Annotated in this window: 53 protein-coding genes and 1 pseudogene (2 of these 54 only partly in view); 34 read left to right on the top strand and 20 right to left on the bottom strand. The window is 71.0% G+C overall.

Annotated elements, in window-relative coordinates:
* Nucleotides 1-1,107, bottom strand: partial view of a PP2C family protein-serine/threonine phosphatase gene (locus FNV62_RS09430; RefSeq protein ID WP_144315057.1) — the 5' portion only. Its footprint begins 177 nt before the window's first position; 1,107 of the gene's 1,284 nt are visible here — the first part of the coding sequence; its start codon is at nt 1,105-1,107; its stop codon lies off the left edge, out of view.
* A 172-nt stretch (nt 1,108-1,279) separates the two neighbouring features.
* On the opposite strand from FNV62_RS09430, the gene FNV62_RS09425 reads away from it, so the two are divergent.
* Together FNV62_RS09425 and FNV62_RS09420 are read left to right on the top strand one after the other, a co-directional pair.
* Nucleotides 1,280-1,477 carry a DUF2180 family protein gene (locus FNV62_RS09425; protein ID WP_054228718.1) on the top strand — a complete coding sequence of 66 codons (198 nt, stop codon included), beginning with the start codon at nt 1,280-1,282 and terminating at the stop codon, nt 1,475-1,477.
* A gap of 154 nt (nt 1,478-1,631) precedes the next feature.
* Entirely contained in the window at nt 1,632-3,629 is a 1,998-nt protein-coding gene (locus tag FNV62_RS09420) for an ArnT family glycosyltransferase (RefSeq protein WP_144315055.1), read from the top strand.
* A 13-nt stretch (nt 3,630-3,642) separates the two neighbouring features.
* Here the strand turns inward: FNV62_RS09420 and FNV62_RS09415 are convergent, their stop codons facing one another.
* Nucleotides 3,643-4,905, bottom strand: coding sequence for an alpha-L-fucosidase (locus tag FNV62_RS09415; RefSeq protein WP_143600633.1), 1,263 nt, complete (start codon nt 4,903-4,905; stop codon nt 3,643-3,645).
* 264 nt (nt 4,906-5,169) lie between these two features.
* On the opposite strand from FNV62_RS09415, the gene FNV62_RS09410 reads away from it, so the two are divergent.
* The 4 genes from FNV62_RS09410 to pqqB all read left to right on the top strand — a co-directional run bounded on the left by FNV62_RS09410 (nt 5,170) and on the right by pqqB (nt 9,168).
* Nucleotides 5,170-6,411, top strand: a complete 1,242-nt coding sequence (locus FNV62_RS09410; RefSeq protein ID WP_097283445.1) for an acyl-CoA dehydrogenase family protein — start codon at nt 5,170-5,172, stop codon at nt 6,409-6,411.
* A 182-nt stretch (nt 6,412-6,593) separates the two neighbouring features.
* Nucleotides 6,594-7,016, top strand: coding sequence for an SseB family protein (locus FNV62_RS09405; RefSeq protein WP_054228714.1), 423 nt, complete (start codon nt 6,594-6,596; stop codon nt 7,014-7,016).
* 88 nt (nt 7,017-7,104) lie between these two features.
* A complete protein-coding gene (locus FNV62_RS09400; protein ID WP_097283444.1) occupies nt 7,105-8,217 on the top strand; it encodes a hypothetical protein in 1,113 nt (370 codons plus the stop codon).
* A 63-nt stretch (nt 8,218-8,280) separates the two neighbouring features.
* Entirely contained in the window at nt 8,281-9,168 is an 888-nt protein-coding gene (gene pqqB / locus FNV62_RS09395) for a pyrroloquinoline quinone biosynthesis protein PqqB (RefSeq protein WP_097288796.1), read from the top strand.
* A 40-nt stretch (nt 9,169-9,208) separates the two neighbouring features.
* Here the strand turns inward: pqqB and FNV62_RS09390 are convergent, their stop codons facing one another.
* From FNV62_RS09390 to FNV62_RS09365, 6 genes are all read right to left on the bottom strand, one after another.
* Nucleotides 9,209-9,604 carry a MarR family winged helix-turn-helix transcriptional regulator gene (locus tag FNV62_RS09390; protein ID WP_060894847.1) on the bottom strand — a complete coding sequence of 132 codons (396 nt, stop codon included), beginning with the start codon at nt 9,602-9,604 and terminating at the stop codon, nt 9,209-9,211.
* A gap of 71 nt (nt 9,605-9,675) precedes the next feature.
* A complete protein-coding gene (locus tag FNV62_RS09385; protein ID WP_054233267.1) occupies nt 9,676-10,029 on the bottom strand; it encodes a VOC family protein in 354 nt (117 codons plus the stop codon).
* Between the two features lie 107 nt (nt 10,030-10,136).
* Complete coding sequence (locus FNV62_RS09380; RefSeq protein WP_054233268.1) at nt 10,137-11,168, bottom strand: LacI family DNA-binding transcriptional regulator; 1,032 nt, start codon at nt 11,166-11,168, stop codon at nt 10,137-10,139.
* Nucleotides 11,165-12,070, bottom strand: a complete 906-nt coding sequence (locus tag FNV62_RS09375) for a carbohydrate ABC transporter permease (protein ID WP_054233269.1) — start codon at nt 12,068-12,070, stop codon at nt 11,165-11,167. The genes FNV62_RS09380 and FNV62_RS09375 overlap by 4 nt, the downstream gene beginning before the upstream one ends.
* Complete coding sequence (locus FNV62_RS09370) at nt 12,067-12,990, bottom strand: carbohydrate ABC transporter permease (RefSeq protein ID WP_097283443.1); 924 nt, start codon at nt 12,988-12,990, stop codon at nt 12,067-12,069. Before FNV62_RS09370 ends, FNV62_RS09375 begins: the two co-directional genes overlap by 4 nt.
* On the bottom strand, nt 12,987-14,306 hold the full coding sequence (locus FNV62_RS09365) for an ABC transporter substrate-binding protein (RefSeq protein WP_054233271.1): 1,320 nt from the start codon (nt 14,304-14,306) through the stop codon (nt 12,987-12,989). Before FNV62_RS09365 ends, FNV62_RS09370 begins: the two co-directional genes overlap by 4 nt.
* A 186-nt stretch (nt 14,307-14,492) precedes the next feature.
* On the opposite strand from FNV62_RS09365, the gene FNV62_RS09360 reads away from it, so the two are divergent.
* The 14 genes from FNV62_RS09360 to FNV62_RS57540 all read left to right on the top strand — a co-directional run bounded on the left by FNV62_RS09360 (nt 14,493) and on the right by FNV62_RS57540 (nt 30,077).
* A complete protein-coding gene (locus FNV62_RS09360; protein ID WP_144315053.1) occupies nt 14,493-16,514 on the top strand; it encodes a beta-galactosidase in 2,022 nt (673 codons plus the stop codon).
* A gap of 224 nt (nt 16,515-16,738) precedes the next feature.
* Nucleotides 16,739-18,301, top strand: a complete 1,563-nt coding sequence (locus FNV62_RS09355; RefSeq protein ID WP_143600623.1) for a glycosyl hydrolase 53 family protein — start codon at nt 16,739-16,741, stop codon at nt 18,299-18,301.
* A 192-nt stretch (nt 18,302-18,493) separates the two neighbouring features.
* Nucleotides 18,494-18,787, top strand: a complete 294-nt coding sequence (locus tag FNV62_RS09350) for a hypothetical protein (RefSeq protein ID WP_060894852.1) — start codon at nt 18,494-18,496, stop codon at nt 18,785-18,787.
* A 225-nt stretch (nt 18,788-19,012) separates the two neighbouring features.
* Nucleotides 19,013-19,489 (top strand): fluoride efflux transporter CrcB, encoded by a 477-nt coding sequence (gene crcB, locus FNV62_RS09345; protein WP_143600620.1) that lies wholly within the window; start codon nt 19,013-19,015, stop codon nt 19,487-19,489.
* The gene (locus FNV62_RS09340; RefSeq protein ID WP_097283438.1) at nt 19,486-19,860 is read left to right on the top strand and encodes a DUF190 domain-containing protein; all 375 of its coding nucleotides are present in this window, start codon (nt 19,486-19,488) and stop codon (nt 19,858-19,860) included. Before crcB (FNV62_RS09345) ends, FNV62_RS09340 begins: the two co-directional genes overlap by 4 nt.
* Before the next feature lie 2 nt (nt 19,861-19,862).
* On the top strand, nt 19,863-20,237 hold the full coding sequence (crcB, locus tag FNV62_RS09335; RefSeq protein ID WP_097283437.1) for a fluoride efflux transporter CrcB: 375 nt from the start codon (nt 19,863-19,865) through the stop codon (nt 20,235-20,237).
* A 93-nt stretch (nt 20,238-20,330) separates the two neighbouring features.
* Nucleotides 20,331-21,167: an undecaprenyl-diphosphate phosphatase gene (locus FNV62_RS09330; RefSeq protein ID WP_143600617.1), complete on the top strand. Its 837-nt coding sequence runs from the start codon at nt 20,331-20,333 to the stop codon at nt 21,165-21,167.
* Nucleotides 21,168-21,283: 116 nt separating this feature from the next.
* Nucleotides 21,284-22,015 carry a FadR/GntR family transcriptional regulator gene (locus tag FNV62_RS09325; RefSeq protein ID WP_079089229.1) on the top strand — a complete coding sequence of 244 codons (732 nt, stop codon included), beginning with the start codon at nt 21,284-21,286 and terminating at the stop codon, nt 22,013-22,015.
* Nucleotides 22,012-23,460: an amino acid permease gene (locus FNV62_RS09320; RefSeq protein ID WP_099939789.1), complete on the top strand. Its 1,449-nt coding sequence runs from the start codon at nt 22,012-22,014 to the stop codon at nt 23,458-23,460. The genes FNV62_RS09325 and FNV62_RS09320 overlap by 4 nt, the downstream gene beginning before the upstream one ends.
* Before the next feature lie 8 nt (nt 23,461-23,468).
* Nucleotides 23,469-24,476, top strand: a complete 1,008-nt coding sequence (locus FNV62_RS09315; protein ID WP_143651978.1) for an asparaginase — start codon at nt 23,469-23,471, stop codon at nt 24,474-24,476.
* A gap of 184 nt (nt 24,477-24,660) precedes the next feature.
* Entirely contained in the window at nt 24,661-26,079 is a 1,419-nt protein-coding gene (gene aspA, locus FNV62_RS09310; RefSeq protein WP_060902532.1) for an aspartate ammonia-lyase, read from the top strand.
* A 33-nt stretch (nt 26,080-26,112) separates the two neighbouring features.
* Complete coding sequence (locus FNV62_RS09305) at nt 26,113-27,072, top strand: glutaminase (RefSeq protein ID WP_054233282.1); 960 nt, start codon at nt 26,113-26,115, stop codon at nt 27,070-27,072.
* A 210-nt stretch (nt 27,073-27,282) separates the two neighbouring features.
* On the top strand, nt 27,283-28,695 hold the full coding sequence (mptB, locus tag FNV62_RS09300) for a polyprenol phosphomannose-dependent alpha 1,6 mannosyltransferase MptB (RefSeq protein ID WP_144315052.1): 1,413 nt from the start codon (nt 27,283-27,285) through the stop codon (nt 28,693-28,695).
* Entirely contained in the window at nt 28,692-30,077 is a 1,386-nt protein-coding gene (locus tag FNV62_RS57540) for a glycosyltransferase 87 family protein (protein ID WP_144315051.1), read from the top strand. Before mptB ends, FNV62_RS57540 begins: the two co-directional genes overlap by 4 nt.
* A 59-nt stretch (nt 30,078-30,136) precedes the next feature.
* Here FNV62_RS57540 and FNV62_RS57535 read toward each other — a convergent pair.
* From FNV62_RS57535 to FNV62_RS09280, 3 genes and pseudogenes are all read right to left on the bottom strand, one after another.
* A pseudogene (locus FNV62_RS57535) lies at nt 30,137-30,739 on the bottom strand (D-alanyl-D-alanine carboxypeptidase family protein); the annotation flags it as partial.
* A 354-nt stretch (nt 30,740-31,093) separates the two neighbouring features.
* Entirely contained in the window at nt 31,094-32,236 is a 1,143-nt protein-coding gene (gene rho / locus FNV62_RS09285; RefSeq protein WP_143654528.1) for a transcription termination factor Rho, read from the bottom strand.
* Nucleotides 32,237-32,521: 285 nt separating this feature from the next.
* On the bottom strand, nt 32,522-33,352 hold the full coding sequence (locus tag FNV62_RS09280) for a class I SAM-dependent methyltransferase (protein ID WP_144315048.1): 831 nt from the start codon (nt 33,350-33,352) through the stop codon (nt 32,522-32,524).
* Nucleotides 33,353-33,541: 189 nt separating this feature from the next.
* On the opposite strand from FNV62_RS09280, the gene FNV62_RS09275 reads away from it, so the two are divergent.
* The 7 genes from FNV62_RS09275 to FNV62_RS09245 all read left to right on the top strand — a co-directional run bounded on the left by FNV62_RS09275 (nt 33,542) and on the right by FNV62_RS09245 (nt 40,124).
* Entirely contained in the window at nt 33,542-34,771 is a 1,230-nt protein-coding gene (locus tag FNV62_RS09275) for a cytochrome P450 family protein (protein WP_144316445.1), read from the top strand.
* 143 nt (nt 34,772-34,914) lie between these two features.
* Nucleotides 34,915-35,694 (top strand): SDR family NAD(P)-dependent oxidoreductase, encoded by a 780-nt coding sequence (locus FNV62_RS09270; protein ID WP_225900213.1) that lies wholly within the window; start codon nt 34,915-34,917, stop codon nt 35,692-35,694.
* 6 nt (nt 35,695-35,700) lie between these two features.
* Complete coding sequence (locus tag FNV62_RS09265; protein WP_097283427.1) at nt 35,701-36,114, top strand: VOC family protein; 414 nt, start codon at nt 35,701-35,703, stop codon at nt 36,112-36,114.
* An 11-nt stretch (nt 36,115-36,125) separates the two neighbouring features.
* Entirely contained in the window at nt 36,126-37,670 is a 1,545-nt protein-coding gene (locus tag FNV62_RS09260; RefSeq protein WP_144315046.1) for an MFS transporter, read from the top strand.
* 122 nt (nt 37,671-37,792) lie between these two features.
* Nucleotides 37,793-38,530, top strand: a complete 738-nt coding sequence (locus FNV62_RS09255; protein ID WP_097283425.1) for a nuclear transport factor 2 family protein — start codon at nt 37,793-37,795, stop codon at nt 38,528-38,530.
* A complete protein-coding gene (locus FNV62_RS09250; protein WP_060896254.1) occupies nt 38,527-38,868 on the top strand; it encodes a YciI family protein in 342 nt (113 codons plus the stop codon). The genes FNV62_RS09255 and FNV62_RS09250 overlap by 4 nt, the downstream gene beginning before the upstream one ends.
* A complete protein-coding gene (locus FNV62_RS09245) occupies nt 38,865-40,124 on the top strand; it encodes an RNA polymerase sigma factor (protein WP_205522235.1) in 1,260 nt (419 codons plus the stop codon). Before FNV62_RS09250 ends, FNV62_RS09245 begins: the two co-directional genes overlap by 4 nt.
* A gap of 36 nt (nt 40,125-40,160) precedes the next feature.
* Here the strand turns inward: FNV62_RS09245 and FNV62_RS09240 are convergent, their stop codons facing one another.
* From FNV62_RS09240 to FNV62_RS09205, 8 genes are all read right to left on the bottom strand, one after another.
* Nucleotides 40,161-40,931, bottom strand: coding sequence for an SDR family NAD(P)-dependent oxidoreductase (locus FNV62_RS09240; protein WP_097283424.1), 771 nt, complete (start codon nt 40,929-40,931; stop codon nt 40,161-40,163).
* A gap of 36 nt (nt 40,932-40,967) precedes the next feature.
* A complete protein-coding gene (locus FNV62_RS09235; protein WP_054233294.1) occupies nt 40,968-41,948 on the bottom strand; it encodes a LysR family transcriptional regulator in 981 nt (326 codons plus the stop codon).
* Between the two features lie 154 nt (nt 41,949-42,102).
* Nucleotides 42,103-43,059 carry a fumarylacetoacetate hydrolase family protein gene (locus FNV62_RS09230; RefSeq protein ID WP_144315044.1) on the bottom strand — a complete coding sequence of 319 codons (957 nt, stop codon included), beginning with the start codon at nt 43,057-43,059 and terminating at the stop codon, nt 42,103-42,105.
* 3 nt (nt 43,060-43,062) lie between these two features.
* On the bottom strand, nt 43,063-44,433 hold the full coding sequence (locus FNV62_RS09225; RefSeq protein ID WP_144316444.1) for an FAD-binding oxidoreductase: 1,371 nt from the start codon (nt 44,431-44,433) through the stop codon (nt 43,063-43,065).
* An 8-nt stretch (nt 44,434-44,441) separates the two neighbouring features.
* Nucleotides 44,442-45,410 carry a cyclase family protein gene (locus FNV62_RS09220; RefSeq protein ID WP_144315042.1) on the bottom strand — a complete coding sequence of 323 codons (969 nt, stop codon included), beginning with the start codon at nt 45,408-45,410 and terminating at the stop codon, nt 44,442-44,444.
* Nucleotides 45,407-46,411: an amidohydrolase family protein gene (locus FNV62_RS09215; protein WP_097283420.1), complete on the bottom strand. Its 1,005-nt coding sequence runs from the start codon at nt 46,409-46,411 to the stop codon at nt 45,407-45,409. The genes FNV62_RS09220 and FNV62_RS09215 overlap by 4 nt, the downstream gene beginning before the upstream one ends.
* Nucleotides 46,408-47,532 (bottom strand): FAD-dependent monooxygenase, encoded by a 1,125-nt coding sequence (locus FNV62_RS09210; RefSeq protein WP_143612651.1) that lies wholly within the window; start codon nt 47,530-47,532, stop codon nt 46,408-46,410. Before FNV62_RS09210 ends, FNV62_RS09215 begins: the two co-directional genes overlap by 4 nt.
* A gap of 51 nt (nt 47,533-47,583) precedes the next feature.
* Entirely contained in the window at nt 47,584-47,889 is a 306-nt protein-coding gene (locus FNV62_RS09205) for an antibiotic biosynthesis monooxygenase family protein (protein ID WP_097283418.1), read from the bottom strand.
* A gap of 228 nt (nt 47,890-48,117) precedes the next feature.
* Here FNV62_RS09205 and FNV62_RS09200 point away from each other — a divergent pair, with 228 nt between their 5' ends.
* From FNV62_RS09200 to FNV62_RS09175, 6 genes are all read left to right on the top strand, one after another.
* Nucleotides 48,118-49,092, top strand: coding sequence for a fumarylacetoacetate hydrolase family protein (locus FNV62_RS09200; protein ID WP_144315040.1), 975 nt, complete (start codon nt 48,118-48,120; stop codon nt 49,090-49,092).
* Nucleotides 49,089-50,030, top strand: a complete 942-nt coding sequence (locus tag FNV62_RS09195; RefSeq protein ID WP_144315038.1) for a VOC family protein — start codon at nt 49,089-49,091, stop codon at nt 50,028-50,030. Before FNV62_RS09200 ends, FNV62_RS09195 begins: the two co-directional genes overlap by 4 nt.
* A gap of 47 nt (nt 50,031-50,077) precedes the next feature.
* Nucleotides 50,078-51,379: a histidinol dehydrogenase gene (gene hisD / locus FNV62_RS09190; protein WP_144315037.1), complete on the top strand. Its 1,302-nt coding sequence runs from the start codon at nt 50,078-50,080 to the stop codon at nt 51,377-51,379.
* Complete coding sequence (locus FNV62_RS09185) at nt 51,376-52,146, top strand: SDR family NAD(P)-dependent oxidoreductase (RefSeq protein ID WP_144315035.1); 771 nt, start codon at nt 51,376-51,378, stop codon at nt 52,144-52,146. Before hisD ends, FNV62_RS09185 begins: the two co-directional genes overlap by 4 nt.
* A 306-nt stretch (nt 52,147-52,452) precedes the next feature.
* The gene (locus FNV62_RS09180; protein WP_144315033.1) at nt 52,453-54,366 is read left to right on the top strand and encodes a hypothetical protein; all 1,914 of its coding nucleotides are present in this window, start codon (nt 52,453-52,455) and stop codon (nt 54,364-54,366) included.
* 60 nt (nt 54,367-54,426) lie between these two features.
* Complete coding sequence (locus tag FNV62_RS09175; RefSeq protein ID WP_144315032.1) at nt 54,427-55,125, top strand: alpha/beta fold hydrolase; 699 nt, start codon at nt 54,427-54,429, stop codon at nt 55,123-55,125.
* On the opposite strand, the gene FNV62_RS09170 is transcribed toward FNV62_RS09175, so the two are convergent.
* Complete coding sequence (locus FNV62_RS09170) at nt 55,122-56,717, bottom strand: alpha-amylase family glycosyl hydrolase (protein ID WP_143612646.1); 1,596 nt, start codon at nt 56,715-56,717, stop codon at nt 55,122-55,124. The two genes, FNV62_RS09175 and FNV62_RS09170, sit on opposite strands and share 4 nt — an antisense overlap.
* A 54-nt stretch (nt 56,718-56,771) precedes the next feature.
* Here FNV62_RS09170 and FNV62_RS09165 point away from each other — a divergent pair, with 54 nt between their 5' ends.
* Nucleotides 56,772-56,948, top strand: the 5' end (the start) of a protein-coding gene (locus FNV62_RS09165; RefSeq protein WP_144315030.1) for a class I SAM-dependent methyltransferase. Its footprint extends 714 nt past the window's final position; 177 of the gene's 891 nt are visible here — the first part of the coding sequence; the start codon lies at nt 56,772-56,774; its stop codon lies beyond the right edge, outside the window.

Below are 56,948 nucleotides of genomic sequence, written 5' to 3'. Positions count from 1 at the left end.
ACCGTCGGTATAGAGGACGAGGGTGCTGCCGGGACCGTAGCCCACCGTCGCCTCGCAGCGGGGAAGGGAGTCGTCACCCGCTCCCAGGGGCGGGTCGGTGGCCGAGTCCAGCACCTCGACGGCGCCGTCGCCGTGGGCCAGCAGAGGCGGCGGGTGGCCGGCGCGACTGTAGGTGACGGTGAGGGCGGTCTGGTCGATGACGACCTGGACGGCGGTCGCCGCGAGCGCGCCGTCGACGGTGTGGGCGTGCGCCGCGAGGGTGGTGAGGGCGGTGGCGGGGCGCCCGGTGGCGCGGATCGCCGCGCTCAGGGCGCTGCGCAGCTGCCCCATGGTCCCGGCCGCCTCCAGACCGTGCCCCACCACGTCACCGACCGCCACGGCCAGCCGTCGCGCGTCGAGGTCGATCAGGTCGTACCAGTCGCCGCACACGTTGAGGAAGCTGGTCGCGGGCCGGTAGCGCACGGCCACCCCGGGTCGGTCCGGCAGCGTCGTACTCGGCAGCATGGCTCGCTGCAGCGTGACGGCGACCTCGTGCGCGCGGGCGTGGGCCTTGCGCAACTCCTCGTTGAGTTCCTCCAGTTCCAGGGAGCGGTTGAGCAGATCGGCGGTCATCGCGTCCTCGGCGGTGAGGGGCACCTCCGGTGCGGCGCCGAGTGCCCGCCGGGCGCGTATCAGCGCGGTGACCTCCTCGACGCGGTGGACGATGAGTGACACCCGGCCGTCGGCGTCGAGAAGAGGGATGTTGACGGTGCTCCAGTAACGCTCCTCGAACACGCCGGGCCGGTCGGGCACGTCCACGGAGTACTTCTGCACGGCCATGGTGTCGGGGCCGCCGGTGGCGAGCACCCGCTCCAGCGAGGCGCGCAGCGCCTGGGGACCATTGGCCCGGGGGTCGGAGGGGTTGTCGGGAAACACGTCGAAGACGCACCGGCCGAGCAGCTGCGCGAGGCTCCGTCCGGAAACCCTTTCGTAGGCCCGATTGGCGTCGACCGCCACCATGTCGGGCGTGAGCAGCAGCACGGGACTGGGCAGGGCCCGGAAGACCTCCGCGTAGTGGATGCCGATGCCCCGGCCGCCTCTTTCGGCCGGCGCATCACTGTCACTCATGTCCCCTGTCTACTCCGCCCCCTGGTCCGATGCGACAGGGTGACCGATTCCGGCCCGCCCGGGCGCACGGCTCGTGGTCGGGTTCTCTGCCAGGCGATGTTCGTACGGATGATGGAGGATGGATCGCAGAGCCCCCAACAGGGCCGTGCTCACCAGAGAACGAGGTGAGGACATGAACTGTTACGACTGCCTCGGCACCCCCGGTCCCGCGGTCGCCGTATGCATCCGCTGCGGCGCGGCGCTCTGTCGCACGCATGTGCACGAAAGCCACCCGCCGACCCAGGACATCACCGGAACCGGCCGGGCCACCCACGAGAAGCCGGCCCGCCACATCACCTGCGGCTCCTGCCGCGCGGCGGAGACGAGCTGAGTCCGGCAGCGCACCGGCCGCGACCCGCGGTGTGAGCCGCGGCGTTCCTCCCCCGACCTGAACGTCACCTGAACAGCCACCGCCCCCAGGCATCCCGGTGGGCCGTTCCGCCCTCTCTTCGAGCGAACGGCGAGTACACCGGGAAGGTACGTCCATGGTCAGCACCACCGCAGCGATCATCGCGTCGGCGCAGCGGACGGGCGGGCGGCTGCTCGCCCGTCCCGGGACGTCCGGCCGCGGCCCGGTGGGAGGACCGGCCCACGCCAGACCCGCGCTGTTGGCGATCCTCGCGATGGCGGCCCTGCTGTTCACCTGGGACATCCAGCACAGTGGCTACCACGCGTTCTACGCGCAGACCGCGCGCAGCATGTCCGAGAGCTGGAAGGGCTTCCTGTTCGGCTCCTTCGACCCCGGCAACTCGATCACGATCGACAAACTGCCCGGCTTCCTGTGGCCCCAGGCGCTGTCCGCGCGGATCTTCGGATTCCATCCGTGGGCGCTCACCCTGCCCCAGGCCATCGAGGGCGTGCTCAGCGTCGCCGTCCTGTACCGCGCGGTGCGCCGCTGGGCGGGGGAGAGCGCGGGCCTGCTCGCGGCGGGCGCGTTCGCGCTGACCCCGGCGGTCGCGGGGCTCTTCCGCACGCAGGCCGAGGACCCCGCGTTCACCCTGCTCGTCCTGCTGGCCGCCGACGCCACGCTGCGCGCGGCCCGCGAGGCCCGGCTGCGCCCGCTGCTCGCGGCCGGCATATGGGTCGGCCTCGGTTTCCAGGCCAAGATGCTGGAGGCCTGGGCGGTCCTCCCGGCGCTCGGCCTGCTGTACGTGGTCTCGGCACCGGCGGTGCTGCGCCGCCGCCTGGCCCACCTGGCCGCCGCAGGCGCGGTGTGTCTGGCGGTCTCGGCCTCGTGGGTGCTGCTGGTGACACTGACCCCGGCCAAGGACCGTCCGTACGTGGACGGTACGACGAACAACTCGGCCATCAGCCAGGTCGTCGGATACAACTTCCTCACCCGTTTCTCCAGCCTCGGCATCGACGCCAAGGACACCGGAAGCGTGGCGGCACAGACCATGGCGGGCACCGTCCCCAAAGGGCCCGGGGCCGGACACGCCGCCACGCAGTGGGCCAAGATGGTCGGACCGTCGCTGGCCTCGCAGGTCGGCTGGCTGTACCCGGCGGCCGCGCTCGCCGCGGTGTGCGGTCTGGTGTGGCTGCGCGGCAGGCCGCGTACGGACCCGCTGCGGGCGGGCTTCCTGCTCTGGGCGGTCTGGCTGGCCACGTACTTCCTGGTGTTCAGCGCCGGAGCGGTCGGCGGCCATACGTACTACATGGGTGTCGTGGCCGTACCGCTGGCGGCGCTCTTCGGCGCCGGGACGGTGCAGTTCTGGCGTGCCTGGCGCAACGGGAGCGGGGCACGGACGTGGGCGCTGCCCGTCGCCGTGGTGACCACGGTGGTCTGGTCGGCGGTGGTCGCGGGGCAGTACCCGACGTTCCTGCCGGGGCTGGCCCCGGCCGCGATCATCCTCGGAGCGGGCGCGCTGGCGCTGCTGACACTGTCCCGTACCGACGGTGCCGAAGGGGCGCGACGGCGCGTCGCGGTGCTGGGCCTCGGCCTGGCCGTCGTGGCGATGCTGGGGCCCTCCGCGGCCTGGGCCGCCTCGGTCCTCGATCCCGCCTACGGGCACTCCGGCATGGGCTCCACCGGGCCGGTGTCCACGTGGCACCACCACGACGCGCGGCAACGGACCCTCTCCGCACCGCCCGCCGCCGGGAACGCGGGCGGTAAGGCCCCGAAGTCCACCGACGGACTCGACGAGGACCAGCAGCGGCTCCTGGCCTACACCCGGGCCCACCAGGACGGAGCCACCTACCTCTTCGCGACGACCAGTTGGCGGTCCGCCGCCGCGTACATCCTCTACGCGGGCGCCAAGGTGCTTCCCATGGGCGGATTCACCGGGGCCGCGCCCACGCCCACCGGCGCCCAGTTCCGTCACCTCGTCGCCACCGGCCGGCTGCGCTACGTCGTCCTCGGCGGCGTGGTGACCGTCCCGGGCCGGACCAACGCCGAATGGGTACGCGCCCATTGCATACGCCTACCGCTCCCGACGTCACGCCTCTACCGCTGCTCGCCCCGTTCCGCCGCCGCACTCCCTTGACGCGGTCCCCCCGTCAGTCGCGGCCGGTGCCCCGGTAGAGGTCCAGCTCGCCCTCCAGCTCGACGGCGAGGACGGTGGCGTACTCGTCGAGGTCGGCCGCGGCGGGCGCGTCGATCCACGTCACGCCCGGGACGGTGTCGAGGCCGCCGGTGACGTGGTGGCCCAGTTCGGTGCCGGTGCCCAGGACCGTGACGCGCTTGACCTCGTTGCGCAGGCCGCGCAACGAGACGTTGTCACGGGGGGCGTCGAAGCAGACCAGGTACAGCGTGCGCCGGTCGGCGGAGAGAGTACTGGGACCGTAGTGGTGCCCCGCGGGCAGCCCGGCGACCGTCCCGTACACCGCGTCCGTGTGCCGCCCGATCCACGCGCCGAGCCCCTCCAGGCGTTCGATCTGCTCCTCGGGGATGGTCCCGTCCTCGCGGGGCCCGGCGCCGAGCAGCAGATTGCCGCCCATACCGATCGTCTCGGTGAAGTAGCGCACCAGCTGACGCACCGACTTGAAGTCGCGGTCCTGCGGCCGGTGGCTCCACGAGTCGTTGATCGTCAGGCACAGCTCCCACGGGCCCTCCGGGGCCTGCAGCGGGGTGCCCTGCTCAGGGGTGGCGTAGTCGCCGTGGCTGAGCATCCGCGCGTTGAGGACGGCGTCGGGGTTGCCCGCGAGGATCAGCTCGGCGAGCTCGTCCATCCGCCACTGCTGCTCGGTGCGCTCCCATTCGCCGTCGAACCAGAGCAGGTCGGGGTGGAAGCGGTCCATCAACTCGCGGACCTGGCCGTCGCGGTAGGCGAGGTAGCGCTCCCAGGCGGCCGGGTCCTCCTTGCCGGGCTCGGCGTGCGAGTAGGGACTCGGCGGTTCGCCCGGCCTGACGTGCCGGACGCTGGGGTAGTCGGGGTGGTTCCAGTCGGAGTGCGAGTAGTAGAGCCCGACCTTCAGCCCCCGCTCGCGCAGCGCGTCGACGAAACCCGTGACCAGGTCCCGGCCGGCCGGGGTGTCCCGGACGACGTCGAGACTGCGGTGGCCGGTGTCCCAGAGGGCGACGCCGTCGTGGTGCTTGGTGGTGAGGACCGCGTAGCGTGCGCCGATGCGTGCGAACAGCTCGGCCCAGGCGTCCGGATCGTACTTCGACGCGGTGAAGCCTTCGAGCTGTTTCATGTACTGCTCGTGGGTCATCTCGCCCGTGTAGAACGACCAGGACTCGGCCGCTCCGCCCACGGCGTAGACACCGTAGTGGATGAAGACGCCCAGCTTGGCGTCCGGAAACCAGGGTTGCATCGGCATGCGCCCACGGTAGGCGGCGGGGTCTGCGAGGCGCGTGGGCCCCGGTCACCATCGCTGGTTCGTTTTCACCAAGGCCATCGCCTCGAAGCGCTGGCCGACGGGTGGGAAGAGCGCTCCCCCCGCGCTCGGGCGGGCCGGCCGACACTTCAACCGGTGTACAGATCCTCGTACTTGGCGTTATCCGGTGGTACACCGTGGCGGATCTGCGTGTTCAATCACTGGTATCGCCGCACGTACGGACAGTCCCGCCTGCCAGGAGGCCCCGTGATCGCCGTTCCCGAACCGGAACTCACCGAACGCGAAGTGATCGAGCGGGCCGTGGCGATGCGGCCCGCGCTGCTCGAACGTCAGCCGGAGACCGAGCGGCTGACGATCTACCCCAAGGACACCCACGAGGAGTTCCTGCGCGCCGGTTTCTACCGGATGCTGCAGCCGCGCAGGTACGGCGGATACGCCTTCGGCCTGCCGACCTTCTACCGCGTCGTGACCGAGGTCGCGCGCGGTTGCCCCTCCACCGGCTGGGCCCTGTCCCTCACCGCCGCCCATGTCCTCCAGGTCGCCTCGGTCTTCGAGGAGAAGACACAGGACGAACTCTTCGGCGACGAGGGCGACTTCCGGGCCGCCTCCACCGCGACCCCCGTCGGGGTGGCGCGGCCCGACGGCGACGGTCATGTGGTCCTCGACGGCACCTGGTCCTATTCCTCCGGCTCCCCGTACTCCACCCACTACGTCGGTCAGACCCTGCGCGCCCCCGAGAAGCCGGAGGACCCGCCGGGGCCGCTCGTGCTGTTCGTCGCGCCGCGATCCGCCTGGACCCTGCTCGACGACTGGCAGGGCGTCCTCGGCCTGCGCGGCAGCGGTTCCCACAGCATCCGCCTCGACGAGGCCCGCATCCCCGCGCACTTCACCCGGGAGGCGAGCCTGCTCGACCTGCCCGTCGAGGGCGGCTCCGTCGGCTCGAAGCTGCACGGCCATCCCATGTACGCGGGGCGCGCGGCGAGCTTCTTCCACGGCGAGCTGGCCGCCCTCATGATCGGCACCGCGTACGCGGCCGCCGACGAGTACGCCCGGATCATCGCCGAACGGCCGCTCGTCCTGGATCCCGGCCGCACCCGCGCCGACCTCCACGACTACCAGCGCCATCTGGGGGAGGCGCTGGCCGCGATCCGTACGGCGGACGCGGCGCTGCGGGCGACCGCCGACGACTGGATGGAGGCCTGCTGCGACAACGTGTCGGGCCGGGCTCCCTTCACGACCGCCGTCGACAACCGGCTCGCGCTGGTCTTCGTCACCGCCGGGCGCCTGGCCTGGGACGCGCTCCAGGGCATCCTCTTCCGCACGGCGGGCTCCCGGCACGCCCGCGACGGCGCACGGATGCAGCGCTACTTCCGGGACGCCGCCACGATCTGGTCGCACCTCGGCCCCACGATGGCCGAACCGCTGGCCCGCCGCGTCGGCCGCGACCGCCTCGGCCTGCCGTCGGACGACATCCCGCTGATCTCCTGATCCCGCTGATCTCCTGACCTCCTGACCTCCTGACCTCCTGATCTCTCGGTCTCTCGATCTCGTGAGCTCCGGCGGGCGGGGGCGGGGAATGCCCCGGCCGCGAGTGGGTACGCGCGACAGGAGCCGCGCCCGGGGCGAGTCCCGCCCCGGGCGGCCTGTCCGTCACTACCTGGGATCTGCCAATGGACACACCCTCGAACAACCATCACTACCTGCCGACGGCCACCACACCGGCCCAGGAGGCACTGAACGCACTCGCGGAGAACACCGAGAACCCGCTGGCGCTGGACACCCTGGCCGGCAGCGAGGTGCTGGTCCCGGTGCCGGACGACGCGAGCGAGGAGGACGTGCGCGACCCCGCCGCCGTGGCGCTGCCCGTGCTGGAGCAGCCGGGCGGGGAGCAGGTGGTGCCGGTGTTCACCTCGGAGCCGGCGATGGCCGAAATGCTGCCGTCCGTCTCCCGCTACCGTCTGGTTCCGCTGGGCGCGCTCGCCTCCCAATGGCCGACCGGTGATCTGTCGCTCACCATCGACCCGAGTTCACCGAACGGCCTGACCCTCACCTCCGAGGGCGTTCGTACCCTGTTGGTCCGGCCGCGGGCCTGACCGTTCGACGTGCGGGTCGCGGGCCCCGTTCGCGCCGTACGAGATCCGTTGCGCTGAAGACGTCCGCGTCGGACGTGAGAATGACCGCATGAAATGGATCTCGGGCGTGGCCGGCGGCCTGCTCCTGCTGCTGGTGTTCGCCAGCATCCTGCGCACCCTCGTCGTCCCCCGCGGGCTGTACTCCTCGATGGTGATCCGCTGGTGGCGCTCCCTGCGCTTCCTGCTGCGCCTCGCCGCCCCCGGCGGCAGCTACCGTGCCATCGACCGCGCACAGACCTGGCTCGCCCCGCTCATGCTGATGGGCACGCTCGTGAGCTGGCTCGGCGGCGCCCTGATCGGCTTCGGACTGCTGCTGCACGCCATCTCCTCGCTGACCTGGACCCAATCGGTCCGGGAGGCGGGCTCCAGCCTGTTCACGCTCGGCTTCGCCAGCGGCGACCGACTGCACCTGTCCGTGGTGGACTTCATCGCGGCCGTCACCGGACCGGTCGTGATCGCCCTCCAGATCGCCTACCTGCCCACCCTGTACGCCGCCTACAACCGCCGCGAGCTGGAGGTGACCCTGCTCCAGTCGCGGGCGGGCGAACCCGCTTGGGGACCGGAGATCCTCGCCCGGCAGTGGCTGGTCGACACCGAGACCGCGCTGCCCGAGCTCTACCGCTCCTGGGAACGGCTCGCCTCCGACATCGGCGAGAGCCACTCCACGTACCCCGTCCTGCTCGCGTTCCGCTCACCGCGGCCGTACCGCAGCTGGATCGTCGCCCTCGTCGCCGTGATGGACGCGGCCGCCATGCAGCTCGCCCTCACCCCGGGCAGCGCCCCGCCCGAGGCCCGCCTGGTGCTGCGCGCCGGATTCACCGCACTGCGCGACATCGCCCGCTCCCTGCGTTTCCCCTACGACACCGACCCCGCACCCGAGACCCCGATCGAGCTCACCTACCTGGAGTTCGACGCGGCCGTCGCGATGCTGGAGGCGGCCGGGTTCCCCGCCGAGCGGACGGCCGAACAGGCGTGGCCGCACTTCCACGGCTGGCGGGTCAACTACGAGACGATCGCCTTCGAGTTGTGCCGCCGCGGCGACGCGGTCCCGGCGCTGTGGACCGGGCCGCGGGACTTCCCCTCGACACCGATCCCGCCCGCGCGCCCCGCGGACCGGCGCCCCGGCGAAGATCGTCCCGAACTGCCCCCGGCCGCCGCGTAGTTCTGGCCGCCGAGTGGGGAAGATCCCCCGGGTACGGTTCGATGCGCAGGGATGGGAGTCCCCTTGAAAGTCGTCCTGCTGGGCACGGCCGCCGGTGGCGGCTTCCCACAGTGGAACTGCGCGTGCGCGCTCTGCGCGGCCGCCCGCGACGGAAAACTGCCGGCGCGGACCCAGGAGTCCGTCGCCCTGAGCGGCAACTCCCGCGACTGGTGGCTGCTCAACGCCTCGCCCGACATCCGTACGCAGCTGACCACCACCCCGGCTCTCGCGCCCGGACCGGGGCCTCGGGACACCCCCGTACGGGGCGTGCTCCTGACCGACGCGGAGGCCGACCACGTCGCCGGGCTGACCGTCTTGCGCGGCGGTGCCGGGCTCAAGGTCTACGCCGCACCGCCCGTCCTCGCCACCCTGGCCCCCCTGCGTGACCTGCTCGACCGCTACGCCCCCTGGGAGTGGGCGGACAGCCTGACCGAGGGCGGGTTCGTGCTGTCCGGCGGTCTGGTCGTCACCGCGCACCCCCTCGGTCCCAAGGCCCCGAAGTACGTCGCCGGCCCCGACCCGGACGACCGCTGGGTGACCGCGTACCGGATCGAGGACCTGGCAGGCGGGGGAGTGCTCCTGTACGCGCCCTGTCTGGGCGCCTGGACCCCGGAGCTGGACGACCTGCTCGCCTCGGCGGACTGCGCACTGCTCGACGGCACGTTCTTCGCGCCCGACGAGATGGGCACGGCCGTGCGCTCGCGGGGCGGGCGGCAGGCCGCGATGGGGCACCTTCCGGTGGCGGGCGCGCGCGGCAGCCTCGCGGCCCTCGCCCGTCATTCCGGCCCCCGACGGATCTACACGCACCTCAACAACACGAACCCGCTGCTCGATCCGGACTCGGACGCCCGTGCGCGGGTGAGCGCGGCGGGGGTCGAAGTGCTGCCGGACGGGGCGGAGTTCGTGGTGTGACGCGTTCGTGCGTGGAGGGACGAGGCGCGGCGCAGGGACGCTAGACGTTCAGCATGCGGGCCAGCACGGCGCGTTGCAGGGGACGTACCTCGGTGTGCAGGTCACGTCCCTTGCGGGTGAGCGCGACCCACACACCGCGCCGGTCCTCCAGACACATGGTGCGTTCCACCAGGCCGTCCTTCTCCAACCGCCCGATGAGGCGGGACAGGGCGCTCTGGCTCAGATGCACACGGTCGGCGATGTTCTGCACCCGGCAGTGCTCGCCCTCGTGCGCGAGCTCGCTCGAGACGAGGATGTCCAGCACCTCGAAGTCGCTGGCGCCGAGACCGTGCGGGTGCAGCGCGCGGTCGATCTCGCACATCGTGCGCGCGTGCACCGACAGGATGTCCCGCCACCGGTCCTCGAGCCGGGCCTCGCCCACCACGTTCGCTGCCATATGTGCACGGTAACAGAGGTGCAGGGTTTTATTGAGTGTGCAACTAGTGCGGTTGCAACAACCCGGCGGGGCTACGCGCCGGAGCCGTCCTGGAGGAGCCCGACGAGGTTCCCGTCCGTGTCCTTGACCGAGGCGATCAGCCTGCCGCCGCCCACGTCCTGGACGTCCTGGAGCGTCTCGGCCCCGGCCTCCAGCAGGGCCGCCAGCGTCGCCCGGATGTCGTCGACGTGCCAGTACGGGACCGGTCCGGTCATCCCCTTGGCGTGACCGTTGGGGTCGAGGCCGACGTCCTGCCCGGAGTCCTTGAACCCGACGTAGTACGCGGTGTCCGCGTAGGGCTCCGTGCCGAGCAACGCGCCGAAAAGGGCCTTCGCCCGTGCGAGGTCCTTGACGGGGTAGATGATGGTCTTCAGCCCTGCGGTCATGGTGACTCCTCCGTGGTGTGTTCCGGTGCTTTCACGGTAGAGCGGGGGAGGGCCGGGAGGCTTCTCGAATCCTGACCGGTCCCGGCCCCCAGGGCCTGTCCGGCGGATCAGGTCGAGTCGCGTCGTACCAGTTCCGTCGGCAGGATCACCGCCGCCGGGTCGTCGCCCCCTATCTGTGCGAGCAGCACCCGCACCATCTCGTTGCTGATGCGGTCCCAGGGCTGGCGGATGGTGGTGAGGGCGGGGGTGACCGCGGTGGCGGCGGGGGAGTCGTCGAAGCCGCCGACGGCGACGTCCTCCGGGACCCGGCGGCCGGCCTTGTGCAGCGCGGCCAGCACGCCCTGGGCCATCAGGTCGGAGGCGACGAACACCGCGTCCATGTCCGCGGCGCGGTCGAGGAGCTGCTCGGCGCCCGCCTCACCGCTGGCCCGGCTGTAGTCGCCGGAGGCGACGAGGCGGTCGTCGGCCTCGATGCCCGCCTCGGCGAGCACCTCCCGGTAGCCCGCGAGCCGCTCGACACCGCCCGGGGTGTCGAGCGGACCCGTGACCATACCGATGCGGCGACGGCCCAGGGAGACCAGGTGCTTGACCATGTCCCGGGCGCCGTCGCGGTCGTCGGCGGCGACGTAACTCACCTTGGAGCCGAGCCCGATGGGCTTGCCGCAGGCGACCAGCGGCACGCCCGCCTCACGCAGCTGCTCGGCGACCGGGTCGCCCGAGTGGCTGGAGACCAGCAGCACTCCGTCGACGTGGCCCGCGGTGATGTACCGCGTTATGCGCCGCCGTTCGTCCTCGGTGCCCGCGAGCATCAGCAGGAGCGGAATGTCGTGCCCGGCCAGGGCCTGGGTGCAGCCGCGCAGCAGGACGTTGAAGTTCGGGTCCTCGAAGAACCTCTCCTGCGGTTCGGTGAGCAGGAAGCCGATCGAGTCGGAGCGGCCGGTGATCAGCGAGCGGGCGTGCCGGTTCACGACGTAGCCCGTTCTGCGGATGGCGGCGTTGACCGCCTCCTGCGCCGCCGGGCTCACGTAGTGCCCGCCGTTGAGCACCCGCGACACCGTGCCCCGGGACACGCCGGCCTCGCGCGCGACGTCATGGATCGTCGGCGGTCTGCGCCTGCCCCCCGCGTTGGTCATGGTCACGACTTTACGGCTCCCGAGAGCAGATCGAGGCTCCAGAATCGCTGGATGACCAGGAAGAGAGCGATGAGCGGAACGATCGCGAGCAGTGCGCCGGTGATCACCAGCGTGTACAGCGCCGGGGTGTTGGAGCCCTGTTCGAGCAGCGTGAACAGACCCAGCGTGATCGGGAACTTCTCGTCGTCGCTGAGCATGATGTACGGCAGCAGGAAGTTGTTCCACACGGCGACGAACTGGAAGAGGAACACCGTCACCAGTCCGGGCACCATCATCGGCAGCGCGATCCGGCTGAAGATCCGCCACTCGCTCGCCCCGTCCATCCGTCCGGCCTCGACCACGTCACCGGGCACGGCCGCGGAGGAGTAGATCCGGGCGAGGTAGACGCCGTACGGGGAGAGGATGAGAGGGAGCAGCACGGACGCGTACGAGTCCGTGAGGTCCGCCTTCGCCAGCAGCAGGTACTGCGGGATCGCCAGGATCACCGGCGGCATGAGCACGCCCGCCATCAGGACGCCGAAGACGGTTTCGCGGCCCCGGAAGCGGTAGATCGCGAGGGCGTAGCCGCTGAGCGCCGAGACGGCCGTCGACAGGAGGGCGCCGAGGCCCGCGTAGAGGGCGGAGTTGCCCATCCACTTCCAGTAGATCCCGCCGCGGTAGGCGTTGAGGTCCTTGACGTTCTGCGTGAAGCCGGAGCCCGGCAGGAACGTGAAGGTCGAGAACAGCTCACGGCCGGACTTGGTGGCCGCGATCAGCACCCACGCGACGGGCAGCAGGCAGTAGAGCGCGCCGAGCAGCAGCGTCAGGGTGGGTACGAAGGCGATACGGCGGCGCAGGGGCGGGCCCTGGGCGGTGCCGGGGGTGGTACCCGCGGCCGGTGCGGCCTTGCGTACGGCAAGAGAACTCATCGTGCTGCCTCCTGCTTGTTACGGGAGTTCGCGGCCCGCAGGAAGCCGAAGGACAGGACGAGGGTGACGACGGCGATGATCGCCGCCTCCGCGGCGGCCGAGTAGATGTCGCCCTTGCCGAAGGCGTCCTGGTACACCTTCATCAGCGGACTCCAGGTCGTGGAGACGGAGTTGGTGAGGGGTTTGAGGGTGGTCGGCTCGCTGAACACCTGGAGCGTCGCGATGATCGAGAAGAAGAAGGTGAGCACCAGCGAGGGCGCCACCATCGGGATCTTGATCTTCAGCGCGATCTGCAGGGGCGTGGCGCCGTCCAGCTTCGCCGCCTCGTACACCTCGGCCGGGATGGCCTGCAGCGAGGTGTAGATGACGATCATGTTGAAGCCGGTGCCGCCCCAGACCGCGATGTTGGACAGGGCGAGATACAGCGGGCCGCCGTCCAGCAGGTTCGGCTGCGGCATCCCCAGCTTGTCGAGGACGAAGTAGAAGGGGCTGACGTCGGGGAGGTACAGGAAGCCCCACAGCAGCGCGGCGACGACGCCGGGAATGGCGTACGGCAGGAAGATCGCGAGCCGGGTGAAGGGGGCCAGGCGCACCTTGTCCGTGTCGAGCATCAGCGCGAACAGCAGCGCGAGGCCCAGCATCACCGGGATCACGATGGCGCCGTAGCCCAGCACGCGCACCGCGCCGCTCAGCAGCTCGGAGTCGGAGAGGGCGTCCTTGTAGTTCGCCAGCCCCGCCCAGACTTCCTTGCGGGCGCCCGAGCCCAGACCCAGGCCCTTGACCTGCACCTTGTGCAGACTCAGCCAGAGCGCGTAGCCGATGGGCAGCGCGAAGAAGAGGGCGAAGAGGATCGTCGCGGGGAGGAGGAAAGCGTACGGGGCCCCCTTGACCCCGTACGACTTCCGACGTGCCGTCGTCACTGAGCGACCCCGAAGCCATGCTTCTTGAGGTCGGCCACCGTGGTGTCCTGCATCTTCTTCAGGGCGGCGCCGAAGTCCGACTTGTCCTTGGCGGCGGCGCCGAAGGCGTCATTGAAGGTCGTGTAGGCGACGTTCACGTTCGGGCCCCAGGCGGAGGGCGCGGTGGTCTTGGCGATCTCCGCGGCCTTCGGGTAGAAGTCCGCCTGGTTGGAGAAGAACGCCGGCGGCTGGGAGAAGGCGTCACTGGTCTGCGCGGTGGTGGCGGCCGGGTAGATGCCGCCCTCCTTCGCCAGCGCGGCCACCGCCTGCGGGTCCGTGTTCAGCCAGGTGGCGAACTTCGCGGCGGCCGCCTTGTGCTGCGAGTCCGTGGTGACGGCCGTCGAGGAGCCACCCCAGCTGCCGGTGACGTCCGTGCTGCCGTCCCACTGCGGCAACGGGGCCATCGCCCACTTGCCCTTGGTGTCGGGGGCCGCGGTGGTGAGGGTGCCCGGCGCCCACACCGCGCTGACCCACGCGATCTGCTTGCCGGTGTTCAGCGCCTTGTTCCAGGAGGGCGTGTACATCGGCTGGTTGTCGATCGCGCCCTCCTTGACGAGGCCGCCCCAGAAGTCGGCGACCTTCTTCGTCGCCGCGTCGTCGATGCCGACCTTCCACTTGTCGCCCGAGGCGGTCCACCACTTGGCGCCCGCCTGCTGGGCGAGACCCGCGAAGAGGCCGGAGTCGTTGGCGGAGAAGGTCGTCAGGTCCTTGTCCGGAGCCTTCTTCTTCAGCGCGCGGGCGGTCTCGGCGAACTGCTCCCAGGTCGTGGGAACCGTCAGGCCGTACTTCTTGAAGAGGTCCTGGCGGTAGTAGAACATCATCGGGCCGATGTCCTGCGGGATCGCGTACACGGCGTCCGAGCCCAGGGTCGTCTGCTGCCAGACACCGTCGGCGAACTTGCTCTTCGCGTCCTTCGACTCGCCCGCTATGTCGGCGAGCGCGTCATTGCTGACCAGGGTCGGCAGCGCCTGGTACTCGGCCTGGACCAGGTCCGGGGCCTTCTTCGCCTTGTGCGCGGTGAGGATCTTGGTGACCAGCGTGTCGCCCGACGCCTGCTTCTTCACCGTGACCGTGATCTTCTGCTGCTTGCCCGGCCCCTTGTTCCAGAGGTCGGCCACCTTGTCCATGCCCGGAGCCCAGGACCAGTACGTCAGGGACACCGGGCCCGATTCGGACGAGCTCTTGTCGTCCGACGAGCCGCAGGCGGCGAGTGCGGTGCCGCCGAGCGTGACGGCGATGGAGGTGGCCACGAGGCGACGCAGCTTCGTGTTTGGCATGGATCTTTCTCCCCTGACCTGGGTCCCCGCCTGCTGCGGCGACCGCGCCATGCTTCTGTGAGCGTTCACAGTAGAGAAACATCCCGGACACTTGTCAATGGTTGTTGCTGTGCGGTTATGTTGGCCTCGCGCCGCTGATCGAGTGTGTGCACGTTCCCAAATGATCGATTAAACGGGAGAAGATCCATGCCGGAGACCACACCCAAGGGCCTCACCGGGCTCGCCTTCGGTGGGGACTACAACCCCGAGCAGTGGCCGGAAAACGTCTGGCACGAGGACGTCCGGCTGATGCGTGAGGCGGGTGTCACGATGGTGAGCGTCGGGATCTTCTCCTGGGCGCTGCTCGAACCCGCCCGGGGGACGCACGACTTCGGCTGGCTGGACCGACTGCTCGACCTGCTGCACGAGAACGGCATCCGTGCCGACCTCGGCACCCCGACCGTCGCGCCGCCCGCCTGGTTCTACCGCGAGCACCCCGAGGCGCTGCCGGTGGCCGCCGACGGCACCCGCTACGAGTTCGGCTCGCGCGGCGCCATCTGCCACAGCAACAGCGACTACCGCGCCGCCGCGGCGAGCATCACCACCGCACTCGCCACCCGGTACGCCGACCATCCCGCGCTCGCCCTGTGGCACGTCCACAACGAGTACGGAGTGCCCGTCTCGGCCTGCTACTGCGCGTCCTGCGCCGCCCACTTCCGCCGCTGGCTGGCCCGCACGTACGGGACCGTGGACGCGGTCAACGAGGCCTGGGGCACCGCCTTCTGGGGCCAGCGCTACGCGGACTTCGAGCAGATCAACCCGCCGCGCGTGACCCCCACGGTCGGCAACCCGGCCCAGGCCCTGGACTACAAGCGCTTCGCCGACGAGACCATGCGCGAGAACTTCGTCGCCGAGCGGGACATCCTGCACCGCCTCGCCCCCGGCATCCCGGTCACCACGAACTTCATGACCGCCCTCAGCCAGTGCGACTCCGTCGACTACTGGGCCTGGGGCCGCGAGGTCGACCTCGTCACCAACGACCACTACCTGATCACCGACGGCCGCCGCACCCACGTCAACCTCGCGATGGCCGCCGACCTCACCCGCTCCGTCGCGGGCGGCGCCCCCTGGCTGCTGCTCGAACACTCCACGTCCGGCGTCAACTGGCAGCCCCGCAACCCGGCGAAGTCCCCGGGCCAGATGGCCCGCAACTCCCTCGCGCACGTGGCGCGCGGCTCCGAGGGCGCCATGTTCTTCCAGTGGCGGCAGTCCCGGCGCGGCGCCGAGAAGTTCCACTCGGCGATGCTGCCGCACGCCGGCACCGACTCCCGTGTCTGGCGCGAGGTCGCCGAACTCGGCGCGTCCATCGAGTCGCTGACCTCGGTCAAGGGCAGCCGCACCGTCGCCGACGCCGCCGTGCTGTGGGACTGGCACTCCTGGTGGGCGCAGACCCTCGACTGGCGCCCCAGCGAGGACCACGACCCGCGCGAGCGCGCCGACGCGTTCTACGAGGCGCTCTACGACCGTCACCTCACGGTCGACTTCGCCCACCCGGAAGCCGATTTGTCGGCCTATCCCCTTGTCGTCGTCCCCGCCCTCTACCTGATGACCGAGGCCGCCGGGAACAACCTCAGCGAGTACGTCGGACAGGGCGGCACCCTCGTCGTCTCGTACTTCTCCGGCATCGTCGACGAGCACGACGCCGTGCACGAGGGCGCCTACCCCGGTGCGCTGCGGGACGTGCTCGGCCTGACCGTCGAGGAGTTCTCGCCGCTCCTGAAGGACGACCGGGTCCGGATCACCGGCCCCGACGGCTCCGAGCTCACCGGCGACGTCTGGACCGAGTTCGTGGTGCCGCGCGGCGCCGAGACCGTGTGGACGTACGCCGACGGACTCACCGCGGGCCACCCGGCCGTCACCCGTCACCGCCTCGGGGAGGGCTCCGCCTGGTACGTCTCCACCCGCCTCGGCGCGCAGGGCCTGGACGCCCTCATCGGCTGGGCGTCCGACGACGCGCGGATCGCGCCGCGCGCCGACCTGCCCCGCGATGTCGAAGTGGTGCGCCGCAGTGGTGAGTCGGGCACCTTCCTGTTCGCGATCAACCACACCTCGTCGGACGCCAAGGTGCCGCTGGACGCGGCCGGCACCGAGCTGCTGACGGGCGAACGCGCCACGGGCCGCCTCGTGCTGCCCGCGGGGGCCGTCCGGGTCGTACGGCTCGACGGCTGAGCCGACCGCTGTCCCGGCCGTACGGCCTGACGGCTGAGCCGACCGCCGTCCTCGTCGTACGACTCCACGCCTCACCCGACCGCCGCCGGGTCGCAGGACCCCGCGGCGAGCCGAACTCCCCTCCGCCCGTGAGTGCCACGAGAGCCGCGGGCGGAGGGGTCGCCCCCCAGAGCCACTCCGGGGGCACCCCCATTCCCATCACGTCGAAGGGACGACGGACGAAGATGTTCCATCCCAGACGCACACTCAGGACCCTGCTGCTGCCGCTCGCGGCCGGGCTGGCCCTCACCGCCCTGCCCGCGCAGACGGCACAGGCGGCGAGCACCCTCACCAACGCCGGATTCGAGGCCGACGGCGCCGGCACGGCCACGCCCGCCGGCTGGTCGGAGTACGGCGACACCGGCGCCTCCTACGTGGAGGCCGGGGGCCACAGCGGTGGTTACCGCCTCACGCAGTACTCCTCCGCCGCCTACAAGGTGGAGACGTACCAGTACCTCTCGGGACTGACCAACGGGAACTACCGGCTCACCGCCTGGGTGCGCTCGGGCGGCGGCCAGAACTCCGCCTACCTCGCGCTGAAGAACTGCGGCGGCACCGAGCAGCGCACCGACCTGCCGGTCTCCAGCAGCGGATGGATACACCTCGTCGTCCCCGTCACGGTGACCGGCAACCAGTGCACGATCAGCATCAACTCCGATGCCAACGCGGGCAACTGGATCAACGTCGACGACCTGACGTTCACCTCCGGCAGCGCCACCGGGCTCTCCGTCAAGGGCTCCGACATCTCCTCCCTCGCCAAGAGCGAGGCCCTCGGCGGTGTCTACAAGACCAGCTCCGGCACCACCGGTGACGCGCTCGCCATCCTGAAGTCCGCCGGTATGAACTACGCGCGCCTGAAGGTCTGGGTGAACCCCGCCGACGGTTACAACAACAAGACGCGCGTCCTGGCGATGGCCAAGCGCATCAAGGCGCAGGGCATGAAGCTCCTGGTCGACTTCCACTACTCGGACACCTGGGCCGACCCCGGCGCCCAGACCAAGCCGGCCGCCTGGGCGGGCCACTCCTACAGCCAGCTGAAGACGGACGTCTACAACCACACGTACGACGTCCTCAACGCGCTGAAGGCGCAGGGCACCACCGCCGACATGGTCCAGGTCGGCAACGAGATCAACGGCGGCATGCTGTGGTCCGAGGGCTCCACCGACAACTGGTCGCAGCTCGCCGGGCTCCTCAACTCCGGCTACGACGCCGTCAAGGCCGTCAGCTCGTCGACGACCGTCGCGCTGCACCTGGCCAAGGGCGGCGACCTGTCCGGCACCCGCTGGTGGTTCGACAACGCGGTCTCCAACGGCGTGAAGTTCGACGCCATCGGCCTGTCCTACTACGGCTACTGGCACGGCCCGCTCTCCGATTTCCAGACGACCCTGGACGACGCGGCCGCGCGTTACGGCAAGCCGGTGTTCCTGGCCGAGACGGCCTACCCCTTCCGTCTCGACAGCGACGACTCGCTCGTCAACCAGATCGACACGACCGGTGAGCTGGTCTCCGGCTACCCGGCCACCACCGCCGGGCAGTCCGCGTGGCTGCGGGACGTGATGAACGTCGTGGAGGCCGTCCCGAACGGCCGCGGCCTCGGTGTCTTCTACTGGGAGGCCACCTGGACCGCCGTCACCGGCAACGGTTGGGACCCGGCCGACGCCACGTCCGGCAACGGCTGGGAGAACCAGGCGCTGTTCGGCTTCGACGACAAGGCGCTGCCCGCCATGTCGCAGTTCGGCCACCGCTGATCAGTCACCTGATCAGCGGCCTGATCAGTCCCCGTCGTTGACATGAGGGCCCGGCTGCCGCGGCGGCCGGGCCCTTGTGGTCGTCCAGGGACTTTCGGGCCGCGCGAAGGCGTGGAAGTCCCGTGCGGGCCGCCCCGGGCTGCGGGACAGTGGTGACACAGCGCCACCATCACGAAGAGCAGGGGGGACGAGATGTTGAGGGTTCCCGTCGGCGGGCAACGGCTGGACATCCTGGAGTGGCTGCGGGACCCCGCCGCGCACTTCCCGCCCGAGCGCCACGGCTCTCTCGTCGACGGCGTCGACGGCGTCGACGCGGCCACCGTCGCCACCAAGCTCGGTGTGAGCCACGCCGTCGCCCGCACCCACCTCGACCTCCTCGTCGGGGTCGGGCTGCTGCGCGCGAGAAAGGTCGGGCGGCGCACGCTCTACCGCCGTGACGAGTACCGCATCGCCGAGGTCCGCTCCCTGTTCGAGAAGGGCTGGTAGGGCGGGGAGAGGAAGCGCGGGAGGGGCGGCGGGGCGCCGCGTGTCCCGGTCGAGTGTGCGAGGGCGATGGGGTCGGCGTTACCCTGTTCAGCGGCCGCGATCATGTGTCGCGGCGCGGCGGTGGGGCCCGCCGTACCCGAACCGCGGCGCTGATGCCGCCAACGGTCCCTACTTGCGATGAGGTGTGCCCGGGGGCCCGGGCCCGGCGAGTAGGAGAAGTACGTCATGACAGTCCCGCATCCCGAGCGCGTCGACGAGCCGGGTGCCCCCGCACGGCCGACCCCGCGCCCCGCGTCCCCCTGGCACGGCCAGGCCCCGGTCGTGGCGATGGTCTCGCTCGGCGGAGCCATCGGCGCCACCGCCCGGTACGGGGCGGCGCGGCTGTGGCCCGTGGAGACGGGCGGGTTCCCCTGGACCACGTTCTGGGTCAACGTCATCGGCTGTGTGGTGATCGGCGTCTTCATGGTCGTCATCACGGATGTGTGGGCGGCCCACCGACTCGTGCGGCCCTTCTTCGGCACCGGTGTGCTGGGAGGGTTCACCACCTTTTCGACGTACGCCGTGGACATCCAGAAACTGGTCGACTCGGGCCACCCCGGAACCGGCCTCGCCTATCTCGCCGCGACCCTGTGCGCGGCGCTCACGGCGGTGTGGCTCGCGGTGACCGCGACCCGCCGCGCCCTGGTACGGAGGCAGCGATGACACGGCTGACGGGCAGCGCCCTACGGGTGACGATCTTCATCGGCGAGAACGACGTCTGGCACCACAAGCCGCTGTACACGGAGATCGTGCACCGCGCCCACGCGGCGGGACTGGCCGGCGCGAGCGTCTTCCGTGGTATCGAGGGCTTCGGCGCCTCCTCGCTGATCCACACCTCGCGGCTGTTGTCGCTGAGCGAGGACCTGCCGGTGGCGATCGTCATCGTGGACACCGAGGACCGCGTCCGTGCCTTCCTGCCCCAGCTCGACGAACTCGTCGGCGAGGGTCTGGTGATCCTCGACGACTGCGAAGTCATCCGGTACGCGGGACGTGACGCCGAATCCGACAAAACGGGCAAGAAAGGTAAGAGATAGTTGTGAACTGGCTGCTGGTGATCGTCGGCGGAATGGTCGGCGCGCCCCTGCGCTATCTGACCGACCGTGCGGTGCAGACCAGGCACGACACCGTCTTCCCCTGGGGCACCTTCGCGGTCAACGTCGTCGGCTGTCTGATTCTCGGCCTGCTGACCGGCGCGGTCGCCGCGGGGACCGCGGGGTCCCACCTTCAGCTGTTCCTCGGGACCGGCCTGTGCGGGGCGCTGACCACGTACTCGACGTTCTCGTACGAGACACTACGGCTGACCGAGACCGGCGCGGGGTTCTACGCTGCGGCCAACGTGCTCGTGAGCGTGACGGCCGGGCTCGGCGCGGCGTTCGCGGGTGTCTCGTTCGCCCAGGCGTTGTGGGCCTAGGCATAGGACGTCACTCGCGCATAGTAAGACTGTCTACAGCACTGTCGACCAACCTTCCTCATCATCAACCCCTCAGACCTAGAACTGGATCCCATGAGCGTCATCAACGTCGGTCAGGCCGTCGTCCTCGGAGTCGTCGAGGGAGTGACCGAGTTCCTCCCCGTCTCCTCCACCGGCCACCTCAAGATCACCGAGGGGCTGATGAACATCCCGGTCGACGACAAGGCCGTCGTCGGGTTCTCAGCGGTCATCCAGGTCGGCGCGATCGCCGCCGTACTGGTGTACTTCTTCAAGGACATCGTGCGGATCGTCTCCGCGTGGGGCCGAGGACTGCGCAACCCCGGGGAGCGACAGCACCACGACTACAAGTTCGCCTGGTGGGTCATCTACGCCACCATCCCGATCGTCATCGTGGGCCTCGCCGCCAAGCCGCTCATCGACGGGGCGCTCGGCTCCCTGTGGGTGGTCGCGGGCTCGCTGATCGTCGGCAGTGGTGTGATGTGGGCGGCGGACCAGATGGGACGCCACAAGCGCGGTGAGGACGACACGTCCTTCAAGGACGCGATGCTGGTCGGTTGTTCGCAGATCCTCGCGTTGCTCTTCCCGGGCTTCTCGCGCTCCGGCGCCACGATGTCGACCGCGCTGATCCTGGACCTGGACCGGGTCGCCGCCACCCGGCTCTCCTTCTTCCTCGGCATCCCCGCCCTCACCGGCGCCGGTCTGTACGAGCTGAAGGACGCCCTGGGCACGGGGGTGGGCGCCGCGCCGCTCGCCGTCGGCACGATCGTCTCCTTCGTCGTCGCCTACGGGTCGATCGCCTGGCTGCTGAAGTTCGTCGCCAAGCACTCCTTCAACGCCTTCGTGATCTACCGGATCGTGATCGGTCTGGCACTGTTCGGGCTGCTGGCGAGCGGGACCCTCGCCGGCTGATCGCGGAAACAGCAGCTCATAGGGGGTGCGAAGCCGGTTTACAGGCTTCGCACCCCCTGAATGTTTCTTTTCACTCCCCTTGACAGCCCCCTCTTGTCACCCGCAGGATCACCCCCGTGAACCTGTCAGACAGCCAGACAGGTGGATCGGTGCCGCGGCGCGTCAGCGCCATGGAAGCGGTGCTCACCCACCTTCGCAGCGCCATCGAGCGCGGCGAATACGCCATCGGTGACAAACTCCCCTCCGAGGCGGAGCTGTGCCGCCGCCTGGAGGTCAGCCGGCCGGTGCTCCGCGAGGCGCTGCGGGCCCTGCAGGTGATGGGCCTGACCGTGTCCCGTACGGGCAAGGGCACCTTCGTGGTCGCCAACACGGTCGAGGACCCCACCTTCGGCGACTACGCGGCGAGCGACCTGCTCGAGGTGCGCCGCCACGTCGAGATCCCGGTCGCCGGTTACGCGGCGGTGCGCCGTACCCCGGAGAACCTCGACCACCTGGCCCATCTGCTGGACCGGATGGAGCGGGAGACCGACACCACGGCGTGGGTCGCCATGGACACGATCTTCCACATCGCGGTCGCCGAGGCCTCGCAGAACCCGGTCTTCCGCAGGGTGATCGAAGAGATCCGGGACGCGTTGGCCCGCCAGTCCGCCTTCCTCAACGAGCTCGGCGGGCGGCGCGAACAGTCCAACCGTGAGCACCGGGCGATCGTCGAAGCGCTGATCGACGGCAGTGAACACGACGCGGTGGAGGCGATGTCCCATCACCTCGACCGCGTGGAGACCACCCTCACCGACATCGTGCGCCCGGCGCGTACGGACATTCCCACGGAAGGCGGACCCGAGGCGTGAGCGAGCAGTCCCTCAAAGACGAGGCCACATCGGCAGGCAAACCGGCCGCGCACGTCGACGCCGGAGACGCGGGTTACAGCAAGTCGCTGAAGTCCCGGCACGTCAACATGATCGCCATCGGCGGTGCCATCGGCACCGGCCTCTTCCTCGGCGCGGGCGGCCGGCTCGCCGACGCCGGCCCCTCCCTCTTCGTCGCGTACGCGGTGTGCGGCGTCTTCGCCTTCCTCGTCGTGCGCGCGCTCGGCGAACTCGTCCTGTACCGGCCGTCCTCCGGCGCCTTCGTGTCGTACGCCCGGGAGTTCCTGGGGGAGAAGGGTGCGTACGTCGCCGGCTGGATGTACTTCCTGAACTGGGCCACCACCGGTATCGCCGACATCACCGCCGTGGCTGTCTACACCCACTACTGGGGCATGTTCTCCGACATCCCGCAGTGGGTGATCGCGCTCGTCGCGCTCGCCGTCGTCCTCACGGTGAACCTGATATCCGTACGCATGTTCGGCGAACTGGAGTTCTGGTTCGCGATCATCAAGGTGAGCGCGCTCGTCGTCTTCATGCTCATCGGCATCTTCCTGCTGGTCACCCAGCACCCCGTCGACGGCACCACCCCCGGCCCGTCCCTGATCACCGACAACGGCGGAATCTTCCCCAACGGCCTGCTGCCGATGCTGCTGATCATCCAGGGCGTCGTCTTCGCCTACGCCTCCGTCGAGCTGGTCGGTGTCGCGGCGGGCGAGACGGAGAACCCCGAGAAGATCATGCCGAAGGCGATCAACTCGATCATGTGGCGTGTCGGCCTGTTCTACGTCGGCTCGGTCGTCCTGCTCTCGATGCTGCTGCCCTGGAACAAGTACAGCGCGGGCCAGAGCCCCTTCGTGACCGTCCTGTCGAACATCGGCATCCCGGCGGCGGGCGGCGTGATGAACCTGGTCGTGCTCACCGCGGCCATGTCGTCCCTCAACTCCGGTCTCTACTCCACCGGCCGCATCCTGCGCTCCATGGCGATGTCGGGCTCCGCTCCCAGGTTCACCGGCGTGATGAGCCGCAGCCAGGTCCCGTACGGCGGCATCCTGCTCACCAGCGGGATCTGCGTCCTCGGTGTCGGCCTCAACTTCGTGGTCCCCGCCGACGCCTTCGAGATCGTCCTGAACTTCGCCGCCATCGGCATCCTGGCCACCTGGGGCATGATCATGCTCTGCCATGTGCTGTTCTGGCGGAAGACCCAGCGCGGCGAGCTGACCAGGCCGAGCTACCGCCTGCCCGGCTCGCCGTGGACCGAGATCGTGACGATCGGCTTCCTCGTCTCCGTCCTCGTCCTGATGTACGCCGACGGGGGAGCGGGGCGCACCACCGTGCTGTGCCTGCCGCTGATCGCCGTGGCGCTGGTCGCCGGGTGGTACGGGGTGCGCCGCCGGGTCTCCGGCATCCGTGACGGAGTGGACGCGTGAGCACGAGCATGACGTACGCCGCCTCGATCGCCACCGCCCCGGTGATCCGCGAACCCCTGCACGCCCCCGTCGCCCACCTCGTCCGCGGTGGAGTCGTCGAAGGCATCCACTACGGCTCGGTGGTCGTACTGGCCGCCGACGGCGGCGTCGACCTCCAGATCGGCGACATCGAGGCCGCGTTCTACCCGCGCTCGGCGCTCAAGCCCGTCCAGGCGGTGGCGATGCTGCGGGCGGGACTGCCGCTGGACGGCGAGCTGCTCGCGCTGGCCGCGGCCAGTCACTCGGGCGAGGAGCGGCACCTGGCCGGGACCCGGCGGATCCTGGAACTGGCCGGTGTCACCGAGGACGACCTGCGCAATGTGCCCGACCTGCCCTACGACCCGGTCGTGAGGGACGCCTGGATCCGCGAGGGGCGGCTGCCGTCCCGGCTCGCGCAGAACTGCTCCGGCAAACACGCCGCCATGCTGATGACCGCCCGGCTCAACGGCTGGTCCCTCGACGACTACCTCGACCCGGGCCACCCCCTCCAGCAGGCCATCGCGGAGATCGTCGAGGACCTCACCGGGCAGGCGATCGCCCAGGTCACCGTCGACGGTTGCGGCGCGCCCCTCTTCTCCGTCTCGCTGCACGGGCTCGCCCGCGCCGCCGCCCGGATCACCACCGCACCGGCCGGCACCCCCGAGGCGCGGGTCGCCGACGCGATGCGCGAGCACGCCGAGATGGCGTCCGGCTCCGGCCGCGATGTCGCGGCGCTGATGCGGGCCGTGCCGGGGCTGCTCACCAAGGACGGCTTCGAGGGCGTCCAGATGGCCGCGCTGCCGGACGGCCGGGCCGTCGCCGTGAAGATCGCCGACGGTGCGGACCGGGCGCGTGGGCCGGTGGCCGCGGCGGCGCTGGCGCGCGCGGGGGTCGCCCCGGCGTCGCTCGCGGAGTTCGGCGCCGTGCCGTTGCTCGGGGGCGGTGCCGTCGTGGGCGGGCTTCGCCCCGCCCGGGCGCTCGATCCGCTCCCGGGCTGAGCGGTGTGCGACCAGGTCGTCCCGGGGTGCGTCGTCGAGTGCGGACCGTTGTGGCTGGTCGCGCAGTTCCCCGCGGCCCTTGCGTCCGTGCGCCTCAGGGCCGGATTAGCAGCTCGCCCCGACCGACCCGCCCTTACGCCTCCTCCATTCCGCCCTCACCTCTCCGAAAGAGGACCGCTCAGTCATGACCGTCGCCGTAGCGCACCGCAGTGAACACGATCTGCTCGGGGACCGCGACGTCCCGGCCGAGGCGTACTGGGGCATCCACTCCCTGCGCGCCACCGAGAACTTCCCCATCACGGGAACGTCGATCTCCGCCTACCCGCATCTGATCGAGGCCCTGGCCGCCGTCAAGGAGGCCGCCGCCCGTGCCAACGAGGAACTCGGCCTGCTGGAACCGGAGAAGGCCATGGCCATCGTCGCGGCCTGCCGGGAGATCCGCGCCGGGAAGCTGCACGACCAGTTCGTCGTCGACGTCATCCAGGGCGGCGCCGGCACCTCGACGAACATGAACGCCAACGAGGTCGTCGCCAACCGGGCGTTGGAGCTCCTCGGCCGTGCCAAGGGCGAATACCAGTACCTGCACCCCAACGAGGACGTCAACCTCGGCCAGTCGACCAACGACGTCTACCCCACCGCCGTCAAGGTCGCCACCGTCTTCGCGGTGCGCGAGCTGCTCAAGGCGATGGCCGTGCTCCAGGACGCCTTCGCCGCCAAGGCCTTCGAGTTCCGTGACGTGCTGAAGATGGGGCGCACCCAGCTCCAGGACGCGGTGCCGATGACCCTCGGGCAGGAGTTCTCGGCGTACGCGGTGATGCTCGACGAGGACCGCAGCCGTCTCGCCGAGGCCGTCGAGCTGATCCACGAGATCAACCTCGGCGCCACGGCCATCGGTACCGGCCTCAACGCCCCCGCCGGGTACGCGGAATCCGCCCGCCGCCACCTCGCCGCGATCACCGGGCTGCCCCTGGTCACCGCCGCCAACCTGGTCGAGGCCACCCAGGACTGCGGCGCCTTCGTCCAGATGTCCGGCGTGCTCAAGCGGATCGCGGTGAAGCTGTCGAAGAGCTGCAACGACCTGCGGCTGCTGTCCTCCGGGCCGCGCGCGGGCCTCAACGAGATCAACCTGCCGCCGGTGCAGGCCGGTTCGAGCATCATGCCCGGCAAGGTCAACCCGGTGATCCCCGAGGTCGTCAACCAGGTCGCCTTCGAGGTCATCGGCAACGACGTCACCATCACCATGGCCGCGGAAGCGGGGCAGCTCCAGCTCAACGCCTTCGAGCCGATCATCCTGCACTCCCTGTCCGAGAGCATCACCCACCTGCGTACCGCCTGCCTGACCCTCGCCGAGCGTTGCGTCACCGGGATCACCGCCAACACGGAGGTCCTGCGCGCCGCGGTCGAGAACTCCATCGGCCTGGTGACCGCCCTGAACCCGCACATCGGGTACACGGCCGCCACCGACATCGCCAAGGAGGCCCTCGCCACCGGGCGCGGCGTCGCCGAACTCGTCCTGGAGAAGGGCCTGTTGCCCGCCGAGCGACTGGCGGCGCTGCTGCGGCCCGAGGTGATCGCGGGCAGCGGCACCCCGCAGGCGGTGTGACCCGATGCGCACCAGGACCGGTCCGGCGGCACAATGGTGATCATGGCTGTGTCTTCGTCGTATCCGCCGTATCCGCCGTCCCCGACCTTCCAGCCGGTCCTGGAGCGCATCGCCACCGAGATCGGACAGACACCCGGCCGGGGGCGGCCCGCCGACTACATCCCGGCGCTGGCCGCCTGCGACCCCCGGCGCTTCGGCATGGCCGTGGCCGAGATCGACGGCACGGTGTACGGCGTGGGGGACTGGCGGCAGCCGTTCTCCACGCAGTCCATCACCAAGGTCTTCACCCTCGCCCTCGACCTGGCCCGTGAGGGCGACGAACTGTGGGAACACGTCGGTCGCGAACCGTCCGGCAACCCCTTCAACTCGCTGGTGCAGCTGGAGTACGAGAACGGCATCCCGCGCAATCCGTTCATCAACGCGGGCGCCCTGGTCGTCACCGACCGGCTCCAGACCCGTACCGGCGACGCGGCCGGCACCCTGCTGGCCTTCCTCCGTGCGGAGAGCGGCAACGCCGAACTCACCTTCGACAAGGAGGTGGCCGCCTCCGAGGCCACCCACGGCGACCGCAACGCGGCCCTCGCCCACTTCATGGCCTCGTACGGCAACATCGACAACCCGGTACCGGTCCTCCTCGAGCAGTACTTCCGCCAGTGCTCGATCGAGGCGTCCTGCGCCGACCTCGCCCTCGCCACGAGCTTCCTGGCCCGGCACGGCCTGCGCGCCGACGGCTCCCGACTGCTCACCCAGAGCCAGGCCAAGCAGGTCAACGCGGTCATGCTGACCTGCGGCACGTACGACGCGGCGGGCGACTTCGCCTACCGCGTCGGCCTCCCCGGCAAGAGCGGCGTCGGCGGCGGCATCATCGCGGTGGTCCCCGGCCGCTGCACCCTGTGCGTCTGGAGCCCCGGTCTGGACGAGCGGGGCAACTCGGTGGCGGGCGTGGCGGCCCTGGACCGCTTCACGACACTGACGGGCGTGTCGGTGTTCTGAGTCCGTACGGGCGGGGTTCACCCCGTCCCGGCCCGGTGGAGCGCCCCGTCAGGGGCGCGGGGCTGTGACAATATGCGGCTCCGCCGCGTGGGCGCGACAAGCCACAACGCACCCGCACCCGGCGAAGCACCACACGGAGGTAACTCTACGGACCCCGCAGGGAAGGCACGACGTCGCTTTCCGGCCACCCGCCCTTGACACGCTTGCCAAGTGTTGGCCAAGGCTCCCCTCGATCTCCACCGCTGTCAGGCCCTGGGCCTGACCGGTACCGCCTTCCTCGCGCTCGGCGGTGAGACGGCCGGCGCCCTGCCCACGCGGGACTTCCTCGACCCCGGCTCCGCGCGTGCCGTACTCGGCGTGGTCGGGGTCTACTTCGGCGTCGTCCTGCTGATCGCCGCGTGGGTGCTGCTCGGCAAGGTCGTACGCGGCCCGGAGCCGCCGACGCCACGCGCACTGCTCCTGGTGCTCGCCACGTGGGCGGCGCCGCTGCTGCTCGCGCCGCCGCTGTTCAGCAGGGACGTGTACAGCTATCTCGCGCAGGGCGCCATGGTCGACGCGCACATCGACGTGTACGCCAACGGGCCCGCGCAGCTCGGCGGGCCGCTCGCCGACGAGGTGGCACCGGTGTGGCAGCAGACCACGACGCCGTACGGTCCGGTCTTCCTCGCCGTCGCCTCCGCGCTGGCCGGCCTCACCCGCGGGGAGATACCGGCCGGCCTGCTCGGCATGCGCCTGGTCGCGCTGCTCGGCGTCGGCCTGATGGCGGCGGCGCTGCCCCGCCTCGCCCGGCACAGCGGTGCCGACCCGGCCGCCGCGCTGTGGCTCGGCGCGCTCAACCCGCTCGTGTTGCTGCACCTGGTGGCCGGTGCGCACAACGACGCCATCATGCTGGGACTGCTCGGCGTCGGCCTGGTCGCCGCGCGCGGCCGATGGCACCTGCTGGGCGTCGTCCTCATCACCCTCGCCGCACTGGTCAAGGCGCCGGCTGCACTCGGCCTGCTGGCGGTGGTGGCGCTGCGCGGGCGTCGCGGAGTACTGCGCACGGTCCTGACCACGACCGGGGTCGCGCTCGCCACCACGGCCGCGGTGACCGCCGTGACGGGCACGGGGTACGGCTGGGTAGCGGCCCTGAAGACCCCCGTCTCCCCGCACAACTGGTCGCCCACCAGCGTCCTCGGCCGCGCCACCGGCGCCCTGTTGGAGGATCTCGGCAGCGGTCTCGCCCCGCTGGCGATGCCCGTCTGGCACGCGACCGGGCTGGTGGTGACCGTCCTGGTCGTCCTGTTCATATGGCTGCGCCTGCGGCCGGGCCCCATCTACGCGCTGGGCCTGAGCCTGGGCGCGGTCGCCGTGTTCGGACCCGCGATCCGCCCCTGGTACGCCCTGTGGGGCCTGTTCCTCATCGCCGCCGCGGCGCCCAACGGCTCGGTGCGCCACCGGGTCGCGGCGGCCAGTGCGGTACTCGCGCTCGCCGTACTGCCCAGCGGCGGACCGCCGGACGTGGATCAGGTGGTGCTGGCCGTGTCCGGCGGCGCGCTCGCCCTCGTCGTGCTCTGGCAGGCCCGTCAGGCCGCCCGGGCCGAGGAGCCGGCGCAGCCGCCGGTGCTGGGACGGACGGCATGAGAGAACTGGACACCGACGGCCGACGGCTGCTCGGCCTGCTCTCTCTCGCCGTCTCGGTGGGCGTGTTCACCGCGACCGTGCCGCTGCTGCGCGACTGGTTCGATCTGCGCGTCTACTACGGCACCGTCGACGCCTGGGTCCACCACGGCGGCCGGATCTACGACTACTGGGTGCCGGGAACCACGTACGGATTCACCTATCCGCCGTTCGCGGCCGTGACCATGCTGCCGATGGCGCTTGTCGGGCTGCGCATCGCGATCGCCGTCTCCGTGGTGCTCAATCTCGTGGCGCTGGCGGTCGTGGTGTGGATCCTGGTCGGGCCCGCGCTGCGCCGCTACGGCTGGTACGGCTACGCCCTCGCGGCCTGTCTGCTGACCCTGCTCGAACCGGTCCGCGACACCTTCAGTTTCGGGCAGGTCAACCTCCTGCTGCTGGCCCTCGTCCTGAGCGACGCCTGGCTGCTGTCGACCGGCCGGGGACGCCGGGCGGGCGCCGGCATCGGGCTGGCCGCCGCGATCAAGCTCACCCCCGCGCTCTTCATCGGTCTGCTGCTGCTCGGCCGCCGCTGGCGCGCCGCCGGCGTCGCGACGGCCGTCGCCGCCGCGGCCACCGGTCTCGCGGCCTGGGCGGCGCCGGACGCCTCGCGTTTCTACTGGTCCGAGGCACTGTGGGACACCAATCGCATCGGGCGACTCGCCTATGTCTCCAACCAGTCGCTGCAGGGCGTCCTGGCCCGGCTCGCCGCACCGGGCGAACCGAGTCGGGCCGTGTGGGCGGCGACCGCCCTGCTGATCCTGTGCGTGTGGGCATGGCGGACCTCGTGGGCGCTGGCCGACGAGGACTGGACGGCCGCGTTCGCCCTCACCGGGCTCGCCGCCTGCCTCCTCAGCCCGATCACCTGGGTGCACCACCTCGTCTGGCTGCTGCCGTCCTTCGCCGTACTGTTGCACCGGCACCGGGCGCGAGTCGCGGCGGCCCTGTACGCGGTGCTGTGCAGCAGCGTGGTGTGGCTCTGGTTCGACGACTCCTCCGGCCTCGACGGATTCCTCGGCAGCAACACGTACACGTGGATCACACTGGGGCTGTTGCTGTGGCTGCCGGCGGGTCAGTCGCGGGTGGCCCGCACGCCCTTGAGGCGCAGAGCGAGGGCCACTCCGCCCGCGCCCAGACCCGCGGCGCCCAGGATTCCGGCCGCCTCCGGCCAGCCACCGTCGGGTCCGCCCGCGGACCCGGTCCTCGCCTGTACGGGCGAGGCGCCCGCCGCCGGGGCGGGCCGGCTGTCGGGGAGCGATCCGACGGGTTCGACGTGCCCGGCGGCCGCGAAGCCCCAGTCGAGCAGCGAGCGGGCCTCCTCGTACACCGTGGTGCCGCCACCCGCCTGAGGGTTCATCACCGTGACGAGGAGGGTACGTCCGCCCCGGTGCGCGGCGGCGACGAGCGTGTTGCCCGCGTTGGTGGTGTAGCCGTTCTTGACGCCGATCAGGCCCGGGTAGGGCGCCACCCCGTCGGCGCCGGTCAGCAGCCGGTTGGTGTTCTGGATCTGGTACGGGTAGCCGTCGCCGGGGAAGGTGGCCTGGGCGGTGGAGCAGTAGCGCGCGAACTCCGGGTTGCGCAGGCCGGCCCGTCCGAAGACCGCGAGGTCGTACGCCGACGAGACCTGGCCGGGGGTGTCGTAGCCGTCGGGCGACTCGACATGGGTGTCGAGGGCGCCCAGCGAGCGGGCCTTGGCCTGCATCCGGACCGCCGTCCGGTGCCAGCCGCCGTTCATCGCGGCCAGTACGTGCACGGCGTCGTTGCCGGAGTTGAGGAAGACCCCGCGCCACAGGTCGGACACGCTGTAGGTGTGCCCCGCGGCCACGCCCACCAGGCTGCTGCCGTCGCCGATCCCCTCCAGTTCCTCCTCCTTGACGGTGTGCTGGATGCCGGCGGGCAGCGCCGGGAGCACGGTGAGCGCGAAGAGGGTCTTGAGGGTGCTGGCGGGCGGCAGCTTGCGGTGCGCGTCGTGCGCGGCGAGCACCTCGCCGGTGTCTGAGTCGGCCACCATCCACGACAGCGCCGAGATGTCCGGCAGCGCGGGGGCGTCGGACCGTGTGCGTACCTGCGTCCCGGCCCGCTGGAGGTAGGGCGTCTGGGCGGCCATGGGTCTCGGCAGGCCCGTACCGAGGCGGGCGAGGGCCGGACTCGGCGCGAGGGCCAGTGCTCCGGCCACACAGAGGGCGGAGCAGGAGAAGGCGGTCAACGAGACGACCATCCGGGATGGGAATCCGATTGTCATACCGTCAACGTAGGAACGGAGTCGCCGTGCGCCGGGGTGCCAGGCCCGAGCGAGGGGATGCAGTACCCGGATGCCACACGCGGGAGAGGTCCGGGGGTCCGGCGCGGCGGATTCGCGGTGGGGTCAGGCGGTGGGCAGGGTCGGCTGGACCTGACGCAGGAAGGTCGCGTTGTCCGGCGTGGCGCGCAGCCGCTCCAGCAGGGTGTCCAGGGCGGCCTGGGCGTCCCGGGTCTGCAGGGCGCGTCGCAGGCCGCGTACGGCTGTCAACTCGGCCCCGGGCAGGAGCAGTTCCTCGCGGCGGGTGCCGGAAGGGATGATGTCCACGGCCGGGAACACACGCCGTGAGGCGAGGGTACGGTCGAGGCGGAGCTCCATGTTGCCGGTGCTCTTGAGCTCCTCGAAGAAGTAGTCGTCGGCACGGGAGCCGGTCTCCACCAGGGCGGTGGCGAGGATGGTGAGCGAGCCGCCCTCCTCGGCGAGGCGCGCGGCGCCGAAGAACCGCTTGGGACCGTGCACCGCGGCGGCGTCGACGCCGCCGCTGAGGGTGCGGCCACCGGAAGCGGCCGCGTTGTTGTGCGCGCGGCACAGCCGGGTGAGCGAGTCCATCAGGATGACGACGTCCTCGCCCTGTTCGACGAGCCGCTTGGCGCGCTCGACGACGAGCTCGGCCAGGGCGATGTGCTGCTTCGGCGTCTTGTCGAAGGTCGAGGCGTAGACCTCGCCGCGGACGGAGCGCCGCATGTCGGTGACCTCTTCGGGCCGCTCGTCGAGGAGCAGCACGATCAGATGGCATTCGGGGTGGTTGCCCGCGACGGCGGCGGCGAGCTGCTGGAGCAGTACCGTCTTGCCGGTCTTGGGCGGGGCGACGATCAGACCGCGCTGGCCCTTGCCGACGGGGGAGACCAGGTCGACGACGCGTCCGGCCATGCCGCTCGCCGGGTGCTCCAGGCGGAGCCGGTCGCGCGGGTGCAGCGGGGTGAGGTCGTGGAAGTGCGGGCGGCGGCGCAGCTCTTCGGGGGTGCGGCCGTTGATCCGCTCGACCTCGGCGAGGGCGCGGGGTCCGCCGCGTACGCCTTCGACGGTGTCGCCCTTGCGCAGGCCGTGACGGCGGATCAGCGCGGCGGAGACCTGGACGTCGGTCGGCGTGGGCAGGCAGCTCTCGGCGGCGCGCAGGTACCCCTGCCCGTTGTGCGCGATGTCGAGGACACCGGTGGCGTGGGCCGGGAGCTGCTTCTGTACGGGAGGGTGTTCGAGTGTGGTGGTCATGAGAGGTGGTCCTTTCGAGGACGGAAACATGAGGTCATGAAGAAGGGAGGGGTGTGCCGGGGGGAGGCGGCGTGCTCACGCCTCGGTGCGGCGGGGAAGATCACCTGAAGGAGCTACGGCTGACCGCGCTCGGAAGGTGATGCGAAGAAGCTGGTCGCCCGATCGGAAACGCGACGGGCATGTCAGCGAAAGAAGGGGATTCAGCACCGGCGCCCGAGACGGGGCGTACACAAGTGCTGAACGCAGACTACCACGGCCTGTGGCGAAGTGGCTGTGATCTGTCTCTCAACGGTTGGCCAGGAGGCCGTAGAGCAGCGGAATGCGCGGCTCCCCCTCCGGCAGGCGCCACCAGCCGGACGGCGTACGGACCATCTGCGGCCAGCGCGGCCAGGGAAGCTCGTCGCTCTCCCGGAGTCGGCGGATACCGAGTCCCGCTGTCGTCAACGCGTTGATGACCTCGTCCATTCCGTGCATCCACTCGTAACTGTCGGTCGCGCCCTCGACGGCCGGTCCGTCGGTGTACGTGTAGGTCGCGTTCCGGTGCACGGCGTCCCGGCCGCCCAGGTAGTCGTGGCGCAGCAGCAGTTCGGTGCCCTCGCCCTCGGCGGGCTTGGGGCCCAGCGCGTTGAGCAGCGGATGGAACTCGGCGATGTACAACCTCCCTCCCGGGCGCAGCAGTTGAGCGACGACGGTGGCCCAGCGGTCCAGGTCGGGCAGATAGCACAGGGCGCCCTTGCCGGTGTAGATCACGTCGAACCGCCGCCCGTCCAGGGCTTCGACGGCGTCGTACACATTGGCCCGTACGTACGTCACGTCGGCGCCCGCCCGTGCCGCGATGCCGGCAGCGGCCGCCACGGACGCCTCGGAGATGTCCAGGCCGACGGTCCGCGCGCCGCGCTCGGCGAAGGCGATCGTCTCGGTGCCGAGATGGCACTGGAGATGGAGCACGTCGAGGCCGGCCAGGTCCCCGAGGTCCTCCCACTCGAAGGCGGCGAACCAGCGCGCCGGGTCGAGCTTCTCGCCCAGCCCGTAGAACCGGCTGGCGAGATGGACGGGGGTCCGCGCGTCCCAGTTGGCCTGGTTGGCCCGCATCATCCGCTCGTGCTCGTCGGTCATGGAACCATCCAACCGTGGACGCGGGCTCATCCGGGGGAAGAACCGCGGATCGGCGCGTGCGCCCTCGCTGTCGGTCACGAGGCCGAGCGGGCAGAATCCTTCGTCGTAACGGTTCGCAGCGCCCGCGCCCGACTCCCCACGCCCATAAGGAGACCTCCGGTGGACACCTCTCCCGTCATGCCGCACCGCATGGACCCGGCCGGTGGCTGTCCGCACGCCGACAACGCGCGGCTGCTCGAGCGGAGCGCCGTCGCGGCGGTGGTGCTGCCCGGCGAGGTGGCGGGCATGGCGGTGCTCGGTCACGAGGCGTTGAAGGACTTCCTCGCGCATCCCGAAGTCGCCAAGGGCGCCGAGCACTTCACCGCGCTGCGGGAGGGGCGGATAGCGCCGGGGTGGCCGCTCGCGACCTTCGCGACCGTACGGGGGATGACGACCGCGGACGGCGAGGACCACCGGCGCCTGCGCTCGCTCGTGAGCAAGGCGTTCACCGCGCGCCGGGTCGAGGAACTGCGGCCCCGGATCGAGGAGTTGACGGCGGGACTGCTCGAAGAACTCCGGGCCGCGGCCGAGCGGGACGGCGGAGTCGCCGATCTGCGGCGGCACTTCGCGATGCCGCTGCCCATGGGGGTCATCGGGGAACTGCTCGGGGTGGACGCGGAGCACCGCGACCGGCTGCACCACCTGTCGAACCAGGTGGTCGCCACCGACATCGGCCCCGAGAAGGCCCTGGCGGCCAACCGTGAACTCGTCGCCGTGCTCGCCGCCGTGGCCGTCGCGCGGGGCGAGCGGCCGGGCGACGACCTCACCAGCGCGCTGATCGCCGCCCGGGACGAGGAGGGCGATAGGCTCAGCCAGGAGGAGCTGATCGGCACCCTGGTACTGATGATCATCGCGGGGCACGAGACCACCCTCAACCTCCTCACCAACGCGGTACGGGCGCTCTGCGGCCATCGGGACCAGCTGGAGCTGGTCATGAAGGGCGAGGGCGGGGTGGGCTGGGCGGACGTGGTCGAGGAGACCCTGCGCTGGGACGCGCCCGTCAGCTACTTCCCCTTCCGCTATCCGGTGCGGGACCTGACCGTCGACGGCACGGTGATCCCCAAGGGGACGCCCGTGCTGGCCGGTTACTCGGCGGCGGGGCGCGACCCGTCCGTGCACGGCCCGGACGCCGACCGCTTCGACGTCACCCGGCCCGGCAGGTCCGGCGCCGCCCGACACCTCTCCCTCGGGCACGGCGCCCACTACTGCCTCGGCGCCCCGCTGGCACGCATGGAGGCGACCATCGCCCTGGAGCGGCTGTTCACCCGCTACCCCGACCTCGACCTCGCCGTGACGGAGGCGGAACTCTCCCGGCACTCCAGTTTCGTCGGCAACAGCGTGCGCGCACTTCCGGTACGGCTGGGCACCTCCCACGGCTGACCGCGCGCATACCGCCGTACGCCACCGCACCGCATACCAGCCATACGACACCGCGATGCCCCTGCGCCGACCCTTTTCTTGTTCTGGTCAATGGCCGTCCCTACGCTTCCAGCACCGCACACCGGCGGCACTGGACAAGGGACATGGCAATCATGGGTCGACTGGCCGGAAAAATCGCTTTCATCAGCGGAACGGGGGCCGGAATAGGGCGGGCCGCGGCCCAGGTATTCGCCGCGGAAGGCGCCACCGTATTCGGCTGCGACCTCGATGCCGACGCCGCCGCGGAAACGGTGGAACTCGTCGAGAAGGCCGGCGGTGTCATGCGGTCCCTCGCCCCGGTGGACCTCTCCACCGAGGCGGGCGCCCGTGAGTGGATCGACGCGGGGATCGAGGTCCTCGGCGGGATCGACATCCTCTACAACAACGCCTCCGCACTGCGGAACGGGCCGTTCGCGACCATGCCGGCCGAGGACTGGTACTTCACCATCAAGAACGAGCTCGACATCCCCTACTTCTGTACGCAGGCGGCCTGGCCGCACCTGATCGCCCGCGGCGGCGGAGCCGTCCTCAACGTCGCCTCGGTGGCCGCCGTCCGGGGCGCCCCCTTCATGCCGATGGTCCCGCACGGCGCCGCCAAGGGCGGGGTGCTGGCGATGAGCAAGCATCTGTGCGCGGCCGGCGCCCCGCACCACATCCGGGTCAACACCATCGCCCCCGGTATGACCCGCACCTCCGCGACCGCGCCCTTCCTCGACGACCCGGACGGACCGAAGGCGCAGCTGGAGGCGCGGATCCCGGTGGGCCGGGTGGGGGAGCCCGAGGACATCGCGCGCGCCGCCGCCTTCCTCTGCTCCGACGAGGCGGCGTTCGTCAACGGCGCCAACCTGATGGTCGACGGTGGCGACAGCGCGATGGCCGGCTGAGCGCCGGTGACCGTCCGACTCGACCACGTGGGCGTCAACGTACGCGATCTGCCCGCCCAGACCATCTGGTACCAGGAGGCGTTCGGACTCAGGACCGTCTTCGAGTTCACCCTCGAAGGACCCGGTCTGAGCGCCGTCGTCCTGGAACATCCGCACGGCTGGCGGATCGAACTCCTCGCCAGGTCCGGATCCGCGCCGGGGCTGCGGGCCCCGGACCCGCTGACCGCCGCCCTCACCGAGGGATACGGGCACTTCGCGGTCACCACCCCGGAACTCGACCCCGTCTACGCGGCCTTGGTGGCGCACGGAGCGGGCGAGGCCATGAAACCGGGCCCTTCCCCCGAACCCGGTATTCGCATGGCCTGGGTCACCGACCCCGAGGGAAATCTCATCGAACTCATAGAGAAAAACGCAGAGTGAGGGCACGCACGATGACGGATTCCATCTCCACGGCCTCTTTGAAGAAACTGGACCTCGGAACACTCATAGCCTGCTGTCTCGCAGTCGCCGCCGCGCAACTGTGCATTACCGTTCCGTCCCCCATCAATGGTGAAATCCAGGCCGCCTTCGGGGCGTCCGGTTCCCAGGTCGCCTGGGTCACGTCCGCCTTCATTCTCCCCACCGCCATTCTTGAACTGAATTTCGGTGTGGTCGGAGACCTCTTCGGCCGCAAGCGCCTGCTGGTGCTCGGCGGCCTCGTCCTGGCGCTCGGTGAACTCCTCAACGCCACCTCCCAGAACATCACCATGATGTGGACCGGACAGGCGCTGGCCGGTATCGGCGCCGCGGCACTCTTCCCCAGTTCCCTCGCGGTCATCGCGGCCGCCACCCCGGACGGCAAGGACCGCGCCAAGGCGGTCTCCACCTGGGCGCTCAGCATCTCCCTCGCCTCCGCGGTGGGACCGCTGTCCTCCGGGGTGCTCGCCACGGTCGCCGACTTCCGCTGGGCGTTCGTGCCGCCCGTCGTCCTCGGCCTGGCGGTCGCGGTCGCCTGCTGGAAACTGGTCACCGACTCCAAGGCCCCCGAGGGCCGCGCCCTGGACTGGCCGGGCCAGATCACCATCGCCGTCGGCCTCACCGCCCTGCTCTGGGGCATCATCGAGGGCGGCGACCGCGGCTGGGGCAGCGCGGCGATCGTCGGCTCGCTGGCCCTCGCGGCGGTGGCCCTCGTCGGCTTCGTCGTCGCCGAGACCCGCGCCGCCTCACCCATGTTCAACCTGGACCTGCTGAGGATCCCGTCCTTCGCCGCGGCGGCCGTCGTCGCCCTGGCCGGCATGTTCGGCTTCATCGGCACCGCGTACTGCGTCTCCATCCGCCTCGGCGCCGTGATGCATCTGAGCGCGCTGCGCGCCAGCATGCCGTTCGTGATCCTCCAGCTGATCCCGCTGCTCCTGGCACCGGTGCTCAGCAGGATGCTCACCCGCGTCGACGCCCGCTGGCTCCTGATGGGCGGACTGCTGCCGATGGCCGCGGGACAGTTCTGGATCGCCGCACTGCCCATCACCACGACCTCCCTCGCCGCCTTCATCGGCCCGGTGCTGCTGCTCGGCATCGGCTTCATCTGCGTCGTCTCCTCACTGACCTCGGCCGCCGTGAACGCCGTACCGATCCACATGACCGGCATGGCCAGCGGCGCCACCAGCCTGGTCCGCGAGTTCGGCCAGGGCCTCGGCCCGGCCGTCATCAGCACCATCGCGATGAGCGCCGCGTCCTCCGCCCTGGTGGGCAAGCTCAACGGCGCGGACGCCGGCATGGAGGCCGCCGCGGGCCCGCTCGCCGTGGTCAACGCGGGCAGCGACAGCGCCAGGGCCGCCGCGCAGACCGCGCTCGGCCACGGCATGGCCCTCGGCGTGGTGATCTGCGGCTGCGCCTCCCTGCTCGGCGCGCTGGTCACCCTGCTGCTGGTGCGCAAGAACACCGCCCGGGCGGCGGTCGGCGCCGGCGGTGAGCCGTCGGTGCGGGCGGCTACCGCGTAGCGCGGAACTTCACGGAGAGGCCGGGACCCGGGTCCCGGCCTCTCCGCGTGCCCAGGGTGTCGATTCGGCGCGGTCCCGTTCGTCGGTGGGGTGTAGGAAGTTCATGAGCACCGGGAGGAACCATGAAGTACATGTTGCTGGTCTGCGGCGACGACACCGCCGACGCCTCGGGCATGGCCCCCGTCGAGCCCTGGGTCGAGGAACACGGCGCCCGCAGCGGCGTCCGGCTGCACGGCCACCGGCTTCGGCTCCCCGCCGAGGCGGTCACCGTGCGGGTGCGCGACGGCGAGGTGCTGCGCACCGACGGGCCGTTCGCCGAGACGAAGGAGTACGTCGCCGGATACGACATCCTCGACTGCGACAGCCTGGAGGAGGCCGTCGAGGTGGCCGCGCAGCACCCCGTGGCGACCATCGGCGCCATGGAGGTGCGCGCCTTCTGGGACGACGAGGACGCCGAGACCGAGATCCGTCGGCTCGACGCGGAACTCACCGCCGCCGGCCGGGATCGGGACTTCGACCGGGCGATGGCCTGCTACGCCCCCGACGTCGAGGTGTTCCACCCCGTGAGCGGTCTGGAACAGAGCGGCGTCGAAGCCCTGCGCAAGGCGGAGGAGCTGTGGTTCTCCACCCTGAGCGGGCCCGTGCACCGCGAGGTGTCCGACTTCCGCGTACGGATCGACGAGAGCGTCGCCTTCAGCCACGCGCTCGTACGGATCCGCGCCACGCTCGCCACCGGTGAACCGCTCGACACCACCGCCCGGGTGACCACCGGCTACCGCGCCGCGGGCGACCGCTGGCAGATCGTCCACCAGCACACCTCGATCCCGTTCGACACCGGCGTCACGGAGGGCCTGTCATGAAGTACGTCCTGTTCATCTGCACTCCCGTCGGCGGCGAGGAGCTGAGCCCCGCGCAGATCGCCGACGATCCCCGCTTCACCTCGTACATCGACGAGGTCCGCAGCCGCGACATCGTCAAGGGCGGCGCACGGCTGCGACCGTCCACCGACGCCACCACCGTCCGTGTCCAGGGCGACGAAGTCCTGCTCAGCGACGGGCCGTTCGTGGAGTCCAAGGAGTACGTGGCCGGCTTCGACCTCATCGAGGTCGCCGACCTCGACGAGGCCATCGCGCTCGCGTCCCGGCATCCGGCGGCGCTGGGCGGCGGCTCGGTCGAGGTGCGGCCGGTCTGGGAGTGAACGACATCGGCGAAGTGGAGGCGGCGGTCGCCGCCGCCTTCCGCGAGGAATGGGGTCAGGTCGTCGCCACCCTGATCAGGGTGACCGGCGACTGGGACCTCGCCGAGGAGTGCGCACAGGACGCCTTCGCCCAGGCCCTGGACCGGTGGCGGCGCGACGGAGTGCCGCGCCGCCCCGGCGCCTGGCTCACCACGACCGCACGCCACCGGGCCTTGGACGTGCTGCGCCGCGAGGCGGTGGGGGCCCAGAAACTGCGGGAGGCGGCGGTGCTGGCACGGGACGAGGGGCCCGGGGACCCCGAGTACGACGGCGACGACAGCGGCGTCCGGGACGACCGGCTGCGCCTCGTCTTCACCTGCTGCCACCCGGCGCTCCCCATCGAGGCCCGGGTGGCACTGACCCTGCGCACCCTCGCCGGACTCACCACCCCCGAGATCGCCCGCGCCTTCCTCGTGCCCGAGGCGACCATGGCGCAGCGCCTGGTGCGCGCCAAACGGAAGATCCGCAACGCCGGCATCCCCTACCGCGTACCGCCCGCGCATCTGCTGCCCGAACGCACCACCGGCGTCCTCGGCGTGGTCTACCTGCTCTTCAACGAGGGGTACGCCGCCACGGCCGGCGCCGACCTCGTGCGCACGAACCTCTGCGCGGAGGCCGTCCGGCTCGCCCGGGTCCTGGCCCGACTGATGCCCGACGAACCCGAGGTCCTCGGTCTGCTCGCCCTCCTGCTGCTGCACGACGCCCGGCGCGCCACCCGGGTGGACGCGGCCGGCGAGCTGGTGACGCTGGAGGACCAGGACCGTACCGCCTGGGACAAGGCCGCCGTCGACGAGGGCGCCGCCCTCCTGGAGAACGCCCTGCGCCGCGGACGCCCGGGGCCCTACCAGATCCAGGCCGCCATCGCCGCCTGCCACACCACCGCCGCGACGGCCGAGGACACGGACTGGGCCGACATCGCCGCGCTGTACGGGGAACTGGCGCGCTTCGTGCCCTCCGCCGTGGTGCGGCTCAACCGTGCGGTGGCGGTGGGCATGTCCGAGGGCCCGGAAGCGGGGCTGGCGCTCGTCGCGGAGCTGGAGCGGGAGGGCGAGCTGGACGGCTACCACCTGCTGCCCGCCACCCGCGCGGATCTGCTGCGCCGCGTGGGACACCCGGCGGAGGCGGCCGAGGCGTACGACCGGGCGCTGGAGCTCGTGGAGAACGCCGCCGAGCGGCGCTTTCTGGAGAAGCGGCTCGCGCAGTGCCGATCGGCGTAGGAACCCGTCCGGGGCGACCGTCCCCGGGCCGGGTGGTCACACCGAGTCGAGCGCGTTCGTGATCGCCTTCACGCCGCCGTGTGCGGAGTAGCCGCCGTCCACGGTGATCTCCGCGCCGTTCACGTAGGACGACTCGTCGGAAAGTAGATACACGACCAGCGGAGCGACCTCCTCGCAGCTGCCCGGGCGGCCTTGCGGAGTCATCGAGAGGTGCGCCCGTGTGAAGACCGGGTTGGCCGTCGCCATCAGGGGCGTCTCGATGTAACCGGGGTGGATCACGTTCGTACGGATGCCGCGCGGCGCCAGTTCCAGCGCGGCCACCTTCGACAGGCCCCGCAGCGCCCACTTGCTCGCCGTGTACGCCACCGCGTGATGGGCGGTGAGACCGGCCACCGAGCCGACGTTCACGATCGAGGACCCTGGGGGCATCAGCGGGGCGAGGGCCTGGACGCCGAGCATCGGGCCGGTGGTGTTCACCGCGAACGCCCGGTTCCAGTCGGCGAGTTCGACCGCGCCGAGGCGGGCCCGCATGGGGATCCCGGCGTTGTTGACGAGCCCGTGCACGGCCTCCAGGGAGGTCGCCAGGGCCGCCCAGTCGTCCGGGGACGACACGTCCAGGTGGTGGTAGCGCACGTCGAGGCCCTCGGCGCGCAGGGCGGCGGCGAGCTTCTCGCCGGGCTCGTCGAGGACGTCCGTGGCGACCACCGAGGCACCCTCGTGGGCCGCCGCGGCCACCTCCACGGCTCCCTGGCCCTGTGCGGCTCCGGTGACGACGACGGTACGACCGGCCAGGCGCGTGCGGCTCACGGCTTCCTCCAAGGGGGCGGGGGTTCGCTCCCCACGCTAGGAAGCCGGGGCCAGCTCCGGAAACGCGCGTTCGCCATGGCTGGCATCCACGTCGGCGATCTCCGCGGGCGCGGGATCGTCCAGCGACGCGCCCACCTTGCGGACCGTCTCGCGCAGCCACCGGTGCGCGGGATCCGCGTGCCGGTTGTGGTGCCAGTACATGGCCTCCACGAGCGGCACGTCCGGGAACGGCGTCGGTACGACGGCACAGCGGGCGAAGCCCTCGTAGCGCCGGGCGAGCCGCTCGGGCACCAGGGCGACCAGGTCGGTGCCGCTCACCAGGAACGGCAGCACGTTGAAGCCGGGCGTACTGACCTGCACCCTGGGCGTGATGCCGAGGGTCTCCAGCTGGCGGTCGGCCGGAGTGAGCTTGCCGATGCCGCACGCGGCGTGCGGCATCTCCGCCAGGTCGCGCAGGGCGAGCCGCCCGTCCACCAGCCGCGGGTTGTCGGGGTCGACGAGACACACGAACCGGTCGTGCATCACGGCCTCGCTGACCCCCGGCAGCTGGTACCCGAGCGGCACGATCATCAGGTCGTGACAGCGCAGATGGGTCTCCGTCTCCAACTGCCCGTCCACGATGGGGTGGAAGTCGATGCGGACGCCCGGCGCCTCCTGCGCGATGGCCCGCAGCAGCGGCTCCACGAACACCGTCATCACATAGTCCGACATCACCACCGAGAAGCGCTGCCGGCTGCGTGCGGGCTCGAAGTGCCGGGTCAGCGAGAGCGCCTCCTCGGCCTTGTGCAGGGAGGCCTGGACGACCGGCAGCAGGCGCTCCGCGAGCGGCGTCAGCTCGTACTCGCGGCCCACCCGCACCAGCAGCTCGTCGTTGAAGTGCCGCCGCAGCCGGGCCAGCGAGCCGCTCATCGCGGACTGGCTGGTGGACAGCCGCACCCCGGCGTGGGTGACGTTCTTCTCCTCCAGGAGGGCTTCCAGCGCCACCAGGAGATTCAGGTCGATCGCTCCGAGACCCATGTGTGTCTCCTTCCGGCCGCGTCGTTGAAGCTCGGTGAAACGGGAGCGTAACGACCGGGTTCCCGCCGAGGAAGGGTCCGGGGGACAACTCACAGGGATCCGATGGCTGCCATCGGATCCCCGGATGTGTGCAGGTCGAAAGGGGTACGGAGGGTTACGGCCGGGGCGTCCGGCCGCGCTTGCGGGCCCGCGGCAGATACACGTCCGCGCGCCCGGGGACGATCCGGTTGGAGACGCTGCCGAGGCGCTCCACGGTGAGCGTCACCTCGTCGCCGGGCTTCAGGGGCGGCGGCGTACGTTCCCCGACGCGTCCCCAGAACTCCGCGAGCGCCCCCCAGCCGCAGGTGCCCGAGCCGAGGATGTCGCCGGGGCGCACCCAGGCGTCACGGGTGGCGTAGGCGACCATCTCCTCGAAGGTCCAGGAGACGTTGGCGAGGGTGTCGCGGCCGATCAGCTCGCCGTTCAGGGTGACCGTCATCTCCAGGTCGAGGAAGCCGTCCGGGTCGCGCCGGTCCGCCACTTCGTCGGCCGTGACCAGATACGGGCCGAGGGTGTTCGCGAAGTCCTTGCCCTTGGAGAAGCCGAGACCGAGGTTCTTCTCCGGCTTCTGCAGATCGCGCGCCGACCAGTCGTTGAAGACGAGATAGCCGACGATGTGCTCGCGGGCCCGCTCGGGCGTGAGGTCCCGGCCCGCACGGCCGACGACCGCGCCCACCTCCAGCTCGAAGTCGAGCACCGAGCAGCCCGCAGGTACCGGAACGTCGTCGTGCGCGCCGTAGGCCGCGTGCGGGTTGGTGAAGTAGAAGTTCGGCGCCCGGTACCACTCCTCGGGCACCTGCTCCAGGCCGTCCAGCGACCTGGCGACCCCCTCGATGTGCGCCTCGAAACCGACGAAGTCCCGGATGGACGGCGGCTTCAGCGGGGGCAGCAGACGCACCTGATCCACCGTCAAGTCACTCTCGACGGAGAGCGCTTCGCCGCCGGCGGCATGAAGCGTCTGCTGCTCGACGAGCGACAGGACGGTCGTGCCCGGCGGGAGCGGATGGATGATCCCGTCCCGCACGACCCCGGCGCGCTCCACACCCTCGTACGCGTATGTCGTGAACCGCATGCCCTATCGCTCCCAGTCGTTGGTGTTGGTGACGGGCCCGGCGCTCAGATGGCCCACGAAAAGGCCCTTCGGGTCGCGAGCCGCCCGGATCTCCTGAAGCCGCTCCCACTGCGCGTCACCCATGAACCTCAGCTGCCGCACGGTGAAGTCGGAGTCCCCGAGGTACTGGCCCGCGGTCACCGGCCGCATCGCCGCCATCGCCTCGTCGAGCCAGCCGCGCAGCTCGGCGTCGCGCCCGGGATCGTCGTGGACGACGTAGGTGGCGCAGTAGATCTCGGACTGCAACGAGAAGGCCATGTCCGGGAGTTCACGCAGCGGGGCCATCGAGAACCAGATGGTGAAGGTCCGCCGGGTCGGCTGCTCGGTGAACGCCTTCCGGATCGCCGGCACGACCTCGGCGGCTGACCCGGTCAGCCAGGCGTTGTCGACGAGATAGCGGTGGCCCTCGGGGTTGGCGAGGCGCTGGCCCCGAAGCTGTTCGGCCAGGGTGGTCGGCTGCGCCTCGATCCGCAGCAGCGCGCGGTCCGCGTACGGGTTGGCGTGCAGCGGGGCCAGCGCCTCGGCGGCCTGCTCGGCGGTGTCGGTCATCGACACGCCCGTGACCAGCAGCACCGGCCCGTCCCCGGTGGGCGGGGTCTGTGTCAGGGCGACGATCTCCACCAGGTCGGAGACGGTGTGGTGCATGCCGTGCAGCCAGGTCATGACCTCGTCGAAGAGGCCCAGTGGGTAGGCGTGGACGGTGTGCGCCAGATGCATCGGCAGCGGGCGGGTGCGCAGATGGAAGCGGGTGACGACCCCGAAGAAGCCAGGACCCGCGCCGCGCGCCGCCCAGAACAGGTCGCTGTGGTGCGTCTCGTCCGCACGCACCAGCTCGCCCTCGGCGGTGACGACGTCGATCGCGACGACGTTCTCGGCCGCCCAGCCCCAGCCGCGCGCGTTCCAGCCCTGTCCGCCCTGGAGCAGAAAGCCGCCGATGCCGACGGAGGGACAGTGCCCGCCGTTGAAGAAGCGCCCGAACTCTCCGAGATACGGGTTGAGCTCGTCGCCGCCCTTGATGCCGGGGGTCGCCGTCACGATCCCGGTCCGCGGGTCGTACGCCATCTCGCGCAGGCCCCCGAGGTCGATCAGCAGCGCGTCCGCGCGCACCGACCAGGCGGCCCAGCTGTGCCCGCCGGAGCGGACGGCGACCTGCCAGCCCCGCTCCAGGGCGAGGCGTACGCCGTCGACGACGTCCTGTTCGGACCCGGCCGTCAGCACGGCGGCGGGGGTACGGTCCGACGGCCGGTGGGCGTTGAAGACCCGGCCGAAACACGCCTCCGCGAAGTCCGCGTCGCCGGGGAAGCGGAGGGTGCCTGAGAAACGGTCGATGTGCACGCTCGTACTCACTTGATCGCGATCGGATTGACGGGGGCGCCCACCGCGCCGGTGACCGGCAGCGGCGCCGCGATCAGCAGGAACTCGTGGACACCGTCGGCGGCGCAGTCCTCCGCCAGCTCCTCCAGGTCCCACATCTCACCCAGCGGGAGGCCCATGTTGGGGATGGCGATCTGGTGCAGCGGGGACATCGCGGGCTGGGCGAACTCGTACGGGCGTACTTCGAGTCCCCACGTGTCGGAGGCGATCGCGGCGATCTCCGTACGGTGCAGCCAGCCGAGCGTGGTGAAGGAGAGGCCCGGGGCGTCCCCGGCGGCGTAACCGCCCCACGCGCCGAGTCGCCGTACTCGCCCCAACTGCCCTGTCCTGATGAGGACCAGATCGCCGCGCCGTACGGAGGAGGTGGCGCCCTGCGCCTCGATCGTGGCGCGCAGATGCTCCTCCAGGATCGCGAAACCGTCCGGGAGTTCGCCGTGTTCGTCGCCGACGGCGCGGCCCACGTCGAGCAGGACACCGCGCCCGGTGAAGGCGTCCTTCATGTGCTCGATGCCGGTGACCGAGTCCCCGTCGCCGTTGACGATGGTGCACGGACGCCCGTTCCAGGCCTGCTTGTTGTCGTAGATGTGCCCGAGGCCGTCCCACTGGGTGGAGGCCTGGAGCGGCATCACGACATGGTCGTCGGCGCCCCCGAAGCCGTGCGGGAAGCCCTGCGTCCCGGCGGCGGCGTCCGAACCGGTGTCCTTCATGTAGTGGACGGGGTTGATCCGGCCACGGAAACCGCGCTGCGGACCCCCCTCGTTGAACTCCTGGGAGAGCGAGAACGACCGGCCCCGCCGGACCAGGCCCGCCGCGTGCGCCCGTATCGCGTCGTCGATGAAATTGAGCGTGCCCAGCACGTCGTCCTCACCCCAACGGCCCCAGTTCCGGTAGGCGGAACGGGCCTTGGCGAGCTCTTCCTCAATCGGACCCAGGCTCATCGAGTACGTCCTTTCTGCAGCAGGTCGAGAGCGTTGCCCCCGGCGACGGCGACACGGTCGGCCGAGGACAGCCCGGCGGCGTCCAGCCGGGCCACCGGGTCCTCGACGCCCATGTCGAAGGGATGATCGGTGCCGAGGACGACCCGGTCCGCGCCGACCTCCTCGACCAGATGGCGCAGTCCGCCCGGGGTGTAGACGAGCGCGTCGAACCACATGCGCCGCAGATACGCGCTCGGCGGCCGAGCGCAGCCGCGCGCGTCCTCGCGCATGTGCCAGGCGTGGTCGGAACGGCCGATGTACGTCGGCAGATAGCCCCCGCCGTGCGCGGCGACGAGCTTGAGGCGCGGGAAGCGGTCCAGGACACCGCTGAAGATGAGGTGCGAGAGCGCGACCGTCGTCTCGAGGGGTTGCCCGACCGTGTTGCCGAGGTAGTGCGTGGCCAGCCGTTCCCCGAGCGAGCAGCCCCAGGGGTGCACGAGGACGACCGCGCCGAGTTCCTCGACCCGCCGCCATACGGGGTCGTGCGCGGGGTCCGCGAGTTCCCGTCCGTCCACGGTCGTGGACACGCTGATCCCGTACAGGCCGTACTCCGTGACCGCCTTGTCGAGCAGCGCGACGGCGAGGTCGGGATGCTGGAGCGGGACCGTGCCCAGGCCGTACAGCCGCTCCGGCGCCACCGCGCAGTGCTCGGCCACGGCCTCGTTGACCGTGCGCGCCAGGCGTACGGCGAGATCCGCGTCCGCCCAGTAGTGGTGCATCGGCATCGGGCCGACCACCTGGAGGTCGACACCCATCGCGTCCAGGTCGGCGAGCCTGGTCGTGACATCCGTCAACCTCGGTGCGAGACGCTGAAGTTGGGCGCGGTTGACCGCCAGCGACGTGGGGGAGTGCGCCCGCGCTTCGGCGGCCAGCTCGGCGGCCAGGCCGGGCGTGCCCGCGCACAGCGCGTCGGCGGCGGGGACGGCGAGGTGACCGTGGAAGTCCACGACGGGGACGTTCATGCGGCGGCCGTCAGATAGTCCAGGGTCTCCGACATGATCCGGCCGGGGTCCGCGCCGGGCGTCTCCGGATGGATCTCCCAGTCGGCGAGCCGCAGCGAGTTCTCCAGCACCACCCGCACCCTGGGCAGCCGGCGCGCCATGAACGTGTCGAGCGCCTTCTCCAGGGGCGCCCCGCCGGTGACGAGTTCCGCGAGCACGACCGCGTCCTCGGCGCACATCGCGGCGCCCTGCGCGATCAGCGGCGGGCAGGCGTGCGCGGCGTCCCCGATGATCACCGTACGGCCCCGGTACCAGGGCTCGTCGACGAGGATCGCCTCGATCCACCGGTAGTCGACCGGGGTGTCCTGCGGCAGCGAGGCGAGGATCCTGCCCCAGGTGCCGCCGTACCCGGCGCCGCGCTCACGCAGCAGCGACAGCGGGGCGCGCGGACCGATCAGCGAGGCGTCGAGGTTCTCGTCGAGCAGGTAGGCGTAGCACTGGTCGGGCGAGATCGGGCTGTAGCCGGCCTTGTAGCGCGGTCCGCCGTAGTAGACCTCCGCGCAGTCCATCTCGGGCGGCCGCTGCGCGACCACCCGGAAGATCGACATACCCACCGGGCGGGGCCTGGTGGTGATGCCGATCAGCTGCCGCATCCGCGAGTTGATGCCGTCGGCGCCGACCACGAGGTCGTAGCGGCCACTGGTGCCGTCGGTGAACGTGACGTCCACATGGCCGGGGGACTGGTCGAGCTTCGCCACGCTCAGCGCGAGCCGGACGCGCACCCCCCGCGCGTGGACCGCGTCGCACAGCGCGTCCTGAAGGTCCGAGCGCAGCGCGCCCGCCGTCGACGGCAGCTCGGCACCGCCGGTGTGCGGGGTGCGCAGCTCGGCGAGCAGTCCGCCGTCGGCCCGGCGCAGCCGCATCACGTCGAACGGGACGGCCCGGGCGAGCACCCGGTCGAGCACGCCCACCGAGCGCAGCGCCTTGAGCGCGTTGCCCTGGACGGTGATGCCGTGGCCCACACCGAACCACTGGGGCGATATCTCGGCGAGCTCGACCTCGGCGCCCCGCTGGGCGAGCGCGAGCGACAGCACGCTACCGGTGATGCCGCCGCCGACGACGAGCACCTTGTGTACGGCCATGGGCGATCCTTGCGAACGTAGAAGAAGAACAGAGGTGCGGGCGGGGTGCGGTCAGGCGGTGAAGCGGCCGCCGAGCGCGCGGTAGTGCGCGACGGCGGGCGGCTCGGCGAAGAACGGCCCGACCAGGGCGCGCCACCGCTGGAAGCGCTCGGAGCTGCGGAAGCCGACCGTGTGCGCCTCCACGGACGTCCAGCCGACCAGCAGCAGATAGCGGTCCGGGCGCTCCTCGCAGCGCAGCAGCTCGGTCCAGCGGAACCCGTCCGCCTCGGCGAGCACCTCGCGGGCCTTGTCGAAGACGGCCTCGAAAACCCGCTCACGACCGGCTTCCACAGTCAGTTCGGCATGCTCGACGATCACACTCGCTCCTCAGGTCCGATGGTGCTCCGAGCCTGCTCGGAGGGTCGTTGCAGGGTCAACGGATCGAGGCATCGGCAAGGGGGACGTCATCCATCCCGTACGACGATGGGCCGCTGATCACACGGCCTCCCGCCCCCTGATGGCAGGCATCGCGGATCGCCATTTCCGCCCCGCCCCCGCGCTGCCTAGCGTCGACGGCAAGCCACCCGCCGTACGAGGAGACAGCCTGTGCCCGACCGAATTCCCTCCCACACCGGGCCGTTCGCCCTCGGCACCTTCGGGGACGGCTCCCTGGTCTTCCCGGGCCTGGTCGTCGGGCCCCGGGTACGCGACCTGTCCGACCTGGCCCCGTCCGTGCGCGCGGTCGTCGAGGACTGGGAGGCCCTCTTCCCGCGCCTGGCCGGCCTCGCCCAGGAGACCGCCGGCGCCTGGCACGCCCTGGCCGACCTCCGCGTCCTCGCCCCCATCGAGCCCGGCCAGGTCCTGCAGAGCGGCGCCAACTACCGCAAGCACGTGGTGGACCTGGTCGCCGCCGAGAAGGAGAGCGTGCACGGCGCCACGCCCGAGGAGGCCCGCGCGGACGCCGAGCGGATGATGGACGAGCGGATCCGCAGCGGCGTCCCGTACGTCTTCCTCGGCTCGCCCCGCGCGATCTGCGGCCCGTACGACGACATCGTGCTGCCCGCGCTCGGTGAGCAGCACGACTGGGAACTCGAACTCGCCCTCGTCATCGGCAGGACGGGCAAGCACATCCCCGCCGAGGACGCGATGTCGTACGTCGCCGCCTACACCATCTGCAACGACCTCACCACCCGTGACCGGCTCTACCGGCCCGACCTCAAGGCGATCGGCACCGACTGGTTCACCGCGAAGAACGCCGACACCTTCCTGCCGACCGGCCCCTTCCTCGTACCGGCCGCCTTCGTCGGCAACCCCACCGAAGACGCGGACGTCCGGATCACCCTGCGCCACAACGGGACCGTGCGCCAGGACGAGTCCACCAAGGACATGATCTTCGACATTCCCCGGCTCATCGCCTACGTCTCCACGACCACCACCCTGCGCCCCGGCGACCTGCTGCTCACCGGTTCCCCGGCGGGCAACGGCGCGCACTGGGGTGTCTTCCTCCGGCCCGGAGACGTCATGGAGGCGGAGATCACGGGCCTCGGCCACCAGCGCAACACCGTCAGGAGCGGACAGTGACCAGCACCTTCCAGCCCATCACCCATCTCCGCCATGTCGACCTGGCCGTACCGGACTTCGCCCGGCAGCGCGCCTTCTACGGCACCACCTGGGGTCTGACCGAGGTCGCCGGCGACAGCGGGATCGCCTTCTTCGCCGCCGAGGGCAGCCCCGAGCAGTACATCGTCCGCATCCGCGAGGACGAGCGGAAGCGGATGGACCTGGTCGCCTTCGGCGCCGCCTCACCGGCCGCGGTGGACGAGCTGCATCCGCGCCTCGGGCGGTCCGGGGTTCGACTCATCGGCGAGCCGGGGGCTTTGGACACGCCCGGAGGCGGCTACGGCTTCCGCTTCTTCGACCCGGACGGCCGGGTCGTGGAGGTGTCGGCCGACGTCGAGACGCGCGCACACCGCAGGATCGAGGAGCGCGAGGCGATCCCGGTGCGCCTCTCGCACTGCGTGGTCAACTCGCAGGACCCGGAGAGGCTGAGGGACTTCTACGTCCGGCACCTCGGATTCCGGCTCACCGACACCCTGTACTCGCCGCACATGGGCGACCTCATGTACTTCCTGCGGTGCAGCCCGCTCCACCACTCCTTCGCCATCGCGCGCGGACCCCATGTCTCCCTGCACCACGCCTCGTTCGAGATGCGCGGAGTGGAGGAGTACATGCGCGGTACGGGGCGGGCACTGCGCGCCGGGACCCGGCTCACCTGGGGTCCGGGCCGCCATCTCGCCGGCGACAACACCTTCTCCTACTTCCACGACCCGCACGGCAACACGGTCGAGTACACGACCGAACTCGCGGTCCTGGAGGAGGACCTGTGGCACCCGGGACGCCACGACGTGGACGACCCGATCACCCAGGACCAGTGGGGCACCGCCGACCCCATGAGCGAGTCGGTGGCCAAGGAGCAGTTCAACGATCCCGACGTGCTGTTCGTCGCACCCCCCGTTTAGGGCCTGTCCGCCGACCGCCGTCAACCACCCGCAGAGAGGCCGCAGTTGTGGCAACGATCCTGAAGCACGCCGTACCGGGGGCGGAGGTCACCGCCTCGCTCGACCAGGTGCGCGAGACCGTGGCGGGCGTCATCGCGGACGTCCGCGAGCGCGGCGACGCGGCCGTGCGCGCGTACTCCGAGAAGTTCGACCGGTGGAGCCCCGACGCCTTCCGGCTCTCCGCCGAGGAGATCGAGAAGATCGTCGCCTCGGTTCCGCGCCAGGTCATCGACGACATCCGCTTCGTGCAGGACCAGGTGCGCTCCTTCGCCCGCCACCAGCTCGACTCGATGGGCGAGTTCGAGGTGGAGACCCTGCCGGGCGTCAGGCTCGGGCAGAAGCACATTCCGGTGCGGGCGGCGGGCGCGTACATCCCCGGTGGCCGCTACCCGCTCACCGCGTCCGCGCACATGACCATCGTCACGGCGAAGGTCGCGGGCGTGCCGCGGGTCGTCGCCTGTACGCCCCCGATCCACGGCGAGGTCCCCGCGGCCACCGTCGCCGCCGCGCATCTCGCGGGTGCGGACGAGATCTGGCTGCTGGGCGGGGTGCAGGCCGTCGCCGCGATGGCCGTCGGCACGGACACGATGGAGCCGGTGAACCTGATCGCCGGGCCGGGCAACGCCTATGTCGCCGAGGCCAAGCGGCAGCTGTTCGGCGAGATCGGCATCGACCTCTTCGCGGGCCCGACGGAGATCCTGGTCCTCGCCGACAGCGCCGCCGACCCCTTCGTGTGCGCCGTCGACCTGCTCTCCCAGGCCGAGCACGGCCCCGACTCCCCGGCCGTCCTGATCACCACCTCCCGCGAGATCGCCGAGAAGACCATCGCCGAGGTCGAGCGGCTCCTCCCCGGCATGCCCACGCGCGATTTCGCGGAGCCCGCCTGGCGCGACCACGGGCAGGTGCACGTCGTGGACTCCCGCGACGAGCTGTACGCGCTCGCCGACGCGTTCGCCTTCGAGCACGTCGAGGTCCTGACCGCCGAGCCGCGCGAGGCCCTGCGCAGGATGACGCAGTACGGCGCGCTCTTCCTGGGCGAGGGCACCTGTGTGTCCTTCGGCGACAAGGTCATCGGCACGAACCATGTGCTGCCGACCCGGGGCGCCGCCCGCTACACCGGTGGCCTGTGGGTGGGGAAGTACCTCAAGACGGTCACCTATCAGGAGGTCACGGACACCGGCTCGGGGGCCCTGCTCGGCCGGCTGTGCGGGCGCGCCTCCCGCGTCGAGCTGTTCGAGGGGCACGCCCGCTCCGGTGACGTACGGGCGGCGAAGGCCGCGGGCGACGAACTGCCGTGGAACACGGCATGACCCTCCACGGGCGTACGGCACTGATCACGGGCGGCGGCGGACCGCTGGGGCGGGCCTTCGCGCTCGCCCTGGCGGGAGCCGGGGCCAGGGTGATCCTCGTCGGCCGCGGCGAGCGGGCTCTCGCGGACGCCGCGGCGCGGGTGGCCAAGGCGGGCGGAGGGGCCCGTACGGCGGTGTGTGACGTCTCCGACCCGGAGTCGGTGCGCGCCCTGGCCCTCGAACTCGCCGACGAGGAGGTGTCGTTGCTCGTCAACAACGCCGGAGTCGCGGGACCGGTACGCCCGCTCACCGACGTCGAGCCCGAGGAGTGGGACGAGGTGTTCGCCGCCAACGTCCGCGGGGTGTACCTGATGTGCCGAGCCTTCCTGCCGCCCATGATCGCGGCCGGCGGCGGTGACATCGTCAACATCGCCTCCGTGAGTGGGAAGCGGCCGCTGCTGAACCGCACCCCGTACACCGCCTCCAAGATGGCGCTCCTCGGTCTGACCCGGACGCTGGCGGGCGAGGTCGGGCCGCACGGTGTCGCGGTCAACTCCCTTTCTCCCGGGCCGGTTCGGGGGCCGCGCATGGATCGCAACTTCCGGCTGACGGCAGAGCTGACCGGGACGAGCGTCGAGGCCGCCGAGCGGGACTTCGCCTCGCGCGCCGCGCTGGGCCGGCTCGTGGAGGAGGACGAGGTCGCCCGGGCGCTGGTGGCGATGCTCGCGATGCCGGGGCTGTGCGGGGCGGACATCGACCTGTCGGCGGGGATGGTCGCACCGGCGTAGTCCCGGGCGCGGCGAGCACGGTGGGCACGGTGCGGCGGACGGCTCCAGGTCGTCCGCCGCACCGACGTGTGCTCCCCGCCGACCCGTCTGTGAACACGCTGTGTGACGGCCATGAAGCGGGCCGCACGATCCGAGACATCGCCCTCCGGTATGTGTCCACAAGGTGGCTATTCCCTTGTGTGCAGGGCTGATTGACTTTCTCACGCGCACCTTTGGTGCCTCCGCCCGAGCCGTCGCCCCTCATGAATCCGACGGCCGGCCGGTCACGCTGCGCAATCGCGCACTCGATCTCTGGGAAGGCATGCGATGACGCTGATCACCCGACGTTCGTTCCTGATCGCCGGTACGGCCACGGCCGGAGCCCTGCTCGCTTCGGCGACCCCCGCCCTGGCCGCGGGATCCACCGCGAAGACGACCAAGGCGGACAAGATCTCCGTGGGGGCCGGCGAGGCGTACCAGCTCTCGGCGACCACGCGCGTGAGTGAACTGTCCATAGCCGAAGGCGGAAAGGTCACCGCGCCCGACGGGTACAGCGTCACCCTCACCGTCGACGGGGTCGAGACCGGGGAGCTCCTCACCGAGACGGGCGGAACCGAGACGCTGATCTCCGCCGGCACCTACCAGGGCGACATCGTGCTCACCGTGGCGGAGGCCAACGCGGTCACCTACCAGACCGTCACCTTCCCCTTCCGGCAGGCCCTTTACGTGGGCGCCGACGGCGTGGACCGCGCCAAGTCCGTCCTGTCCGGCGTCGGCGGCGGCACCCTCACCGACACCCTCGCCCGCAACGTCGCGATCACCTCCACCGGCGAGTGCTTCGACGGTGTCTTCGTGAAGGACGGCACCTACACGCTCAAGAGCCCCGCCATCTCCCTCACGGGCAACGGGCGTTGCGACTTCGCGGGATACGGCGCCGCGGTCGTCGGCACCGGTTCGGCCACGACACTCGTCGTGGACGGCGCCAGGATCACCAACAAGGGCGTGGTGCGCACGACGGTCGTCGCGGACGACGGCGCCAACGTCATCGTGAAGAACTCCCGCCTGCGGGCCCGCAACGGCACGCTCCCCGCCGACTACCGGGCGACCGTGGAGACCCCGTACATGGAGTCCGTGCCGTGGATGCTGGGCCTGGACGGCAATGTCCGCGCCACCAACCTCATCGGCGCCGGCACCAAGGCGACGTACATCAACTCGACCGTGCACTCGGAGACCTGGGGAGCCCTGTCGGTGGAGGGCGGCAGCGGACTCCAGCTGACGGCGATCAACAGCAGCGTCGGCAACACGGGAACGTACGGCTACGGCACCTACGCCATCGGGGACGCCACCGTCCGCGTGCTCGGCTCGCAGTTCGACGTCGGCAGCTACGCCACCATCTGCGCGGGCCCGGCCGCCTCCATCCACTACGGCGACAGCACCCGCGAAGCCGTCGCGGCGCTCAACTTCTCGCTCGGCCTCGGCCTGACCAAGGCCGAACTCGCGGCCGTCCCGGCCCGGATCACGGTCGTCAACTCGGGCCATTTCGGCTTCATGTTCTTCGGCGCCGGCACCCTGAAGCTGGACGGCGGCACGGTCATCACCTCCGCGCAGACCACCTTCCTCAACAAGGGGCAGCAGACCTCGATCACGGTGGACGGTTCGGACGGCGCGCAGCTCAACCCCGGCAACGGGATCATCCTGCAGATGATCGAGAGCGACGACCCGGGTCCGGTGAACGTCGACGGCAAGATGATGAACGTCGGCGTCTACACCGAACCCACGGGCGACCCCGCCAAGGACGGCTCCTTCGACCCGACCTCGGTCCACACGGCCGACGGCGCCGCCACCTTCACCTCCATCGCGCTGGCGGGCGACTTCTACAACGGCGTGCGCGCGGGCAAGAACATGGTCCTCACCTTCGAGGACTCGACCGTGCGGGGCGTCATCTCGGCCACGGAGGCCAAGCACCGCGTCGACACGATCGACTCCTCGAACTTCTACGAGCTGGGTCAGGTCACCAACACCGTCAAGCCCGCCGTCAACAACGGCGTGATCGTCCGGCTGAACAGCGGCTCGACCTGGACCGTGACCGGCACCTCGCACCTGACCAGGCTGACGCTCGCCGCCGACGCGGCGGTGCGGGCGGCGAGCGGCAAGTCCGTGACCATGACGGTCGACGGCACGCAGACGGCCATCGAGGCAGGAGGCGTCTACTCCGGCGCCATCGTCCTCACGGTCGGCTGAGCCGCCGGGGCCTCCGACGCCGGGGCCGACGGGCGACGACCGACGCATATCCTCTCCCGCATGGTTGATCACCGTACGGTTGATGTGGGAGGGGTCCGGCTCGTCTGCCGGGTGTGGGGGCAGGAGTCAGCCGCGCCGCTCGTCCTGTTGCACGCGCTCGGGGAGGACAGCACCGACTGGGGCGAGGTCGTGCCCGCCCTCGCCCGCGGACGACGGGTCTACGCGCTCGATCTGCGCGGCCACGGGCGGAGCGACTGGCCGGGGGAGTACTCGCTCGAACTCATGCGCGCCGACGTGCTCCGGTTCCTCGACGTCCTGGGACTCGGCACGGTGGACCTGATCGGACACTCCATGGGCGGGGTCGTGGCCTACCTGCTCGCTCAGGAGCGACCGGAGCGGGTGAGCCGGCTCGTCCTGGAGGACGTGCCGGTTCCGTGGCCCCGCGAGAAGACCACCCCGACCAGGCCGGACGGCGAACTCACCTTCGACTGGGACATGGTGGTGGCCATCAGAAGGCAGATCGACACGCCCGACCCGGCCTGGCTCGAGGGACTGAGCAGGATCACCGCCGACACACTGGTGCTGGCCGGCGGACCCGCCAGCCACGTGCCCCAGGACGGCATCGCCGAACTCGCCCGCCGCGTCCCCGGCGGGCGAGTCGTCACGATCCCCGTCGGACACCTCATCCACAGCGCGGCGCCTCAGGCGTTCACGGAGGCGGTGTGCGCGTTCCTGGACCGGGGCAGGGACGGCGACTAGCGGTCGGCGCCCAGGTCGAAGATCCCGTACGCGAAGCCCTCGGCGGTGATCGTGGAGCCGTTCACCGTGACCCCGTCGGCCTCCAGGGGCACCCCGGCGCGGGCGCCGTCGTAGGCACAACTCGCGCTCCGCTCCCGTGGGTTGATGACCACGAGGTACCGTCCGCCGCGCAGGTACACGAACGGATGGCCGGCGTGCAGCACCTCCACCGAGCCCCGGGAGCCGAGTTGTGGGGTGTGGGTGCGCAGGGTGACGAGGCGGCGTACGAGGTGGAGGAGCGAGGTGTCGTCGGCGCGCTGGGCGGCGACGGTCGGGCGGGTGGGCGACGGGTCGACGGGGAGGTAGAGGCGGTCCGGCGCGGCCGTGGAGAAACCGGCGTTCGGGCCCTCGTCCCACTGCATCGGTGTGCGGGAGCCCGCGCGGTTGTAGCGGGGGCCGAGGACGCTGCCCTCCTGGTCGGGCAGGCCCGGAAGGTGGCGCATGCCGATCTCGTCGCCGTAGTAGATCGCCGGGAGCGTCGGCCAGGTGAGCTGGAACGCGAAGGCGGCGGGCAGTTGCTCGGGTGTGCGCGGGCCGCAGTTGAGGCGGGAGAAGTCGTGGTTGGCGGTGGGCAGGGAGATGAAACCGCTCGCGCCGAGCGCGGTGGCCGCCTTCTCCCAGGCTTCGAGGAAGGGGCGCGGCGAACCCCGGCCACTCCGGTCGAAGAAGCAGTCGAGCGGGTCCCAGCTCTCGTTGACCGTCCCTTCACCGTTGCTCCACAGCGAGCGCAGGGCGAGGCCGTCGGTGGGGCCGCCGAACTGGAGGAAGAAGTCCGCGTGGAAGCCCGCCGGGACGGACACCTCCGGCTCGCCCCACTCCGAGAGCAGCACCGCGTCCGGATGCGCGTCGTCCAGCCAGTGGCGCAACTCGGCCCAGACCTTGGCGGTTTCCGTCTTGTCCGGATCGTCCTTGACGAGCGAGGCGGCCATGTCGACACGGAAGCCGGACAGGCCGAGACCCAGCCAGTGGTCCATGATCGTGCGCAGCGCCGCCCGGTTGGCGCGCGGCCCCTCGGCGTCGACCGGCAGGCGCCAGGGCTCGGCCGGATCCGCCCGCGCGTAGCCGAAGTTGAGGGCGGGCTGGAAGGCGAAGAAGTTCGGCAGGTACGCGCCCGGACGGGTGCCGGGGGAGGGGACGAAGCCGTCGGGACGGCCCTCGGCCGCCCAGATGTACCGGTCGTCGGTCGGGTCGTGCGCGGCGGCCTCGAACCACGGGTGCTCGTCGGAGGTGTGCCCTGCCACGAGATCCAGCAGGACCCGGATGCCGCGCCGGCCCGCCTCGTCGACCAGCTTGGCCAGGTCGTCGAGGGAGCCGTAGCGCGGTGCGACGGCCAGGTAGTCGCTGACGTCGTACCCGGCGTCGCGGAACGGTGAGACGAAGCACGGGTTCAGCCACACGGTGTTCACGCCCAGCCACGCGAGGTGGTCGAGGCGCTCGGCGATCCCGTCGAAGTCGCCGATGCCGTCGCCGTTCGAGTCGGCGAAGGACTGCGGATAGATCTGGTAAAAGACGGCGTCGGCCAGCCAGGCGGGGGCGGGACGGAACGAAGTCATGAACGGGACCCTAGACCGGCGCCCGGGGCGCGCGCTGCCCCTAAGCTGAGGGCGATGTTCACCCCGCAAGGTCCCACCCTCCGCGAACTCGCCGCGCAGGCCCTGTCCTCCGTCGAGCACGGCTATGACCTGCTCGCGCCCAAGTTCGACCACACGCCGTTCCGGACTCCGGACGCGATCCTCGACGCCGTGGCCCGCGCACTGGGCCCCATCTGCCCGTTCGACCACGGT

Origin of the sequence: Streptomyces sp. RLB3-17 (genome assembly GCF_007113425.2) — a bacterium.
Lineage (GTDB): Bacteria > Actinomycetota > Actinomycetes > Streptomycetales > Streptomycetaceae > Streptomyces > Streptomyces mirabilis_D.
Note: the sequence above shows the minus strand (reverse complement) of the source record. Positions and strands in the feature narration are given on the sequence as shown.

Coding starts and splice junctions, on each gene's coding strand:
- FNV62_RS09360 (WP_144315053.1), top strand. CDS start 14,493: ATGCCGGAGACCACACCCAAGGGCCTCACCGGGCTCGCCTTCGGTGGG.
- FNV62_RS09355 (WP_143600623.1), top strand. CDS start 16,739: ATGTTCCATCCCAGACGCACACTCAGGACCCTGCTGCTGCCGCTCGCG.
- aspA (WP_060902532.1), top strand. CDS start 24,661: ATGACCGTCGCCGTAGCGCACCGCAGTGAACACGATCTGCTCGGGGAC.
- FNV62_RS09185 (WP_144315035.1), top strand. CDS start 51,376: ATGACCCTCCACGGGCGTACGGCACTGATCACGGGCGGCGGCGGACCG.
- FNV62_RS09390 (WP_060894847.1), bottom strand. CDS start 9,604: ATGGCAGCGAACGTGGTGGGCGAGGCCCGGCTCGAGGACCGGTGGCGG.
- FNV62_RS09255 (WP_097283425.1), top strand. CDS start 37,793: ATGAAGTACATGTTGCTGGTCTGCGGCGACGACACCGCCGACGCCTCG.
- FNV62_RS09400 (WP_097283444.1), top strand. CDS start 7,105: ATGAAATGGATCTCGGGCGTGGCCGGCGGCCTGCTCCTGCTGCTGGTG.
- rho (WP_143654528.1), bottom strand. CDS start 32,236: ATGACCACCACACTCGAACACCCTCCCGTACAGAAGCAGCTCCCGGCC.
- FNV62_RS09315 (WP_143651978.1), top strand. CDS start 23,469: ATGACGTACGCCGCCTCGATCGCCACCGCCCCGGTGATCCGCGAACCC.
- FNV62_RS09275 (WP_144316445.1), top strand. CDS start 33,542: ATGGACCCGGCCGGTGGCTGTCCGCACGCCGACAACGCGCGGCTGCTC.
- FNV62_RS09220 (WP_144315042.1), bottom strand. CDS start 45,410: ATGAGCCTGGGTCCGATTGAGGAAGAGCTCGCCAAGGCCCGTTCCGCC.
- FNV62_RS09280 (WP_144315048.1), bottom strand. CDS start 33,352: ATGACCGACGAGCACGAGCGGATGATGCGGGCCAACCAGGCCAACTGG.
- FNV62_RS09365 (WP_054233271.1), bottom strand. CDS start 14,306: ATGCCAAACACGAAGCTGCGTCGCCTCGTGGCCACCTCCATCGCCGTC.
- FNV62_RS09420 (WP_144315055.1), top strand. CDS start 1,632: ATGGTCAGCACCACCGCAGCGATCATCGCGTCGGCGCAGCGGACGGGC.
- FNV62_RS09330 (WP_143600617.1), top strand. CDS start 20,331: ATGAGCGTCATCAACGTCGGTCAGGCCGTCGTCCTCGGAGTCGTCGAG.
- FNV62_RS57540 (WP_144315051.1), top strand. CDS start 28,692: ATGAGAGAACTGGACACCGACGGCCGACGGCTGCTCGGCCTGCTCTCT.
- FNV62_RS09170 (WP_143612646.1), bottom strand. CDS start 56,717: ATGACTTCGTTCCGTCCCGCCCCCGCCTGGCTGGCCGACGCCGTCTTT.
- FNV62_RS09340 (WP_097283438.1), top strand. CDS start 19,486: ATGACACGGCTGACGGGCAGCGCCCTACGGGTGACGATCTTCATCGGC.
- FNV62_RS09230 (WP_144315044.1), bottom strand. CDS start 43,059: ATGCGGTTCACGACATACGCGTACGAGGGTGTGGAGCGCGCCGGGGTC.
- FNV62_RS09375 (WP_054233269.1), bottom strand. CDS start 12,070: ATGAGTTCTCTTGCCGTACGCAAGGCCGCACCGGCCGCGGGTACCACC.
- FNV62_RS09350 (WP_060894852.1), top strand. CDS start 18,494: ATGTTGAGGGTTCCCGTCGGCGGGCAACGGCTGGACATCCTGGAGTGG.
- FNV62_RS09235 (WP_054233294.1), bottom strand. CDS start 41,948: ATGGGTCTCGGAGCGATCGACCTGAATCTCCTGGTGGCGCTGGAAGCC.
- FNV62_RS09180 (WP_144315033.1), top strand. CDS start 52,453: ATGACGCTGATCACCCGACGTTCGTTCCTGATCGCCGGTACGGCCACG.
- FNV62_RS09215 (WP_097283420.1), bottom strand. CDS start 46,411: ATGAACGTCCCCGTCGTGGACTTCCACGGTCACCTCGCCGTCCCCGCC.
- crcB (WP_143600620.1), top strand. CDS start 19,013: ATGACAGTCCCGCATCCCGAGCGCGTCGACGAGCCGGGTGCCCCCGCA.
- FNV62_RS09305 (WP_054233282.1), top strand. CDS start 26,113: ATGGTGATCATGGCTGTGTCTTCGTCGTATCCGCCGTATCCGCCGTCC.
- FNV62_RS09385 (WP_054233267.1), bottom strand. CDS start 10,029: ATGACCGCAGGGCTGAAGACCATCATCTACCCCGTCAAGGACCTCGCA.
- FNV62_RS09415 (WP_143600633.1), bottom strand. CDS start 4,905: ATGCCGATGCAACCCTGGTTTCCGGACGCCAAGCTGGGCGTCTTCATC.
- FNV62_RS09405 (WP_054228714.1), top strand. CDS start 6,594: ATGGACACACCCTCGAACAACCATCACTACCTGCCGACGGCCACCACA.
- FNV62_RS09270 (WP_225900213.1), top strand. CDS start 34,915: ATGGCAATCATGGGTCGACTGGCCGGAAAAATCGCTTTCATCAGCGGA.
- FNV62_RS09210 (WP_143612651.1), bottom strand. CDS start 47,532: ATGGCCGTACACAAGGTGCTCGTCGTCGGCGGCGGCATCACCGGTAGC.
- FNV62_RS09260 (WP_144315046.1), top strand. CDS start 36,126: ATGACGGATTCCATCTCCACGGCCTCTTTGAAGAAACTGGACCTCGGA.
- FNV62_RS09425 (WP_054228718.1), top strand. CDS start 1,280: ATGAACTGTTACGACTGCCTCGGCACCCCCGGTCCCGCGGTCGCCGTA.
- FNV62_RS09250 (WP_060896254.1), top strand. CDS start 38,527: ATGAAGTACGTCCTGTTCATCTGCACTCCCGTCGGCGGCGAGGAGCTG.
- FNV62_RS09175 (WP_144315032.1), top strand. CDS start 54,427: ATGGTTGATCACCGTACGGTTGATGTGGGAGGGGTCCGGCTCGTCTGC.